Here is a 57,671-nt window from a genome sequence, read left to right on the forward strand (position 1 = left end):
TCGGCGGCGAGGCTGAGCGGCAGCAGGCGATGTTCTTGCGCTGCTGCCCGCCGCAGGTTGCCGAGAATGCAGCCGGCTTCAGCGACCATCGTGTTGCCGATCGTATCGATGCTGCGAACTGCATGCATCCGGTCCAGGCTCAGGATCACGTTTGCGGGACTGGCATCAGGCGTGGCGCCGCCGCACAGGCCCGTGTTGCCGCCGCGCGGCACGACCGGCACACGAGCGTCCGTGCAGAGCGCGAGGACTGCAGCAACGTCGTCTGTGCTCGATGGGCGCACAACCGCTTGGGCGTGGCCGGTGTACATGCCTCGCCAGTCCGACAGCCACGGTGCGATTTCGTCAGGAGTCACGATGACAGCGTCAGGTCCGAGCTTGTCGATCAGGCGGCGGGGGAAAGAGAGGTCGGTCATTTATCGTTCACGTGTTCGTCAGGGAGCTTAGGTTCGCCGCGCCGGTGAGTGCTTCGCGGCCAGGAATCGTGAGGTTCAAGCGGGCGGCCGCGTTCTGCAGATGCGAGGTTGCAGCGATGCGCGCGGCCACAGGATCGCCCGCACGGATCGCTTCGAATACGCGCACGTGTTCGCGGTGCACTTCGTCAGGCAGACGCTGACGCGCGAGCGAATGCGTGCGGGCCGTCTGCACGGCCTGGCGGATCTGGAGGTTCAGGTACTGGAGCAGATCGACGTAGTAGCGGTTGTGGGTGGCATCGGCGATCGCGACATGGAACGCGATGTCCAGCTCCACCGCGTGGTCCGGGGTGTAGAGGTGATCGGCGAGCGATTTGAGAATGGCCGCCAGTGCGTCGACGTCAGCTTCAGTCCGGCGCACGGCAGCCAGCGCCGCTGCTGCGCCTTCCAGGTCGAGCCGCAGCTCGTAGACGTCTGCGAGGTCCGCCCGATCCGCACCGACCGCGTGGGGGACGCGGAAACCGCCTGTTTCCGTACGCGCCTTCACCGTACAACCCGCGCCCTGGCGGCTGTCGATCAGGCCATTCGAGCGCAAGCGCTCCGTCACTTCACGGATGACCGACTGGCTGACGCCGAAGCGCGCAGCCAGATCTTTGCCGGACGGGAGCTTGGTGCCGACCGGGTAAACCCCGTCGCGGATATCGCCGGTCATTTGCTGGGCGACTTGCTGGGTCAGGGTTAGCGCTTTTGTCACGTAAAGTCCGGGCCGTCATTTTTAGGTTATCCGGTTTGCATGTTATATGAAAACTTTCGGCGCGTGAATGGCAAACGAAGCGATCAAGGCCGTCAGGATCGCTACCCAGGGCGCTATTGAGGTCAGCCTTGGTCGCAGGAATGCGATTCGATGATAGTGCGAACGCTCCGTTCCCTACGCTGTGCTTTCGGTCGCCCAACGCCTCCAAAAAATTCATATCGCCTTACAGCCGAGATAGAGCACTCGGTTGTGTCCCAACGTATCTGGATTCCCGCCAGGTACAAAAATACATAAATCGGCAGGAGATCGACAAATCCCGGATACATACGCCGAACACAGTACTGCCAAGCGAGCACATGACCGAGATCGTTCGCGACTGTCTTTCCGTACATCAAGTTCATAGGAGAGCATCCATGTTTGCAACAGACCGTCCGGCCGCGTCTTTCCGTAACAGCGCCAGCAGGGCATTCACGATGGCGATCGGCGCTATCCTGCTCGCCTGCGCAGGCTATCTGCAACCCGCATACGCCGCCGATGCTGTGTCGAGTGCTCCGGTGGCGAGCGCGACCATCGACGACAGCATTCGCCCGTTTCAGGTTCACGTTCCGCAAGCACAACTCGACGACCTGCGCAGGCGCATCGCGGAAACGCGGTGGCCGGACAAGGAAACCGTCAAGGACGATTCGCAGGGCATCCAGCTGGCGAAAGTTCAGGAGCTCGTGCGCTATTGGGGCACCGATTACGACTGGCGCAAGGCCGAGGCTCAACTCAATGCGCTGCCGGAGTTCGTGACCAACATCGATGGGGTCGACATCCAGTTCATCCACGTCCGTTCGCGCTACCCCAATGCGTTGCCGATCATCCTGACTCATGGCTGGCCGGGTTCGACGTTCGAGTTCATCAAGGCGATCGGCCCATTGACCGATCCCGTGGCTTATGGAGGACGTCCGGAAGACGCATTCGATGTCGTGATTCCATCGATTCCAGGCTATGGCTTTTCGGGCAAACCCAAGGACCTGGGCTGGGGACCCGACCGTACCGCAAAGGCGTGGGACGTGCTGATGAAGCGCCTCGGATACACCCAGTACGTCTCGCAGGGCGGTGACCATGGCTCCGTCATTTCCGATGCGCTGGCCCGTCAGGCGCCCCCCGGTCTCCTCGCGATTCACCTCAACATGCCGGCTACCGTTCCGGGCGACCTCGTGACGGCCATCAATAGCGGCGCCCCGGCTCCGGCCGGATTGGCAGGTCCCGAGCGGGAAGCATTCGATTCGCTGAGCACGTTCTTTGGCAGAAACGCGGCATACGGCGCCCTCATGGTCACGCGCCCGGAGACGATCGGGTACTCGCTCGCGGATTCGCCTTCGGGCCTCGCGGCCTGGATGTATGAGAAGTTTGCGCAGTGGAGCGACAGCGGCGGGGTGCCCGAGCGCGTCCTGAGCAAGGATGAGATGCTCAACGACATCACTCTCTATTGGCTGACCAACACAGGGGCATCGTCGTCAAGGTTCTACTGGGAAAATAACAACAACAACTTCAGCTCCGTCGCGCAGAAGACCAAGGACATCAAGGTCCCCGTGGCGATCAGCGTGTTTCCGCATGAGATCTATCGTGCGCCGAAGAGCTGGAGCGAGCAGGCGTATCCTTCGTTGTACTACTATCACCAGGTTTCCAAAGGCGGTCACTTCGCGGCCTGGGAACAGCCGCAACTCTTTGCGCAGGAGTTGCGCGCGGCGTTCAAGCCAGTGCGTCAATCGGTCACGAAAGCGCAGTAGCAAGGACAGGTTGCGCGCACAATCCCGCCGCCGAACCGATGCAGCCTTTTCATCGCTGGCTTCAGGGGCCGGTCGGGTGGCGTGAAGGCGTCCCAAGCGCCAGCCAATAGCGCGGCGCGAGGGAAATGCGCATGGTGATTGAGTTCACCATGCGCTCCCGCTTACGCTGCGACCGTATCCTTGTCATAGAACGGATAGTCCGTATAACCGACGTCCGTACCGCCAAAGAAGCTCGGACGGTCATACGGATTCAATGGCAATTGGCGGCGCAGGCGTTCAGGCAGATCCGGATTGGCGATGAAGTCGCGGCCAAATGCGACCAGATCGGCGTCGCCCGCCTGCACGATGGCTTCGGCCGTGTCGCGCTTGAAGCCGCCAGCGGCAATGATCACGCCCTTGTAGTGCTTGCGAATCAATTGCGCGGCAACCGGGTTCTGATCCTTGCTGTCGTCATCCACATTGCCAAGCACACGCGGTTCGATCAAATGCAGGTAGGCCAGATTCAGTTTGGCCAGTTCCTCTGCCACATAAGCGAAGAGACCTTCCGGGTTGCTGTCGGACATATCGCCCCAAGTGCCGCTCGGCCCAAGGCGCACAGCCACGCGTTCGCTGCCCCAGACCGAGATCACGGCTTGCGTCGCTTCGATCAGGAAGCGGGCACGATTTTCGAACGAACCGCCGTAGATATCCGTGCGCTTGTTGCTGCCGTCCTGCAGGAATTGATCGAACAAGTAACCGTTGGCGGCGTGCAGTTCAACGCCGTCGAAGCCGGCCTGCTTGCCGCGAATGGCTGCTGTGCGGAAGCTCTCGACCAGATCGGCAATCTCGGGAATCGTCAGCGCGCGGCTCGGCGTGTTCGGGACCCATCCCGCTTCGGTGTAGGCGACGCCGCCATGCGGCACGGCAGAAGGCGCTACCGGCTGAGCGCCACCCGGCTGCAACTGGCTATTGGACTGGCGGCCGGCGTGATAGAGCTGCAGGAAGATGCGGCCACCCTTGGCGTGCACGGCTTCGGTCACCTGCTTCCAGCCGGCAATCTGACTGTCGTCGTAGAGGCCGGGCGCACCCAGGTAGCCGTTGCCGTTGGGCGCAGCGATGGTCGCTTCACCGATCAGGAAGCCGCCTTCTGAAGCACGCTGCGCGTAGTACTCGGCCATCAACGGACCGGGCTTCGCGCCTTCTTCGGCGCGCATGCGGGTAAGCGGGGCGAGCACCACGCGATGGGCAAATTCGTAAGGACCGACTTTGATGCTGGAGTGAAGTTTGGACATGATTTCCTCAAGATTCAGTGGCTGATGAAGTTCGATCAACAGCGGGTTTTTAACCTTGAGGAGAGTGTATGGACCGACCGGCAAAAGAAAAATGGGCTAAGGTTCCGAATATATCGGACACAAATGTCTTTAATTTATCCCGGGACGCTGCAATGGATAGCCTCAGTGGTATTTCGATTTTCGTGCAGGTGGCGGAGACGCGCAGTTTTACCGAGGCGGGACGGTTGCTCGGCGTATCGTCGTCGGCGATCGGCAAGAGTATTGCGCGTATAGAGGATCGCCTGGGCGTGCGACTCTTTCACCGCAGCACGCGCAGCATCACGTTGACGGCCGAAGGCACCTTGTTCCTGGAACGGTGCCGGCGCATCCTGGGTGAGCTCGAAGCGGCGGAAGCCGAACTCTCCGGCGCTGTCGGCAGCCCTCGCGGCAGGTTGCGGATCAGCACGCCGCAACTGTCCGGCCTGATCATGCCGGCGCTGGACGGCTTCATGACGCAATACCCGGATATCGAAATCGATGTCGATTTTTCCGACCGCATGGTCGATATCATCGAAGAAGGCTTCGATGCAGTCATTCGCACGGGCGAGCAGCTTGACTCACGGCTGGTATCGCGGCGGCTGGGTTCCTGCGGACAGGTACTGGTCGCCTCGCCCGGCTATCTCAAGCAACATGGCGTTCCCACCCACCCGTCCGAACTCGTTCGGCACGCCTGTTTGCTGCATAAGTTCCCCGTCACCGGCAAGCTGGAACGCTGGCCATTCCGGCTCGCTGCATCGGAAGCCGAGCCTGAGTTACCGCAAACCTTCGTCAGCAACACCATTGAAGTCCTCGGCTATCTCGCGCTTCAGGACAAGGGCTTCGCCCTGCTGCCAACCTTCCTCGTGCGCGATGCGCTGGCGAGCGGTGCGTTGCAAATCGTGCTGGGTGATTTCATCGACCAGACCGTCACCTTCTGGATCTTGTGGCCGGCAAGCCGCTACGCCTCTCCCAAGCTGCGTGTTTTCATCGACTATGTCAGCGCGAATCTGCGGATATAGATCGAACAAGGTGGTGTGCCGGGTGCGAGCTTGCGCCGTCGTGGCTGATCACGCCTGTCGTGGCAGCGGACTCAGATGTCCGAAATGATCGGAAGCCGAAGCCATTTATCTTCACCGCCCTGATCCCTATCATTCCGATGTCGCTGAGCAGCGGGTACGCTCAGCCTTACATTGGAGAATTCTCTTGAACAGCATCGCAACGCCGGGCAACGGCTCCGGCAAAATCAGGGTGGGCGTCGTCGGCCTGGGTCATTGGTCGGAATATGGGCACGTTCCTTCGCTGAAGCTGCTCCCGGAATATGAACTGACGGCCGTGTATAGCCGCAGCCAGGAAAAGGCGGCATCGCTGGTCGCGCGCCATGGGTTCAAATACGCGGCAGCCTCGCTGCAAGAACTGGTGTCGCACCCGGAAGTCGATCTCGTCCTCGTGTTGACGCCCGCGTTCCAGCACGAAGAGGGCATCCGCGCCGCCATCGCGGCGGGTAAAGATGTCTATTGCGAATGGCCCCTGACGCCGAGTACTGCATTGTCCAGCGAGTTGCTCGCGTTAGCCGGCAAAGCAGGCGTGCGTACCATCGTCGGTCTGCAACGGCGCCTCAATCCGGGCTACCGATATGTCCGCGACTTGCTGGACCAGGGCGAGATCGGCGAAGTACGTTCGGTGCGCTTGCACGTGAGCGTCGAGTACTTCCAGCGTGAACGGCCCGCGTCGCTTTACTACACGATCCCCGAAGAGAATTTCTCCAGCCTTCTTTCGATCTATGGCGGCCATTTCCTGGACGCGTTGTTTTCGACGATGACCGGCTATCCGCAGAACTTGTCGGCGGTGACGGTCAATCAGTTCAAGGAAGTCACCCTGGTGGAAACCGGTGAAACGCTGCCCCACACAAGCCCGGACCAGGTCGTGCTCGCCGGCACTTTCGCCAATGGCGCCGTGCTGAGCGTCCATCTGGAGGCGGGTAAACGCAATAATTTCGGCGTACAGATCGATATCACCGGCAGCAAGGGTGATCTGAAGATCTCAAACACTACCAGTTTCGGCGATACCTTCAACCGCATCGAGATCGCGCGGGGTGACGCACAGCCGCTGACCACGCTCGCTATTCCGGCGGAATATGAATGGGTGCCGGAGGGAGAACTCGGAGCGAGCGTGGTCGAATTGGCAAACCTGTATGCCGCCTATGCACGTGATGTAAAGACGGGTTCAACGCTTGCGCCCACTTTCACAGATGCTCTGCGCACGCATGAACTGATCGAACAAATCGTGGAATCGAATCGTTCCGGCAAGCGGGTCGAACTCTCCTTCGGCACGCCGGGCTAAGCCGCGCGTCCGGCTGATACGTCGACGGCGCTGGTGAGATCAGCGCCGTTAGCAATCGTGATGCAGAGGCTGATGCGCATCACCATGCCGGACGGCAAAGTCCGATCGCGACGACTACTCGTCGTCGCGATCGGACATGCCGCGTTCAGCTTCCCTTTGGTTGCGTAAATCAACCTCCAAACATTGCCTTCGCCTGCGTGTTGAAACCATTGACCAAATCGTGCTCGCCCGGTCCCGGGTTCGCGCGCATCGGTTTGGCTGCTTCGACCAGGATCTCGTTCGCATCCGTGCCGAGGGCCTTGATTGTTTCATCGATGAACTGGTCGAGCGGCATCGCCATTTCGGCCTCCGTGCTGTTCATCAGTTCGGTACGGACCCATGGTGGCGCAATCTCCAGCACGCGAACTGTCGTGTCCTGCAGCATGAACCGTTGTGACAGTGCGTAGGAGTGCAGCGCCGCCTTCGTCGATGAGTACACCGCCGTCACCGCCATTGGCACGAAGCCCAGGACGGAAGTGGTGTAGACCACCACGGCGTCGCTCCGGGTCTTGAGATGGTCGATCAGCGCAGATGTCATCCGGATCGGGCCGATCAGGTTGGTCGTCACGTGGGAGACCATCAGCGCATCGTCGATCCTTGCGTCGACTGCATCAGGTTGCATGATGCCCGCGTTGTTGATCAGCACGTTGAGTTCGGGGTGATCGGCGACAAGCTTCGCCGCCACCCGTTCGATACTCTCCGGGTCGGAGATGTCGAGTTCAATCGCCTCCATCCCGTGGTTGGCCGCGATTACCGCGTCGAGATGACTGCGCCGCCGGCCTGAAATGATGACCTTGTTGCCAAGCTTGTGGAGCGCTTCGGCGAGGCCTCGGCCGATACCCGAGCCGCCGCCGGTGATGAAGATGGTATTACCTGTGAGTTTCATGGAATGCGTCCTCGATGGGATAAGTGATAGAGAGTTCAAGCGGAAAGCCGCTCATTGACTTGAGGCTGGCCACTTACCGAACTGCCCGGGTCGTTCCGGTTTGTGGAGCTAAAGATAGGCCTCTGCCACGCGCGGCGGTAGCCCCTGCATCCCGCTATCTTTTATGTATTGCGCGCATTAATTGGCAGAGTCGGAAACGATTCATAATGCGTGGCCGTTTGAAGCTTTCTGAAGATCGACGTTGACCCATGAGGACTCTCCCCAATGCCAACCAGGAATTGGGCGTGAACCTACATTCCTCCTATCAATCCTGTGATCAATGTGAAAAATACATTTAATGAGCGAGGGACATGGTTCTGCGGAGGTCGCTCAACGCAACGACGATATTCCGACCCGGCTCCGCTTGGGGAAACCTGGTCGCCTCGTTTCAATCCATTAAGGAGTGTGTGATGCAGCGGATTGGTTTCGTCATCCTACCTAATTTCCAGATGCTGTATTTCGCTGCCTTGTCGGTGTTTGAGTTTGCCAACATCAGCGCGGGAAAGCAGTTGTACAGTATCGAGTTGCTGTCCGAACATGGCGGCTTGGTACGCAGTTCGCTCGGAACGATGACCGACACCATGCCGTTCGGGGAACCCGCGTTCGATACCTTGCTGGTCGGCGGTGGAACTGCGAGCGTGACTGCATCGCCAGCCGTCGTGGATTTCGTGCAGCGTGGACATCGCGCGTCGCGCCGGGTTGCATCCATCTGCACCGGTGCGTTCGTTTTGGCTCAAGCCGGCATCCTCGACGGCAAGCGCGCGACAACGCATTGGATAGCCGCAGGCGAGCTAAAGGAGCGCTTTCCCCTGGTCAAAATGCAGCCGGATCGCATCTTTATCATCGACGGATCGGTATGGACGTCGGCCGGCATGACGGCCTGTATCGACCTGGCTCTGGCCATGGTCGAAAAAGACCATGGCGCAGACCTCGCGCACTCGGTCGCGCAAAAACTTGTTGTCAATCACCGTCGCGGCGGTGGTCAATCGCAGCACTCGGAGTTGCTCAAGATCGACGCCAAATCTGACCGCATCCAGACCGCGCTCGAGTATGCGCGCAGAAACCTGAAATCCCAGCTCTCGGTTCAGGAACTTGCCGAGGCGGCGTGTTTGAGCCTGCGTCAGTTCAGCCGGGCATTTCGCGCGGAGACAGGTCAGTCTCCTGCTAAGGCGGTAGCCAATCTGAGGCTGGAGGCCGCGCGTCTCTTGTTAGAGCAAAGCCGTCATCCCGTCGACGTGGTCGCGACAGAGGCCGGCTTCGCGGACTCCGAGCGGATGCGCCGCGCGTTTGTGCGCGCCTTCGGTCATCCCCCACAGGTCATACGAAACAATGCGCGGGCGGAATTTGCTGCTGCCTGAGCGAATCCATGAGCACATCCGTGCGAAGGTGAAGTGGATGGCGGGAGCCTTATCTACCCCGGCATCCACGTCAGCGCTGTTCAGCCTGCTGCTTGCACGATCAGTTTCGCGACTGCATCCGGCTGGGAAAGCATTGCCACATGACTTGCCGCAACGGTGACCGTCGTTGCTTCAATCCGCGCCGCCATCTTCTTTTGAAGCTCGGGATGGATGGTGTGATCTTCGCTGGCGAGCAAGTACCAGCTAGGCTTTTCTTTCCAGGCAGGCGCCGTGACTTCACCGCCCAACGCAGCACCCGCCAGCGGATTTTGCGTTGCAAAGATCAACGCGCGCTCGGCTGCCGTCAGATCCTGGGCAAATACTTCATCGACGCCTTCGCGCGTGAGTTTGAAAAAATGCTGCTCGTCAGGGCGGACGACCTCCAGCAGGCGAGTGGGTGGCCCGCCGGCGCCAAGCGATGCCGCCGACTCGCCGACATCCGGCGCGAATGCCGCGACATACACCAGACCCGCCACTTTCGGATCGGATCCAGCTTCGGTAATGACGGCGCCGCCGTAGGAATGACCCACCAGCAGTAGCGGACCGTCGATCAGCGCAATCGCCCGCTTAACCGTCGCCACGTCATCGGTGAGCGTCAGCGAAAGCGAAACCGCAGTACCTGTGAGACCGGCAGCATCGATCAACGGCAGGACTTTCTCCCAGGCCGACGAATTGGCCCAGGCGCCGTGAACGAAAAGGATATTTGATACCTTCGCCATGATTGTGGTCCTGTCTCTAGCGACTGCTGTCGCGGTGTATGTCGGGATGACAAAGAGCGATTGTCGGTTTGACTGCCGTCACCGTGAGGGCGAAGATCCCACCTTTTCTGCCATTCTGCGGCTACGGCCCCAGGGAAGCGAACCCTCATGGTTTGATCCGCGTCACTTTTCGAGCACTTCCTTAAGCGTCGAGTGGGTGGTCTTGAACGTCATCATCACGACCACGCTGAGCGCGGCGAGCAAACCGCCAAAGCGCATTGTCGTTGCAATGCCCAGGTGGTCCACTAGGGCGCCACCGGCAAGCGAGCCGAGTGCAATCGCGATCTGCACGGTACTGACGAACATCGACGAACCGGCTTCCGGGCGATCAGGCGAACTCAACTGCATCCAGACGCTCAAGCACAGCGGAATCGCGCCGTAGGCAAGTCCCCACAACCCTACGGCGGCGATCACCCCTGCACGGGAAGCCTGCAGCATGGGCAATGCAATCAGGGCGACCAGCACGAGCATGCCCAGCGACAGTAACGACACCTTCAGATGGCGCGTGACGATCGATGAAACAGCGAAGTTCGCAACAAAGCCGACGACCCCGAAGCCGAGCAGAACGGCGGTGATCCATGAAGCGCCGAATGCAGCATTGCGTTCGAGGAAGGGGGCGATATACGTATAGGCTGCAAAATGTGCGCCGAAGAGAAGGCCGACCATCAAAAGGCTGCGTCGGACGTTGGAGCGCGACAGCATCGCCCGGAAGTCCTCCGTGCGCATCGCGGCCTTCGGTGCGAGCGAAGGCAGGAACACGGCCTGCGCCGCCAACGCGACAGCGGCGAGCATCGCGGTTGCGACAAAGGACATGCGCCATGAGCTCAGGTTCGCGATCAGCGTGCCGAGCGGCACGCCGATCACGGTCGCCAGCGTAATGCCCATGAAAATCGTTGCGCTTGCACGGGCGGCCTGATCCTCGCGGATCAGTTGCCCGGATGCGCCAAGCGCGACGGTCCAGAAGCCGCCAAGGCTGGCGCCCAGCAGTGCGCGACCGATGAGCATCACCGCAAAGCTGGGCGCGATGGCGGAGATGAGGTTCGATGCGAGCAGCAGCACCGCCAGCGTCAGCAGGATCAGGCGCCGGTTGATGCGTCCTGCGGCGAGCAGCAGGACTGGCGCCGAAATGGCGGCGATGATGCCAGGCGTGGTCACCATGAGCCCGGCGGTACCGGACGTGACACCGAGGTCCCGCGCGATCTGCGGCAACAGCCCGACGGGCATGTATTCCGTCGCGACGAAAGCGAATGAACCTACTGCTACTGACAAGACCGCAAGCCACGACGGGCCGCGCGATGCGGGCTCACGGGAGGGAATGGGCGCGATGGACGACGCGCTGTCGTCTGCAAGCGACCCTGAAGGGCTCCCCGCAGGGCAGATAAGTTGCTGGGCATTCATTGACGTTCTCCGGTTCGGCTGACAGCAAAGTGCCGGCGTCTGGTTGCGCGGTGTGCGTGCATGACAGCCAGTCACTACTGCCTGGTGACCCGAAGAATAGGAGCTTCGATGGGGAATGTGGCTCCCCATGAACGCGACGCGCGGGCAACGGGATATGATCGAAGCGCTTTGCGCCGGCACGAGTCAACGAATGCTGATCGAAAAAACAGCGGCGGCCTGCGCACCGGTTTCGAGGGACGAGCGCTTGTGTAACGCCGTGGCGATCGATTGCATCGACGACCTGTTCGATATCACGCCTGCGGTTGAGCGCAAGCCGCGTAAGGGCAAACGCTTCCTGATGTGTGGGCTTACGCGGACTCCGCGAAACTCGCTTGAGAGGACATTGACTTGGCACCAGGAAACTTCAACGATATCGCGACGTTCGTCTCCGTGGTCAGGGCTGGCAGCTTCACGTCGGCGGCGCAGCAACTCGGCATCACGCGCTCCGCAGTGGGCAAGATCATTGCGCGCCTGGAGACTCGCCTGCAGGTCCGCCTGCTCCACCGGACCCCGCGAAGCCTCGGTCTCACGGATGACGGAGCCGTATACTTCGCACGTTGCACGCAACTTCTGGAAGATCTCGAAGAGACCGAGACGGCGATGGCGGTACGGAGTGCGACGCCCACGGGCACGCTGCGCATCAGTGTGCCGATTGCGCTTGGTCATCGGCAAGTGCTCCCCGTCATAGAGTCGTTTCTCGAGAGCTGGCCCGCAGTGACGGCCGAGGTCAGCTTCACGGACAGATTTATCGACCTGGTCGACGAGGGATTCGATATCGCGATCCGGGTCGGCGAGCCCAAGCCGGACTCCCGCCTGATCGCGCGCACCGTAGCGACACAGAAGCTGCTGACCTGCGCTTCGCCGGATTACCTCGCAAAGCGAGGCATACCCGCCGCGCCATCCGACCTGACAAATCATGAATGTCTTCAGTTCGTGAGCGCGGGACGCCCTCAATCATGGTTGTTTGCCAATGCCGGGCAAGAGACCGTCAACTTGAACGGCCGCTTGAGAATGGACAGTGCTGAAGCGCTCGTCAACGCGGCGGTCCGTGGCGCAGGCATTGTCAACATGCCCTCCTACCTTCTCGCGGCTGACATCTCGCAAGGACGATTGCAGCCCATCCTGCAGGCGTTTGCGGTCGAAGCGCTGCCCATTCGTGCGATCTATCCTTCCCGGCGACATCTCGCGCCTAAAGTTCGCCGCTTTATCGATTTCCTGTTTGAGGCCTGGCAACCGTTGCCGCCCTGGGAGCGAGAAATCGCATAGGGAGGGCTGGCAATGGGCTGATCGCGAGGAATGGCTATCCGCTTTGTCGCGTCCTCTATTGCTCTGGACATCCCGGCATGTGTTTGATACCGTTACCGGTAACATGCACGTGACCATAAACTCATCGGCGCAGCTCACGATGTATTCTGGAATGAGCCGTCAGTCGAACTCGACAACGGCGTGCTGCAGCCGCACAGATCCAGCGCGACAGTAGAAACCCGTACGGCAATGGCCGCCCTCGTTCGAGACAACGACCAAGCGGTCTCCAGCGGCGAAGCACTGCTCACCGAATACACGCGCTACCCGCCAAGCTGTGCCCCTACAAAACGAACCTGAGACATTCACGTTTATGAACTCATCCAACCCCACCGATACACACGATACCGACGACTCTGCAGCACCGCGTCTGCGCAGCCGCCGCTGGTTCGACGATCCCTCCAACCCCGGCATGACCGCGCTTTATCTCGAGCGCTACATGAACTACGGCATCACGCGCGAAGAACTGCAGTCGGGCAAGCCGATCATTGGCATCGCGCAGACGGGCTCAGACCTTGCGCCGTGCAATCGCCATCATCTCGAGCTCGCGAGCCGCGTACGCGACGGCATCCGCGACGCAGGCGGCATTCCGCTCGAGTTCCCCGTTCACCCGATCCAGGAAACCGGCAAGCGCCCCACCGCCGCGCTCGATCGCAACCTCGCTTATCTCGGTCTCGTTGAAATCCTCCACGGCTATCCCATTGACGGCGTGGTCCTCACCACCGGTTGCGACAAGACCACGCCTGCATGCCTGATGGCCGCCGCCACGGTCAACATTCCTGCCATCGTGCTGTCGGGCGGACCGATGCTCGACGGCTGGTATCACGGCAAGCTCGCGGGCTCCGGCACGGTCATCTGGGATGCGCGCAAGCGCTTGTCCGCCGGTGAGATCGACTACCCCGGCTTCATGGACATGGTGGCGGCTTCCGCTCCGTCGGTCGGGCATTGCAACACGATGGGCACGGCCCTCTCCATGAACTCGCTTGCCGAAGCACTCGGCATGTCATTGCCCGGTTGCGCGGCAATTCCCGGGCCGCATCGCGAGCGCGGCTGGATGGCGTATGCCACCGGCAAGCGTATCGTCGGCATGGTGGCGGAGAATTTGCGCCCATCGGACATCATGACCAAGGGCGCATTCGAAAACGCCGTGGTCGCGGCAGCGGCGCTCGGCGCTTCATCCAATTGTCCGATTCACATGATCGCGATCGCGCGCCACATGGGTGTCGATCACACGCTGGAAGACTGGCAGCGGCTTGGCCCCGAGGTCCCGTTGCTCGTGGACTGCCAACCCGCCGGACGTTTTCTTGGCGAAGCGTTTCATCGTGCAGGCGGCGTGCCGGCCGTGATGAAGGAACTGCTGGATGCAGGCAGGCTCAACGGCGCCGTGCGCACGGTGACGGGGCGCACGCTGGCTGACGATCTCGCCGCTGTGCCAACGCCCGATCGCGAAGTGATTCGCGCGTACGCGAACCCGCTGAAAGAGTCGGCCGGTTATGTCGTGCTGTCGGGCAACCTCTTCGACAGTGCGGTCATGAAGGTCAGCGTGATCGACGAGGCGTTCCGCAAGCGCTTCCTCACTGACCCGGATCATCCCGATGTGTTCGAGGGCAAGGTAGTCGTATTCGAGGGTCCTGAGGACTATCACGAGCGGATTGAAGACCCGGCAACGGGCGTCGACGAACGCTCGATTCTCGTGATCCGCAATTGCGGTCCGGTAGGCTTTCCGGGTGGCGCGGAAGTGGTCAACATGCAGCCACCGGCAGCGTTGCTCAAGCGCGGTATCGATACCTTGCCGACGCTCGGCGACGGCCGTCAGAGCGGTACGTCGGCAAGTCCGTCCATCCTCAACGTGTCGCCGGAAGCGGCCGTTGGCGGAGGCATCGCGCTGCTCGTATCGGGTGACAGGATCCGCATTGACCTGAAGACGCGCAAGGTCGACCTGATGATCCCCGAGGCTGAACTTGCCCAACGTCGCGCGGCCTGGAAGCCGCCCGTGCTGAAGAACCTGACACCGTGGGAAGAGATTTATCGCAGCATGGTCGGACAGCACGGCAGCGGCGCGTGCCTCGAACCGGCCACGCTGTATCTCAACATCGTCGAGGCGCGCGGCGAATCGCGACATAACCACTAGGGCGCCCTGACGCCTGAACACCATCCTTCTGGAGACGCACAACATGCCTCACGCTTACCTCCCCTCCGACCTTGACGACGCGCTGCTGATCGGCCGCGTCTGGCGGCCCGCGCCTGTCAGCGGACCGTCGGTGATCGTCGTGCGGCGCGGCGAAGTCGTCGACATCACATCAACAGCCGCTACCACCGCCGATCTTTTCGATCGCGACGATGCCGTTGAGATCGCGCGCCATGCACCGGGCGAATCACTGGGGTCAGTCGATGCGCTGATCAGCGCGTCGCTCGATGCATCCACACATGTCACGCATTTGCTCGCGCCGTGCGACGTGCAAGCGGTCAAGGCATGCGGCGTGACCTTCGCGGTAAGCCTGCTTGAACGCGTGATCGAAGAACACGCGGGCGGCGATGCAAGCAAGGCGCAGGAAACGCGTTCGATGATCAACGAGTTGATCGGCGCGGATCTGTCGAAGATAAAACCCGGTTCCGAGGCGGCGGCCAAGTTGAAAGCCGAACTCGAACGGCGCGGTGCGTGGTCGCAATACATGGAAGTTGGAATTGGTCCGGATGCCGAAGTATTTTCGAAATCGCAACCCATGTCGTCGGTTGGATTCGGTGCGGACGTGGGTTTGTATCCGACTTCGAAGTGGAACAATCCCGAGCCGGAAATCGTGCTGGCGGTGAACAGCGCGGGCACAATCGTAGGTGCGACGCTCGGCAACGACGTGAACCTGCGCGACATTGAAGGCCGCTCCGCGTTGCTGCTCGGCAAGGCGAAGGACAACAACGGTTCATGCTCGATCGGCCCCTTCGTGCGCCTGTTCGATGGAACGTTTACGCTCGACACCGTGCGCGAAGCGAGTGTGTCGCTGCGCATTGAAGGCGCGGACGATGGCTTTGTACTCGACGGCGTCAGCCACATGCGCGAGATCAGCCGCGATCCTGCTGACCTGGTGGCGCAAACGCATGGCGCGCACCATCAGTACCCGGACGGCTTCATGTTGTTTCTCGGCACCATGTTCTCGCCGATCAAGGATCGCGACACGCCCGGCGGCGGCTTCACGCATCATCTGGGCGACGTGGTGACGATCTCTACGCCGTCGCTGGGCTCGATCGTAAACACCGTGCGGTTGTCGACGGAAATTACGCCCTGGACGTTCGGGGTACGTGCGCTTTACGGCAACCTGGCGGCGCGCGGCATGCTTGGGAGCACGCACACGTCCTGAAGATGAATCGATACGGCGCACTCGCCTGATAAAGATCGGACGAAACTTAAGCGCCGCTCGACTGCGTCCTTGCCCGCACATGCTGCAAGGACGCGTTCGTCATTCTTACTGATTGACGAGGTCTTTGAACGCTTTACCGGCGGTAAACTTGACCGTCTTTGCGGCAGCGATCTGGATGGTGTCGCCAGTCTTCGGATTGCGGCCCGTGCGCGCGGCGCGTGCGCCGGTGCTGAAGGTGCCGAAGCCGACGAACTGAACGCTGTCGCCGCTGACAACGGCTTGCGTGACGGTGGAGATGAATGCATCGATAGCTTCAGCAGCCGCGGCCTTGCTCGTGCCGGTGGCTGACGCCACGGCGTCAACGAGTTCTTGCTTGTTCATTTCTGTTTTCTCAAAGATGGGTACGACGCACTGCCCATGCGGTTTGCATGGCGGAAGCGTCACCTTACCGGACACGCACGCTAGAGGCAAATCCGTTTTCTTGCGGATAGGCAGCCGGTTTGATCTGGGTTTGCGCTTCTCACCGCCAGCGATTTCGCACTTCGGGGTGTCGCAGGCGGCGGTAAACCCGGGCGTCATGGAATGTAAATGCGAATTCAATGGTTTGCAACACGCTGAAGCTGTGTAAGCATTCTCGCTGCCTTTATCGTTGAAACGCGGCTAAAAGTGCTTTATATAAGCGGTTTTCGTTGACTTCGTTCGCGCCTTTTCTTCAGTCCCTCCCCTCGCGCACCACTCCCATGAGCAAGAAAAAGATCCTCCTGAACGCGTTCAATATGAACTGTGTCGGCCACATCAATCATGGCCTGTGGACGCATCCCCGAGACCAGTCACAAGATTACCGAAAGCTTTCGTACTGGACGGATCTCGCGAAATTGCTTGAACGCGGACTGTTCGACGGCCTTTTCATTGCGGATATAGTGGGGACGTATGACGTTTATCAGGCGTCGGTCGACCTGACGCTGAAGGAATCCATACAGTTGCCCGTCAATGATCCCCTGATGCTGGTGTCCGCCATGGCGGCCGTCACGCAACATCTTGGTTTCGGCGTCACGGTGAACCTGACTTACGAGGCGCCCTATCTCCTGGCCCGGCGTTTTTCCACGCTCGATCATCTGACCGAGGGGCGGATCGGCTGGAATATCGTGACCGGCTATCTCGACAGCGCCGCGCGCGCGATGGGCCTCACCGAGCAGATTGCGCACGACGAACGCTACGATCGTGCAGACGAATACCTCGACGTCACGTACAAGCTCTGGGAAGGCAGTTGGGAAGACGACGCCGTCGTGCGCGACCGCAGCGCACGCGTGTTCGCCGATCCGCAGAAGATCCACAAGGTCAATCATCACGGCCGCTACTACGACGTAGAGGGTTATCACTTGTCCGAACCCTCGCCGCAACGCACGCCCGTGTTATTCCAGGCGGGTTCGTCGGGCCGGGGTCAGGCGTTTGCGATCCGTCATGCCGAGTGCGTATTCGTATCGAGCCAGAGCAAGGCTGGCACGCGCAAACTCGTCGATGCATTACGCAAGCAAGCGGCCGAGGCAGGCCGGGACCCTGCTGGTCTCAAGGTTTTCATGGGCGTCACTGTGGTGGTGGGGCGCACGACGGCCGAAGCCGAGGAAAAGTTCGCCGAGTACGCGAGCCATGCGAGCGCCGAAGCGGGACTTGCGCACTTTGCGGCGGGCAGCGGTATCGATTATTCGAAGTTTGGTCAGGATGACGAACTCGAACCGCCGGGTGGTCACAAGAGCCGCGGCATAGAGTCGTCGGTGCAGCGGGTGACGGACGGACAATCCGGCTGGACCGTGCGGCGCCTGCTCGATGAGTTGAAACTCGGCGGGCGGTTTACGACTATCGTCGGCGATCCGGTGCAAGTGGCTGACGCGCTGGAGTCTTGGATGGATGAAGCCGGCGTCGATGGTTTCAATCTGACGCGTACCGTCACGCCCGAAAGTTACGAGGACTTCATCGACCTCGTGATTCCGGAGTTGCAGGCGCGCGGTGTGTACAAGACCGCTTACGCCGACGGAACCCTGCGCGAGAAGTTATTCAACCGCGGCGCGAAGTTACCGGATGAGCATACGGGCGCGTCATTTCGCCGGGACCGCCATGGTTAAATAAAAGCCAAATTTGACAAATTAGCTATTTTTGCCATAATGGCGTTATTCGCCATTGGCAGGAAATAACACCATGCTTACCGAACTGCCGAACATTCAGGAACTGCCGCGCCAGAACGCCTCCCAGGTAAAGAACAAGTGGGCGGATATGGTGCGCCTGGTGCGTGAGTCAGGCAGTGTGGCCGTCACCAATCACTCGGCGGTCGAAATGGTGCTGGTCGACGCGAAGGCTTACCAGCAACTCACTGAAGAGATTCAGGCAATGAAGGCGCTGGAGCAAACCGCGCTGGATGAACTGACGAACCGGTTCAATGCGCGCCTCGCGGTGCTGCAGCAACCCGATGCCTCCCGCAAACTCAATGCGCTGCTTGACGCAAAGGGTGCGATAAAGAAACGGCCCAAGGCCGGTGCATCTTACTGATGCCCGCAGTTGATGACCGCAAGCAGTACAGCCGCGCGACCTTTCATCTTCGTCCTTGCCGGCGTCAATGGCGCCGGCAAGAGCTCGGTCGGCGGCGCCATGCTGGCCGATCATGGCCTCACCTGGCTCAACCCCGATAGCCTTGCGCGCGAGCTGAGCGCTCAATTCAACATGACTCCCGCCGAAGCAAACAGCCGCGCGTGGGAGACCGGCCGTGCCCAGCTTGAAGCGGCCATCGCGGGCGGCCAGAACTACGCGTTCGAAACCACTTTGGGTGGCAGGACTATTTCCGACATGCTGGCCAGCGCCGCGCTTACCCATGATGTGGTCATGCTGTTCTGCGGACTTTCGTCCATCGAAAAACATATGGAACGCGTGCGCTTGCGCGTCGCCAACAAAGGTCACGCCATCCCCGAGAATAAGATTCGCGAGCGCTGGGTCACCTCTCGCGCAAACCTGATCAAGCTATTGCCCTCTCTCAGTCGTCTGCAGGTGTTCGACAATAGCGTCGATGCCGCTCCGGGCCAGGACATTCCCGATCCCGTGCTGGTGCTTGAGATGACTGGAGCCCAGGTGATGTTTCCCGATCAGGATGATGCAGCCGCGTTGGGCGCCACGCCGCAATGGGCGCAGCCGATCGTACAAGCCGCCCTGGAATTCCAGCACGGATAGCATTGGCGAACGTGTTCGTATTTTTCACCAATAATCTGCATTCCGAAATAAATAGCCACCAGCACCCCCGGTTTCAATCCCACCAATCCTCACAAGCTTAGCGAATTTCAAGCTTTGCACAGAGTTCACGCGGCGTATTGGCTGAGGTATCCTCGACGCTCCAGCATCATGAGCACTCTCTTGAACACTTCCACACATACCCCCTTGAACATCGTCGTGATCGGTGGCGGCTTCACTGGCGTCGCATTCGTTATTCATGCCATTCGCGCCTGCCCGGCCGGCGTCGATCTCGACTTCACCATCGTGGAGCCGTCGGCGGAACTCGGCCGGGGTATCGCCTATGGAACGTCGGACCCGCTGCATCGGATCAACGTACCGAGCGACCGGATGAGCCTGTTCGCCGGCGACTCCACGCATGCCACGCGCTGGCTCAAAGCGCATGATGCAATCGATGCCGGCAGCAGCGACGGCCAGGGCAGCTACTACGTGTCGCGCGCGCGATACGGCGAGTATGTCGCGGCGACCCTTGACGATGTAGTAGCTGACGCGGCATCGCAGGTGCGTGTGCAGCATCGGCGAGCAAGCGCCACCGGCGTGCGCAAGATCGAATCAGGTTTTGTGGTCACGCTGGACGATGGTTCATATCTCGATGCGCATCGCGTTGCGCTATGTTTCGGCCATACGCCTTCGAAACCGCCCGGGCTCATCGACGAACAGGCTTTGCATGATCCGCGACTGATCACGCATCCGTGGGCGACGGACGCGTTGCAGGCGATCCCGCCGGACGCGTCCGTGCTGCTGGTCGGCACCGGCCTGACGATGGCGGACGTAGCCGTCACACTGATCGAGCGCGCGCATACCGGCCGCATCACGGCAATTTCCCGACGCGGTTTGCGTGCGCAGCCGCATGGACTTTTCTCCGATGCCGCCGATTTCCTCGATAACGCCGCCCCACCCGCCAACGCCCTTGAACTCGTGCGCAAGCTCAGGCAGAGAGTCGCGCGCGACGGGGCCCGCATCGGCTGGCAACCCGCCGCCGACGCCCTGCGTTTCGATCTTCCCCGGATCTGGAACGCGTTGCCCGCCCACGAACAAAACCGCGTGGTGAAGAGGCTGCTGCCGTTCTGGGACGTACATCGTTTTCGCATCGCGCCGCAAATTCATGCGGCTATTGAACGGGCCATCGAGAGCGGTCAGATGAGCGTTGCCAGCGCGGGTATTGTGGGGATCAGTCGCGTGGCGGGGCGCCTGAGCGCCAGCCTGCGGCGTCCGGGCGGCACGCATGAAACGCAGGCTTTCGATGCGGTGGTTTTCTGTACCGGACCGGCACGCGATATAGACCGGAATCCGCTCGTGAAGTCACTGCTGGAGGGCGGGTTGGCACGGCTGGATGCGGTGCGGATCGGACTCGATACCGACCTGCGGAGCCAGCTCAGGAATGCTGACGGCGAGGTGTCGCCGGGCTTGCTGGCCTTCGGTCCAATGACACGCGGAAGCTTCGGCGAAATGACCGGCGCACCCGACATCGCGCGGCATCTCGAGCGGGTGCTTCAGGACGGCAGCCTGCTTGCTTATACATCGCGTTGACGTCGCGTTGATGTCGCGTTGATGCGTGCCACCGGGCAAGCTCATTCGTGCAAAACCGATGAAGAAAACCAGACGTGCTCGTAAGCGACCGCCGCTGTCTTGTCCGGTGCGCGCTCTGAGCTCAGCCACGCCGACCTGACGGACCATGCCGTGGCGAGATCCGGCGGACTCACGAATCCATCCGCAGTCGATGCTCCGCCAACGCAAGGAATAAACCACGAGCTCATGAGTGGTCTCGCTTCATAACCCGCGTCGGTTCGTGTGATCAGCAAGGTAAGTCCGACTTCATCAGACGGGCGCCACGGAAAAATCAGGCGGCCGCCCGGACGCAGCGCCTGTAGCCACGAACGGGGCGGCGCCAGGACGCCTGCGTTCACATAAATCAGATCCGACGCGGGCAAAGGCAGCTTGGTTGCGTCGCCTAGCGTCAGGGTTACGCCCTCGAACGCTTGCAAATTCTTGCGCGCCGCCTCGAACAATTCCGGTTCGATTTCGAACGCTTCCACGCGACCGCCGGGTAGAGCCAGCACAGAAAGAATAGCGGTGTAATAACCCAAACCGGCGCCAATATGGCAAACCACGTTGCCGCGTTGCGGCGCGGCGGCGCCGAGCCATGCTGCGTGAAGGAACGGCTCGCCATTGTTGATTCCCTTGGCTGCATCGAGCGCAACCAGGGCGTTCTGGTAAAGATAGACAGGGTCCGCGCTGGGGGTTTCGAAGTACTCGTTGTCCACCATGATCTTCCACGGCCCAGGCGGCAAAAACGCCTCGCGCGGCACGAGCTCGAACACACGCTCGAGCCTTGGATCGTCGGACTTGCTTGCGGCAGCCATGAGCCTGGCGTAGGACCTTCTGGCTTTCGCGATATTGGCCTTTTCCTTCATGACAACCTGCCTGATCGTGCGGTTCGAAGCGGCTCGCTTTAGTCTGCCGGTGCTGCCGATGGTGCGCTTGCTGACGCGGCGCGGCAAGCCTGCATCCGCACTCACCTCGTGCGATAAGAAACGGCTTCCGGACGGCTCAATTCCGTGAATCCGATGATCTCAATACGTTCACGTCGATAAAGAAAGTCAGCATGAAAACCAAACAGCTTGCCGGGTGTTTAGCCTTGAATGCTGCCAATATGACGGGATATGCACCAGCATCTCAGGCGCAATTTTGGTCGTCGGTAACGGGAAAGCGACCGGTCAACCACACATCGATCCTCAACCCTTATTGCACACTGCACGCAGAATGAACTCTCCGCCCGTACCCGGGACGACAACCGCCGGCGCGTCTTGCTCCGGCGGCAGGGAAGCAAGGACATTGCCTTGCGCATCGTAAAAGATCAGCGCATTCACGAGCAGTGTTCTACCCTGACAGTCCGCAATGTATTGCGTCTTGACCGCCTTCGCGGGACGTCCGAGCTGCACGTCCGTCTCTACCGCCAGGACCGTCTGAGTCCACGCGTTGACACTGTCACCGCTGCGAGTAATGGAGTCTGAATCAACGCTTATGGCCTCGGCCGGGTTCGCAAAGACCTGGACCCAATCAGAGGCTATCGCCAAGGTCGACGAGACAAACAGAACTGCGCCGATCATAAGCATTCTTTTCATGTTTCTTCTTTAGATTTTAGAGGTCCTGCCGGTTGGCGGTAAAGGCATCGGTGCGCTGACTCATATCACAACACCACTACGCTGCTCGCAGCGCTTACGCGATCCGCAGCACATTAGAGGGGAATTGTCCGCAAGTTTTAGACGATACCGTCCCGTTCCAGTAGCCGCGCAGCGCATTCTGCCAGTGAAGCGCTCCGCGCCCGACTTTTCGTTCGTACGAATCGCGACAACCCCTTTCCCCGTGCATTCATGAACCGCCATACCTGCTGCGCACGAGCATTGCCGCCTTCACTGACGCGGGTCTGCCGTGGCAACGGCTTAGTCTGGCCACAAGAGGCCTTGCAATCCCGCAAGCTGCTTGAAAAAGCCGTGCAATAGCCATTCTTGTTGCAGTAAAAACGCCATTCCACCTTAATTTCGAATTGATCCGGTAAAGTCGGCCGGGCATGACGCCGGAAGCGAATTCCTGGCGGATAAAATTACTTTCAATCCAGCGACACTCCATTATCAACGCGCTAAAGGACCTTCAGAAAGCGATCGCCAAGCGCATTTGCGCGGGCTATTCGGCGACCGCTCGTTCGGCCAATCAGGGAAATCCCTTTGTCCAGACAACACTGGACAGGCGCCACGAAGCCTTTCATGGTCCATTATTTGGGCGCTTCACGCGCCCATAACTGACTGAATTTCGCAATCCGCAAGCATTGCGGCTTTTCCGGTTTGGAAAGCTTCAATAATTATTGGCACGGCGTACAATTGATTCGCCATAATTCCAAAAGCGCATATCGCCGCAGCGGCTGTTTGTTACGGACGCGCTCATGGACTTAGAGAAGTCTTGTCACAACAATGCAATGCGACGCGGCTCGGCGCTCTGGTTTTATTCTCACTCGTTAGCTCTAAATTTTGGATACGCTCATGGCAACCGGTACGGTCAAATGGTTCAACGATGCAAAAGGCTTCGGCTTCATCACACCCGATGACGGCGGCGAAGATCTGTTCGCTCATTTTTCGGAAATCAAGGCAGAAGGCTTCAAAAGCCTTCAGGAAAATCAGAAAGTAACGTTTGAGGTAAAACAGGGCCCCAAGGGCAAGCAGGCATCGAACATCGTGCCGGCCTAAGCTTGATCCGGCCGTCGCGGCGGCTGGTTTTCATCCGTCATACGGATGACGCCGGGGCGTGACCATCGATGGCCACGCCCCGTAGTAACTTTTTGCGTGCCGACAACCGCGGCAACGCGTAATGCATCAGCGACAATCAAGGCCCCCTGGACCCCGACCTTCGCTCTGTCTCTTCGCTCTATCTGCCTGTCCTGGCGAATGCATCCTCCTGCACCAGCGGCGGCTTTCCTCCCTGCACCGCGCCTTGTTTGAAGGCGCCCACAGCCGTATCCGCCGCGGAATGAGAAAGACTGAATCGTTCCTCGGGCGCGGTCCCATTCAGATGATAATTGCCGACCGCAGCCTCACGCTGGATCGCCGGATTGTGCGAAGCAATGACGCGTGCGTTGCGCCAGTGGCGATCGAGCCGGCGTGCTTCGCTCGTCGCCGACGCGCCGCCTACTTCGAATAGCAGCGTGGCGGCCTCAAGCACCTGCTCGAGCACGATCTGCTGCGCCTGGTAAGCCTGGATATCGACGGCAATGTAGTCCGCTGTCGTCGCCACGCCCGCGTTGCGCGCCTGATGCACCCTCTCGAGCGCTGCAGCTACCGACTCGACCAGCGCTTCAGCCGAGTACGCGAGACTCGCGAGGCGCCCCACGACGCGATGCACCAGCGGATTGTCACGCGGGCTCGACTGCCCCGCTACGCCAAACGTGCGGGTACGGCCCTGAACGAACGCCACGCCATCGCGCAATACAGCGCGTGCAATACCCGCGAGCGTCGCCAGGTGCACAGTCTGGTAGAACGCGGTCAGCAAGGAATTACGGCGCGGCTCCGACGCCTTGTAGCGCGTCAGAATTTGATCGACAGGCACGCGGACGTTATCGAAACGTGTGGTGCCGCTAGCGGTCAGACGCTGGCCGAAACCGTCCCAGTCGTCGGTGCGGGCCACACCCGGTGCATCGCTTCGAACCAGCACGTGGAGATCGGTCTGCGCGTCGTGGGCGGCCACGTTGATCCATTCCGAATAGAGCGTGCCCGTGCTGTAGTATTTCTCGCCGTTCAGCAGGACGAAGCCCGCGTCCGCGTCGGGCGTGACGGTCACGCTGTTGTGCGTGGAGCCGGTGCGCTCCGAGGTAGCCGCTCCAATCGTCTCACCTTTCGCAATGCGCCCCAGCCAGCGTTCGCGTGTTGCGTCATCGCCGGTTTCCAGTTGTTGCTCGATGAAACCGGAATGCGCGCGAATGATCTGCGGCAGGTTCGAGTCGGCTTCGCCCAGACGCGTCAGGAGACGGAAATACTGCGGTAAAGAAACGCCGCTGCCGCCATATTCGCGCGGCACCCGCAAGGCGGTAAAGCCGCTGTCTTTCAAACTCTGGACGGCATCGCGAGCGAGTTCACGGCCCTGCTCACGTTCTATGGTCCCTTGGCCGATGTGCTCGAATATCTCCGCGAAACGCGCGTAAAGCGCAGCGTCCGCCGGTGCTGACGTCGTCATTCACTTCTCCACTATTTGAACAGGTGCGAGCCTGTGAGGATAAGTGCCGCGCCAAGCCGCCGGCAACGAACGATAGGTGCTAACCATATGCTCACGCCGGGTTTCCTTGAATCCTGTTCTCTACGCCATGAAGCGAATGCGGTTCAGTTCTTTAGTGCTCTGACGTATATCGATCGGCGGATTTATTCGTCGCTTTGCGGGGCTGTCCGGTCAAGAATCCGAAGTCAACTAATGTCAGTCAATGTCAGCTGATTTCAGCTATTAAGCGCTAGAGCAAGATGACCCAACCTCCCAATACGCCGCCCCGACAACTTCACCTCAACGTCAATATCCTGCATTCGGGTTTTGTTCCCTCTGCATGGCGCCTGCCCGATGCCGATCCTCAAGCGTTCATCGACGTTCGTCACTACGTGCGGGTCGCGCAAATTGCGGAGGCGGCCGGCTTCGACGCCGTGTTCCTCGCCGACAACGCCTCGATCGCCGACCAGATCGACTTTCGCCCGATCACCGCGCTCGAGCCGACCATCCTGCTTGCCAGCATCGCGGCAGCGACTTCGCATATTGGTGTGATCGGCACTGCGTCCACGAGTTACAACGAGCCGTACAACATCGCGCGCCGTTTCGCCACGCTCGACCATGTCAGCGGCGGCCGGGCAGGCTGGAACGTCGTGACGACCGCTGACCTGGGCTCGGCACGCAATTTTGGGCGCGATGCGGTGCCCGATCACGCCGAGCGCTATGCACGTGCCGCGGAATTCACCAGCGTCGTCAAGGCGCTCTGGGACAGCTGGGAGGATGGAGCGGTTATCGGCGATAAAACGAGCGGACTATTCGTCGATACCGCCAAGGTTCATCCCGTCTCGCATCGAGGCACGCATTTCTCGGTGCAAGGTCCTTTGAATGTGCCGCGTTCGCCGCAAGGACATCCGGTGCTGGTGCAAGCCGGCGCTTCGGGCGATGGCCGCGAGCTGGCCGCACGGCATGCCGAGGCAGTGTTCTCGGCCTCGCAATCGTTCGATGAGTCGCTAGCGTATGGACGCGATCTGAAAGCCCGTGCAGCAGCCTTTGGACGTGGTCCCGACGCCGTGAAGGTGCTGGCGGGACTGACCACGATCATCGGCGCAACGGAGGCCGAAGCCTTGCGCCGCCGCGATGAACTGGTTGACCTGATTCCGTGGAGCTATAGCGTCACGCGGCTGGCCGGCACGCTCGGCGTGACACCGGATCGACTCAAACTGGATGAGCAATTGCCGGACAACCTGACCTTGCCCGGCCAGGGCAACGGCAACCATACGTTCTTTCACGCCACGCTGGCACAAGCCCGGCAGCACGGTTATACGGTGCGTCAACTCATCCGGGCACTTGCCGGAGGCGGGGGGCATCGCGTCATCGTGGGTACGCCGGAGCAGATAGCCGATGACATCGAACGCTGGTTCAAGGCCGGGGCCGCCGATGGCTTCAACCTCATGCCCGATACCTTGCCGGGCGGATTGCAGGACTTCGTTGATGGCGTTGTTCCAATCCTTCGCCAGCGCGGCATCTTTCGCACCGGCTACGAAGGCACGACGCTGCGCGAGCATCTCGGTCTGGCGCGTCCCGAGAACCAGAGCTTGTGGCGCAAAAGCGCCTGAACTTACGTCAACACCGAGCGGACGCATGCATCACAGCGTCCCCTTTCACGAAGCATCCCGACGATCCCACACACCATGGCCAAGCGAACCGGACAACTGCGCCTAGGCGCGTTTCTTTACCCTGCGGGACATCACATTGCCGCGTGGCGGCATCCGGATGCCCAGGCAGACGCGGGAATAAATTTTCGGCACTATGTGCAGCTCGCCCAGGCTGCGCAAGCGGCTAAATTCGACCTGCTGTTTCTCGCCGATGGCGTAGGCACCCGAGGCGATAACCTCGACTTCCTGAGCCGCACCGCGCACAGCTATATCGCTCAGTTCGAGCCGATCACTTTATTGTCCGCACTGGCTGCCGTGACGGAAGACATCGGCCTGGTCGGCACGGCGTCGACCAGTTTTAACGAGCCGTATCACATCGCGCGCAAGTTCGCGTCGCTCGACCATATCAGTGGCGGTCGTGCGGGATGGAACCTTGTGACTTCATCGAATGAGCATGAAGCGAAGAACTTCAATCGCGATCGGCATTTCGAGCATGGAGAACGCTATGAGCGGGCGACCGAGTTTGCGGAAGTTGTCGACCGGCTTTGGGATAGTTGGGAGGACGATGCATTTCTGCGCGACAAAGAGCAAGGGCGTTTCTTCGATCCCGCCAAGCGTCATGTCCTCGATCACAAGGGACGCTTTTTCCAGGTCAAGGGGCCGTTGAACGTAGCGCGCTCACCGCAAGGTCAGCCCGTGGTCGTGCAGGCGGGTTCGTCGGAGGCCGGCCGGGCGCTGGCCGCCCGTACCGCAGAGGTTATCTTCACGGCGCAGCAAACCCTTCAGGACGCAATCGATTTTTATGCCGATGTCAAAGGCCGCCTGGAACAACACGGGCGTCATCCGGATGAACTGAAGATCATGCCCGGCGTAATGCCTATCGTCGGACGCACCGAAAGCGAGGCGCGCGAGAAATTCGAGCATTTGCAATCGCTGATCGACCCGGCGGTGGGACTTGCGTTGGTCTCGGGACTTACCGGTGGTTTCGACCTGTCGGCTTATCCGCTCGATGGCCCGATCCCCGAACTCCCCGAAACGAACGCGAGCAAGAGCCGTCAGTTGCTCACACTGGAATTGGCACGGCGCGAAAACCTGACGATTCGCCAGCTATATCTGCGCGTGGCGGGCGCACGCGGACATTGGCAAGTGGTCGGAACGCCTGAGCAGATTGCGGATCAACTGGAAGAACGCTTCGTCCACTATGGCGCCGACGGCTACAACATCATGCCCGCGGTGCTGCCGGGCAGCCTGACGGATTTCATCGAACTGGTGTTGCCGGAATTGCGCCGCCGTGGATTGTTTCGGACGGAGTATGAGGGCCACACGCTGCGCGCGAATCTTGGCCTTTCACGCCCTGTTAATCGGTACTCGGTGGAGAAGGCCGATACGGTTGCTGCTTGAGTGGAAGCACGTGTGCGAACGAGTCGGGCGGGTCGGTTCGCGCCCCAGGCCGGTGAGCACTTGACCCGTGCGGACGGCGGTATGTCATTGGGCCGGACCATTGCGTCAAAAAAGCGGCAAACTGAACAAGGAACTCGCGTACCCACTAAAATCCTCGGAAGAGACGAATTTTCCAAGGTGGGCATCTGGCCGAGCATCAACAAGGTTTTATTCTGACGCGTCATTGGCGGGACACCGCCAATGGGACGGAGGTCGAATTCTGGCTGGCGACGGACGACGGTCCCCGCCACCTGCGTTTGCGTCCGCAGGACTCGGTGGCGTTCATTCCAGCCGAACAACGCGAGCGCGCTGAAACCGTCTTGCAGCGCGAGAAGCAAGTGGAATTGCGTCCGCTGGATCTCGTTGACTTCAACCATCGGCCGGTGTTGGGCTTGTATACGAAGCAGTATCGGCAATTGACGGGGCTGGAGAGGCGCTTGAAGCAGGGCGGCGTCGATGTGTACGAAGCCGATGTCTTTCCGCCGGAGCGCTACATGATGGAGCGCTTTATCACGGCGCCGGTCGTGTTCACTGGCGAGTCTCATGGAGACGGTCCGCTTCTGAACAGCGAATTGAAACCCGCGTCGGGTTATCGGCCGAAGCTGAAACTGGTGTCGCTCGATATAGAAACCAGTGCCAAAACCGAACTCTATTCCATCGCGCTCGAAGGCTGCGGCGAGCGCCACGTTTATATGCTTGGACCGCCCAATGGGGATAGCAGCGGCATCGACTTCAAGCTTGAATACTGCGAAAGCCGCCCTCTCCTGCTGGAAAAACTCAACGAGTGGCTTGAGAAGCATGATCCCGATGCGATCATCGGCTGGAACCTGGTTCAGTTCGATTTGCGCGTATTGCAGGAGCACTCGCAGCTGTATCAGATTCCGCTGCGATTGGGTCGCGGTGGGAGCGTAATGGAATGGCGGCAGCATGGTCTCACTCAAAACCATTTCTTCGCGGGCGCGGCGGGACGATTGTTGATCGATGGTATTGAAGCGCTGAGGTCGGCAACATGGAGCTTCCCTTCGTTCAGCCTCGAGTATGTCGCGCAGAGCGTGCTCGGCGAAGGCAAAGCCATCGATAATCCCTACCAGCGAATGGACGAAATCCAGCGTCGCTTCGATGAAGACAAGCCCGCTCTCGCGCGCTACAACCTGAAGGATTGCGAGCTGGTCACGCGGGTCTTTGCGAAAACGGAGTTGCTGCCGTTCCTGCTCGAGCGCGCAACGGTCACGGGTCTTCCCGCTGATCGCAGCGGTGGATCCGTGGCCGCTTTTACGCACTTGTATATGCCGCGCATGCATCGGCAAGGTTTCGTCGCGCCCAATCTTGGCGATGTTGCCGGTGCGGCAAGTCCCGGCGGATTCGTGATGAATTCGCGGCCGGGTCTTTACGATTCCGTCCTGGTTCTCGACTATAAAAGCCTGTACCCATCGATCATTCGCACCTTCCTTATTGACCCCGTTGGATTGGTCGACGGTCTCCGACATCCGGACGATGAGCATTCGGTGCCGGGGTTTCTTGGCGCGCGTTTCTCACGTACGCGTCATAGTTTGCCGGCTATTGTCGATCAGGTCTGGAAGGGGCGCGAAGAAGCGAAGCGCGAGCACAACAAGCCGCTCTCGCAAGCGTTGAAGATCATCATGAACGCGTTTTATGGCGTGCTGGGTTCAACGGGATGCCGCTTCTTCGACCCTCGCCTGGCATCGTCGATAACCATGCGCGGTCATGAAATCATGCGCAAGACGCGCGAGCTGATTGAAGCCGAAGGCTACGAAGTGATCTACGGCGATACGGATTCCACGTTCGTCTGGTTGAAGCACGCTCGCAGCGAAGAAGAAGCGGCGCGTATTGGCGGCGCGCTTGTCGAGCACGTGAACGCGTGGTGGCAGGATCATGTGCGAGAGCGCTTTGGCCTGCAAAGCGCGCTGGAGTTGCAATTTGAGCGGCACTATCGGCGGTTCTTCATGCCGACCATTCGCGGCGCGGAAGAAGGCAGCAAGAAGCGTTATGCCGGCCTTAGCCTTCTGCCTGACGGTAGCGAAGAGGTGGTTTATAAGGGACTCGAAACCGTTCGCAGCGACTGGACCCCGCTCGCGCAGCAGTTCCAGCGAGAACTCTATTTGCGAATCTTCAAGGGTGAGCCGTATCAGGACTATGTACGCGACTATGTACGGCGCACGCTGAGTGGCGAATTCGACGAGTTGCTCGTGTATAGGAAGCGCCTGCGCCGGCCACTCGATGCGTATGAGCGCAACGTGCCGCCGCATGTCCGCGCGGCTCGCATGGCCGATGAGTTCAACCGCGAGCGGGGGCGGCCGTTGCAGTATCAACGCGGCGGCTGGATCAGCTATGTGATGACAACCGCGGGACCGGAGCCGCTTGAAACCTTGCGGGCCGCCATTGACTACGATCACTATCTGACACGGCAGTTGCAGCCTATCGCCGATGCGATCTTGCCGCTTTTGCAAAGCGATTTTCAGACGTTGGTGTCTGGGCAGCACGAGTTGTTTTAGCGTGCGAAGATATCCACAGAAATTGTTGGCAAGGCTGTGGACAAGTTGCGGGGAGGTTAGGCAACGCGTTGATTTGGTTGAGTCTTGCTACCCTGCTTCGTTATGAACGACGCAGGGCGGCCTGGCAAGAGTTGTTCAACAGAATGCCTGGATTTTTCTGCGCCATAGTCAACTTCCCCCTGTGATCGCCAGATCCTGGTTAGGCGGACGCCACTGCCGGCGCCGGTTATATCCGCTTCGGCGCGTGCCTGCGCGCCTGCCAGAGATCGTAGTCGAGCTGCATACCAAGCCAAAGATCAGCTCGCCCACCGCGCTCCACACCCGCCACTGTTCAATGCGTAGCGCCATTTCGGGAGTGATCCCGCCACGCTCGTTGAGCAGACGAGACAAGGTCACTCGGGACACACCAAGTTGCTCAGCAGCCTCGGTAACCGTCAGGTTCAGTGCAGGCAGCACATCTTCCCGGAGGATTGCCGCAGGGTGTGGCGGATTGAACATGTTCGACATAGCTTTCGTCAATATGAAGACTTCAGTGTAATGCCCGATGCAACCGGGCTACGCGATTTGAGCGTTCAGACAATCTTTTAGTGGTAGTCCCTGTAGTCAACGAGGATTGCATCCTCACCGTCAAACATGAACGTCAACCTCCAGTTGCCGTTCACCGTTACAGACCAGACTCCAGCCTCCTCACCCTTAAGTGGATGCAAACCCCAACCCGGCTGATTCATATCTTGATGTGATTTGGCCCTGTGTAGTGCTGTCAACTGACCAATCAACCGCGGCTTATGTGCTGCCTGAATCACTGCTGCTGTACCGGTTTCAAACAAGGGTTGCACACCTTTATGATTGAACGATTTGATCATCGCGCGCTGTTTTTGTTGCTACCAGAACAGTGCATCATGCACTAATACACTTTACAAATCCCAAGCGCGTTTTCCACCGCACTCGCCAGCGCCAGAATCACCTCATCCTGACCATGCAACCCGCCGATGCTGAACCCCACCGGCACGTCCCCCTCCCGATAACAAGGCACTGAAACCGCACAGCCATCAAGAAAATTCACCACGCTCGGATTGCGCAGCACCAGCGCGTTCGCTGCGGCGAACGCGGCGTCATCGACTTCGAGCGCGGCAATCGATGGGGGCGCGATAGGCACGGTCGGCATGACAAACGCATCGAAACCAGCGAAGAACTGCCGAGCCGCCGCGATGGTCGCACGCCGCGCCGCGATCAGATCGAGGTAATCCGCCGCCGATGCCGCCTCACCCCGCCTGATCCGCGCCAGCACGCGCCGGTCGTACATATCGGCCTGCGTACCCAGCCGCGAGCGATGAGCGGCAAACGCTTCTATCGGAGAAAAGCCGAACGCGTTGATCGCAGGCAGTGAATCGAGCGGCGCGAAACGAACTTCCGTGAGCAAGGCTCCAGCATCAGCGAGCCTGTCCAACGCCGCTTCATAGGTTCGCGCGACTTCCGGCTCGATGCCATCCATCACATAGTTGCGCAGCACCGCCAATCGCGCGCCCGCAAGCGGCCTTCTTGCACCGAACGATGCACCCGAGAGCACGCCGTCCATCATCGTGCAGCAGGCGACGCTCGGTGCAATGGCGCCCACCACATCGAGCGTGGGCGACAGCGGCACAACGCCCTCAGTCGGCACACGTCCCGCGCTCGGTTTGAAACCCGTGAGCCCGCAAAACGCGGCGGGAATCCGCAGCGATCCGCCCGTGTCACTGCCAAGGCCCGCTGCCGCCAAACCATCGGCCACGGAAGCCGCGGCCCCCGACGATGACCCGCCCGCCACATGTCGTTCGCTCCGGCGCCACGGCGACGCAGGCGTGCCATAGTGCGGATTGAGGCCCAGCCCCGAGAACGCGAACTCGCTCATGTTCGTGCGCCCGATCAGCACCGCGCCGGCTCGCCTCAACCGGGCGATAGCGGGCGCGTCGGTACGAGCAGGCGGCGCATCGGCGAGGACGCGGGAACCGGCGCGGGTCGGCTGGCCTTGTACATCGAAGAGATCCTTGACCGATACCGGCACACCCGCCAGCGGCGAGAGACGCGTGCCGGCGCGGCGTAGCGCATCGAGAGCATCGGCCTGGCGGCGAGCGCCGTCAGCGTCCACGAAACAGAACGCGGCGCCCCCATTGCCGCCATCGGCAGCGATGCGTTCCAGCGCGGTTTCAGTCAGTTCGCGCGAGGTCGTCGTGCCAGCGTCGAGCATGGCGGCGAGGTCGGCGAGCGGAGTCTTGGGAGCGAAGAGCGTCATGGAGGATATCCAGTAAAAGTCAGGCGACGACCGGCAGCGAAGCCACCGAATACCGATGTGTCAAAGTGCGTTCGAGCACGGGATCGTGTATCTCGAGTTCGAAGGCATCGCCCGAGGACATCGCCGCGATCGCGCCGTGCACAGAAAGCGTACCGCCGAACATCGCGCTCTTCGCAGGCAGCGTCGGCGCACCCGCAAACCTGCGCCATAAATCAGCCGGATCGAGCAGCCCATTGACCGCACCCGATTGATAAAGACGGCGCTCACCGTCGGCGCTACTCAGCCACGAGCGCATCGTCAACCGATCCCAATGTCCGGCGACATCGGCATAGAGCCAGGCATCGCGGCCAAGCGGTTTTGCGCAAACCTGCTTCGATACCGCCACGCCATACGCCTCTACTTCGCGGTCCGTATGATCGGAGCCGATAGCGACCAGCGTCCCGAGCGGGCTATCGAGCAGCACGCATTCGACCTCGCCCCCCGAGTGCGCACCGAGCACGGTAATGCTCTCGTCCTGCGTGAGCAGATCGGCGGCCAAGCGATAGAAACAAGGCGTCGTGGATGGCGGCGCTACACCAAGCGCCGCGAGTTCATCGATATGCGCCTGAATCGCGGCGGGGTCTCGCCCTGCCCAGCCCGCGATCACGAGGTCATCGATGTTGGCAGTGGTCGACACAGGCTCGGCGCCGAGGGGAAATACATTAAAGGAAAGCGTAGTCATTGGGGAGCTTGAGTAGATGAGCGTAGCGCGGAGACAGGTAGCGCGTTAATTTTCCAGCGGCCGTCGCGCAGTCTCACGCGCGACGATCAGCGAGATGCCGGTGACAATCACTGCAACGGCCACATACACCGACACCGCCAACGTGCTGTTGTAATGCTTGAACAGAGCCACGATGATGAGCGGCGCGAAGCCGCCGCCGAGAATGCCGGCCAGCGTATAAGCGAGCGACGATCCGGCATAGCGCACACGGGTAGGAAACTGCTCGGTCACGAATGCGGCTTGCGGCCCGTACATCACGGCATGGATCACAAGCCCCACCACGACGGCGATCACGATCTGCCACGGCTGCGCGCTATCCACGAGCACGAAGAAAACAAACGCCCACACCAGCGCGGCACATGCACCCGCGAGATAAACCGGCCGACGCCCGAACCGGTCCGACAGCGCGCCAAAGAACGGCACGCTCAACGCATTGCACGCGGTGCCGATCAGCACGGCGGTCAGAGCTGTCGTACGCGAGAGATGCAGGACGGTCGTGACATAAGTCAGCGTGAACACGACCAGCAACGCGTACAGCACGTCCGATCCGATCCGCGAACCGCCCGCAATCAACAGACGCCGCCAGTGCTGCGTGAGCACTTCAACAACGGGCACCTTAGCCGTAGCATGGGCGTGGCTCAACTGTTCGAACTGCGGCGTTTCATCGACTCCGCGCCGTACCCACAGGCCGAAAACCACCAGCAGCATGCTGGCGATAAAGGGCAAACGCCAGCCCCAGGCGAGGAAGTCATCGGGGGAGACCAGGAGCGTGAGGAGCGCGATGAGACCCGTCCCGAGCAAGGTGCCAAACGATGGCCCGACCTGCGTCCACGACGCGCTCAGGCCGCGCTTGTCCTGATCGCCATGTTCAATCGATAGCAGCACGGCTCCTGCCCACTCGCCGCCGAGCGCGATGCCCTGCACGAAGCGCAGCGCGACGAGCAGGATCGGACTATAGATGCCGATGGCGGCGTACGTCGGCAGGAAGCCCATCAGCGCCGTGGTGATGCCCATGAGCACAAGCGTGAGCATCAGGACCGCACGACGGCCGATGCGGTCACCCAGGTTGCCGAAGATCACGCCGCCCAGCGGCCGCGAGATATACCCGACCGCGTAGGTCGAGAACGCGAGAATGGTGCCCGCGAGCGGATCGACCGAGGGGAAGAACAGGTGATTGAAAACAAGCGCGGCGAGCGTGTTGTAGATCGTGAAGTCGTACCACTCAAGCGACGTGCCGACCATGCTCGCCGTCGCCAGACGGCCGCGTCCGACGTGCGGTGAACCGATATCGGATTGCTGGGCAAGTGTATTCATCGAGAACCTCGGATGATGAAAGCGGGATGACGTCGGCTCAGGCGGAAATGCGCCAGAGCATCTGGAACGTACGGACTTCGGCGCCTTGCGCGAGTGTTTCGGCGAGCGCGCGGGTAACTTCGGGATCACTGCCTTCGACCAATACGAGCGCATCGGCAGCGGGCAATGCGGATTCCTTCGATGCCGTCAGCGATACCGACAACGCAGGCGCAGTGCAAAAAAGCCGGGCGGCATGAATGCCGGGCTGACGTAGGTTTGCTTCGAAGCGCGGTTTTAACAACGCCGCCTCAACGCGTTCTGGCGGGAGCACAAACAGCGCGAGAAACGCGCCTTCGCCGTCACCCGTTTCAAGTGTCAGTTCGCCTACGCGTCGCTGCGTGCCGGTCATTCGCGCAAAGTTGGCGAGAGACCACGGAGTTTGTTGAGTGAACGCGCGTTGATAGGCGTCGCTGCGGAAGACGGCGAGCGACTCGGTCACATAGAGCGCGAGATAGCGGCGCGGGCCGCCGTCGGTGGCCTTGAAGCGGCGGGCGTAGCGAAAGCCGGGGATCGCGACGCGTTCCTGCATGTGCTCGCGGTCGTACCACGCGTTGAAATCGGCTTCCTGCACCGGATCAGGATCGGTGTCTGTCCAGATGCAAAGCTGGCCCTGCGGTTGTGATGCGCTCATCGATTGTTCCCTGGCGAAAGTGGATTCGTAGTGGGAACAGTGTCGCGAGCAACGGGGGCTTCGGTCCAACAAGAAAACAAATACGGCGTGAATAAGTTTCCTTATGACTTGCTTGGCGGCGACTTGTTCGTGCGACCCGGCTTGCGCGTGTTGACCATTGGCGACAACGTCCGCGCGTTGCCAGTCTTGCGGACGCCGCGTTTAGGCGATGCGTCTCGCACGGCCTCAGTCTTCGCAACCGGTACCGGCTCAGCGTGGAGCGCTGTTTCGAACCCGCTCGCGGCTTGCCGTGCCAGATCGGCGATACGCGCGGCGAGAGGGTGACTTTGTGCCCTGCACGTCGCCACCAGCGGCAGCGATGGAAACTCGGCACTTACATCGAGGACCTCGAGCGTCCCTTCGCGCAACTCACGCTGGATGATCGCGGGTGGCAGCGCGGCCACACCGAAACCGTCGGCAACCAGCCGGATCATTGCCGCCACCGACGTGATGCAGTTGATCCGCGCAGGTCTCTCGACCGCCAGTGCGAACAGTTGTTCGAGCGTCGCGTGCGGGCCGGAATGGCGCGAGAAGCTGACGATGGGGAAGTCCGCGAGGTGCGCAAGATCGAGTGTCCGGCCTGAGAGCCCGAGCTTGGGACTGGCCACCCAGCGGACCGGGAATTCGCACAGCGGCAGATTCGTGAAGTCGGGGCCGGCGATTGCATCGGTCTGCAGGATCAATTCGATCTCACCGCCACGCAGCAGGTTCGCCAGGTGAATCGTGGTGTCGCTGGTGACTTCTATTTCAAGCCGGGGATAACGCTCGCGCACGAGCGCCATCAGCGCCGGGAACCAGCTATGCACGATGGATTCGATCACCCCGATGCGGATCAGGCCTGCGTCGGCGTCTGCGTCGTCGACTTCCCGGCGCATTTCCTCGCCAAGGCGGACGATGCGCTCTGCATAGGCCAGCATCTTGCGGCCAGCCGGCGTAAGCGTGGCGGAGCGCGAGTTGCGATCGAACAGGCGGACGTCGAAGCTCTCCTCAAGCGACGCGATCCGGCTTGAGACCGCCGCTTGCGTGGTGTGCAGTTTCTCAGCCGTCAGGCGGAAATTCTGGAGTTTGGCAAGCCAGACGAAGGTTTCGAGGAAGCGGATGTTCACGGCAAGGGTCGCAAGTCATGACGAACGTGCATGGTAACGCGTCATGGCGGATGGGCCGTTCTGGCTGGCTAAGGTTGCTCCAACGCGCGGACGGATCGATCCGCATGCATAGGTGTTTTTGGTGGATATATTTACTGTATAAAAAATTGCAACGACGAAACGATTTCCGATATTAATTCTATTGCTCGTTTAATTCTTGATGTTTTGCCAAATGACAATGCTTGATATAACCTCCTACTCTATTAAGTCGGCTCCTTAAAGCAAGGACGACAAAGCCTGCTCGCGAAGTCCTCAGAGTCGAATCTGTCGATGATCGATAGCTTGTCACATGTACGGTGCAACGCCATCCGAGCCGATCTGCGTTTTGCGCATGCTGGTCATGTTCCAGACGTGCCAGCGATCGTCTTCATTGGTAATTTTTCCTGAATACTCCGAATAAAGACATTAACCAATCAATCGTTTTAGAAAACATCTATAGGTCAAGGTTATTTGACTCAATCAATTAACTCGCGAACGAGAACGTATTTCAAATTGAAAACGTCAACCGTCATTACCACCGATAAAGCGCATCTACCCCCAGGTTGTATTCAACCGGACACAACCGAATTGCAAGCGGAGTTTGACCTCATGATCCAATGCATCAGACTGATCCTCGCTACCCTGCTCTTGTTGTTGGCGACCTCCTGTTCGACTTCGCAAATACCTCCGACAAACGCGGTCGACCCCGATCTGGAAGCAAAAGCGCGCGCGGCGCTACAGCAGTTGTACAGCACGACCCCCAATGCAAAGTTGCTCCAGTCCCGAACGAAGGCCGTGCTCGTATTTCCGGAAATACTCAAGGCGGGTTTGATCGTCGGTGCTGAGGAAGGCAACGGCGTGATGTTTGGCGCGGATGGGAAAGTGATGGGCTACTACAACGCGACCTCCGTTTCGTATGGTCTGCAAGCCGGCGCACAATCGTTTCAGGAAGCCATGTTCCTCACGACCGATTCCGCAATCAAGTATCTGCAGACTAGCGGCGGCTGGTCGATTGGCGCGGGGCCAAGCGTTGTTGTCGTGGATTCCGGCACGGCTCGGTCGTTGACATCGACCACGTTGCAATCAGATGTCTACGCGTTCATTTATGGCCAGCAAGGGTTGATGGCCGGGGTAGGTATTCAAGGGCAGAAAATCTCGAAGCTTAGTCCGTGAGCGGGTGGTTATGCAGATGACTTGCGAGTGAGCCTCTGGTTCACCGGGCGCACGACTATCATGGCGCCCTCAATGAACTATACTTGCATAAGCTAGCTTTTTCTTATTATTTCGTCGCGCGATAAACGACTGCACCCGTAGTTGGATCAATGTCGAATAGCAGCACATGCAAGAAGAATCCAAGCGCCAGCCCGATACTGTAGGTAGCGAACATTGCGCCTCCCCGATCAAAAAGGGCAGTAATGGCAGCGCCTCCGACGCTGCTAACAATGGTTCCCAAGCTACTCACCGAAATCTCCTTCGAGTGCGCCAAGACATAGCGCAATGTCCAGCCAATAACAGATCCAAAACAACCGGCACCGAAAAGCTGGAGAAGGTTCATCGCTTTATCCTAACGTTCGGCTACCGGCCGTGCGGAGCGCTCACGCGCAGGGTCATCTCCTTGGTTCTCCCGCTGGGATTCGTCAATGATCTGACCTGAGATCCAGCAACAGCGTCTCAATGGCGCTGTGTAGCCCGGGCAAATCATTACGCACCGTGTTCCACACGATATCGAGATCGACGTTGAAATAGCCGTGTGCTACAGCATTGCGCATTTCGTAGGCGTCGGTCCACGGAAGTTCAGAGTGCGCTTCAGCAAAGTCGCGGTAGTACTTGTCAACGTTATTACTTGCTTCGCCAATGATTTCGACGTTACGGATCACGGCATCGCATACAAGCTCATTCGCCTTAAACGCAGCCTTGTCCATATCGACCGTGTACCTTCCAATGCGGTCAATTGCATCGAGAATGTGCTGCAAGTAATCCGGCAAGCGTTGTTTGTCACGACTCATACGGGCACCGCCTCGGCGACCACAACCTCACGAAATTTTTCGGGAAGTGCATTCGGAGTCAGCACGTCTACCGATACGCCAAGCAACTGTGCCAATTGGCGCCGGATCGAACCGATATTCAACAGGGTCATTCCTGGTTCCGGGTCAACCAGGATGTCCAGATCACTCTCTTCAGTATCTTCCCCGTGCAAGACGGAACCAAACACGCGCGCATTGACGGCACGGTTTGCTTCGACAATCAGCCGGATTTCCACGCGGTGCGCATCGAGTGCAATAGAAGGCTTCATCGAACGAACTCCTCGACTGTTTAAGGTCCACCGGGCGCTAAGGCGCGCACCGAAACACCACTTTACTGCATGCTCTTCGCCGATTCACCCTACTCGCCGATTGCCATATTCATGTCCTCTATCAGAACCGATTCTGCAGGTTTGAGGATGATTCCCTTGAGTGCGGTCACTGAGCGTTCAGCAAGCGCGACTTCGTAGTGCCCGGTTTCGTCGTTGAGCATGAACTCTATGCGGTCCCCGGTTGCGAGCCCGAGCTGGTTACGTACTTTTACAGGAATCGTTACCCGCCCTTTAGATGTCAAAGTTGCCGATGTCATTGCTTCTCGTATCCATCATGCATTAATTTGCTCCCTGTCAGCGGGGCAGCTTCTTCGTGCTGCTGCCTGTACGCATCATCAGTTCCAGAGTCGCCTCGAGACGAATCACACGCTCGGTCAGTCCCTCGATCTTTAGCTGCTGCTCTTTCACCGTACCGGCCAGCGACACCACCTTGTCATTCATTTTGATAACGGTCGTAAGCGCGTCCCACACCTTGTCGGTCACACCCATTACTACTTACCTCCTGTCATTGCAGCGATGCGCTTGTTCGATTCCACAACAAATGACAACGCGTCATCGAGTGCATCATTCGCTTCCTTCGTGGACGCGTCCACGCGCCAGATCAGCGCATTGATATCCTCTTCATCATCCGACGGCGTAAAGCCCTGCGCCGCTTGGCGCATCAATTCGCTCACGTTGAGCCCGAGACGCTTCGCGGTGCTCGCAATCGCACGTTTTTGAACCGGCGTCACCTGGACGACAATCCGTTCCGTTGCAGCGGCCATTCTTAGGCTCCTATGTACATGAACATGATATGTACATATTATGCCCTTTCCGGTACCGGTCAAGTGCTTTTTACCGCATCAACGGATTCGACCGATTCCAGCAGCGCTCAAAACGAAATCTCCGCCCGGCCCCACCAACGAGAACGGCCCGCTTCCGCGGGCCGTTCTCACATCATCACACACCCCGCACCAACTTAATCCGCCGCCCTCAACTTCGCCACTTCCGCATCGGAAGGCTGGACACTCGCGCCATCGATATACCGAAAGTTCGTCATGATGCCCTTGCCGTCCTTCACCGCCGTCGTCCCGACGTACGCACCCATCGTCGACTGGTTATCCTGCGCGCGGTACGTGATGGGACCAAACGGCGTCTCAACCTTCAAGCCCTTGAACGCTGCCGCAAGCTTCTCCGGGTCGGTCGACTTGGCCTTCTTCAAACCATCGGCAATCGACATCAACGCCGAATAACCCACCACCGATCCAACCCGCGGATAGTCGTGATACTTCGTCTCATACGCCGCGACGAATTTACGATTGGCAGGTGTATCGATCGAATACCACGGATACCCCGTCACGATCCAGCCGACCGGCGCCTCGGACCCGAGCGGATCGAGGTATTCAGGCTCACCCGTCAGCAGCGATACCACGGAAACGTCCTTGAACAAGCCGCGCGTATTGCCCTCACGCACGAACTTGCCGAGATCGGCAGCGAACTCGACGTTGAAGATTGCATCGGGCTTCGCGTCCGCGAGCGCTTGCGTGACCGCACCGGCATCCAGCTTGCCAAGCGGCGCCGCCTGGTCAGCCACGAACTCAACGTCAGGCTGCGCCGCTTTCAGCAGACGCTTGAACGTCGCCACCGCCGACTGCCCGTATTCATAGTTCGGATACACAACCGCCCAGCGTTTCTTGTGCAGCTTGGCGGCTTCAGGTACGAGCATCGCGACCTGCATGTAGGTCGACGGACGCAACCGGTACGTGTACTTGTTGCCGTCCTGCCAGACGATCTTGTCGGTCAGCGGTTCGGCAGCCAGGAAAAAAATCTTGCGTTGCTTGGCATAGTCGGCAAGCGCCAAACCTGTGTTCGACAGGAACCCGCCGAACAACAACGAGACCTGTTCGCCCGTGACCAGTTCCTGCGCCACGCGAACCGTATCGCCCGGATTGCCGTTGTCGTCGCGCGAGATGACTTCGAGCTTCTTGCCATCGATACCGCCTGCCGCGTTGACCTCGTCGAGCGCCATGTTCCAGCCGTTCTTATACGGGCCGAGGAACGCAGGCTGCGCTTTATAACTGTTGATCTCGCCAATCTTGATGGTCTGGGCGGCAGCGCCGGCCGACACCAAAGCGGTGGCCAGGGGCGCAACCACGAAAGCGGCTAAGCGCAGCAACGATCCAACACGCGTGGTCATAGTTTTTCTCTCCGGATAAGGCTAGGTAAGGCGGCTAGGTTGAATGCCAAGTGACATGGCTAAGGTTGCCTGAAGGATACCCTTGGTCGATCTGTACTTGAATTGAACACGCTTAAACACTCAGGTAAGCCCGCCGCACCGCTTCGTCGCGGGCGAGCTCGTCTATCGTGCCGCTAAACCGTATCTGCCCTTTTTCGAGCACATACGCGCGGTCACTGACGAGCTCGGCGAAATGCATGTTCTGCTCGGATAGCAAGATGGACAGCCCTTCGCGCTTCAACTCGAGAATCATGTTCGCCATCTGTTCAACGATGATCGGCGCCACGCCTTCCGACGGTTCATCGAGCAGGACCAGCGTGGGATTGCCCATCAGCGTACGCGATACGGTCAGCATTTGCTGCTCGCCGCCGCTCATCTGGCTGCCCGGACGATTCGGCATCTCGCCAAGATTCGGGAACAGGCGGAACAGTTTTTCAGGCGTCCAGCGGGGCGCGTCCTCGCGTGGCGGCTGGCGGCCGGTATCGAGATTCTCCATCACAGAGAGATCGCCGAACACGCGCCGGTCTTCCGGCACGAAGCCCATGCCAAGCCGCGCGATACGGTACGGCGGCAACTTCGCGATATCGTGTCCGCAGAAATTGATCGCTCCCTGCCGCGACGGCAGCATGCCCATGAGCGCTTTCATCGTGGTCGACTTGCCCGCGCCGTTGCGGCCCATCAGCGCGACCACTTCACCGCGGCCGACTTCGAGTTCAACGTCGTACAGAATCTGCGCGCGGCCATAGAACGCATTCAGGCCGGAAACTTTCAACATGGTCTTGTCTTGAGTAGACGGGTTCATTACGCGACTCCGTCGGCTGCGAGTGATGCACGCGGCGTGAAAGATTTTCCCGTGCCGAAATACACCTCGCGCACACGCGGATCGTTGCGCACGCTCTCCGCATCCCCCTCGCCAATCAGCTTGCCGCGAGCGAGCACGATCAGCTTGTCAGCGTAGGCGAACACCACGTCCATGCTGTGCTCGGTGAAAAGCACGCCGAGCTTGTGGTCGATCACCAGCTGCTTGGTCAGCGCCATCAGGTCGTTGCGTTCCTTGGGCGCCATGCCCGCTGTCGGTTCGTCCATCAGCAAGAGCTTAGGTTTGTTGGCAAGTGCAATGGCCAGTTCGACGCGCTTCACATCGCCATAAGCAAGCACACCGCATGCGCGCTTCGCATGCGCCGCCATGCCGACTTGTTCGAGCAGCGCGATCGCTTCATCGGCGTGAATGGACGAGGTCGGTTTCCACAGGTTGAATAGCTGGCGGTCCCGCGAAACGAGCGCCATCTGAACGTTTTCAATCACTGTCATCGAATTGAAGGTCGCGGCAATCTGGAAAGTACGGCCAACGCCGAGACGCCAGATATCGCGCGGACGTTTGCCCGCGATCTCATGGTCGTCGAACAGGATCGAGCCCGAACTCGGTCTCAACTGCCCGTTGAGCATGTTGAAGCAGGTCGACTTGCCCGCACCGTTCGGACCAATCAGCGCAAGCAACTGCCCCGCGTGCAAGTCGAAGGAGACGTCGTCGACCGCTTTCACGCCGCCGAACGACTTCGCGAGATGAGAGACGCGCAAAAGGGTCACAGGGCCTCCTTGGCGGGTTGCGGACTCACGCTGTTATCGGAATTCTTGTGCGACCCAAGCTTGTCCCGCACGAACCCCACAATCCCCTGCGGAAACGCAATCACCAGCACCAGGATCGAAGCACCCAGCAGCGCCTCCCAGTAGTCCGTCTGACGCGCGACCGTATCTTGAAGCCAGGTGAACACTGCCGCGCCGACAATCGGGCCGGTAAGCGTCTGCAAGCCACCCAGCAGCACCATGACGAGGCCGTCGACCGAGCGCCCGACGCTGATCACTTCCGGCGAGATCGACCCCTTGGAGAACGCATACAGCGATCCCGCGAGACCACAGAACAATGACGCGATGATGAAAGCGACCCACTGCACGCGCTTCACGTCGATACCGATTGCTTCGGCGCGAAGGGTTGAGTCGCGCGAGGCGCGCATGGCATAACCGAGTGGCGAGAACAGCATTCGCCGCAAGAGCCACACACCCAGCACCGCGAACACCAGGGTCACGTAGTAGTACGCCACGGTCGAACTAAGCCAGGTCGACGGCCACAGGTTGAGAATACCGTTGCTGCCACCGGTCACCGCGTCCCACTGGAACACGATCGACCAGACGATCTGCGCGAAGGCCAGCGTCAGCATCGCGAGATAGACACCGGACAAGCGCACGCAAAACCATCCGAAGACGAGTGCCCCGATACCTGCAAGCAACGGACCGAGCACGAGCGCGGCTTCCATCGGCAGGTTCAGGACCTTCAGGAACAACGCGGCGCCATAGGCGCCGAGGCCGAAATAGGCGGCATGGCCGAACGAATGCATGCCGCCCGGACCCATGATGAAGTGCAGGCTTGTCGCAAACAAAACCGCGATCAATATCTCGACCAGCAGCACGGGCATATAGGGGAACACGCCTGACAGCAGCGGAGCCAAAACAAGCACCGCGAGCACGACAGCAGCAAATATCTTCAGGCGGCTATCGGCGGGACGCAGCGGCGTTTCAGCGACGGCCATGGTGCGAACCGCGGCCTGCGCGCGACCGAGCAGCCCCCACGGCCGCACGACGAGTACGATCGCCATCACCACGAACTCAGCCACCAGCGTGAACTTGCTTAGCGAAAACACAACGCCGCCAATGGTCACGTCACCTATTCCAATGCATAGCGCCTTGATCTCCGCGATCAGCAGCGCCGCCACGAACGCGCCCGGAATCGAGCCCATTCCGCCCACCACCACCACGACGAACGCATTGCCGATCGTATCGATATCAAGCGACAGGTTCGCCGACATGCGCGGCACCTGGAGCGCACCGCCAAGACCCGCGAGGAATGCGCCGATGAAAAACACGCCCGTGAATAGCCAGGCCTGGTTGATACCGAGCGCACCGAGCATTTCCCGATCACCGGTCGCCGCGCGCACAAGCGTGCCCCACCGCGTTTTAGTCAGACCGAACCAGAGGATAGCCAGTACCACGGGACCAATCACGATCAATGCAATGTCATAGGTGGGCAATGCGTGGCCAAGCAGGTTGACCGCGCCGCCGAGCAGCGGAGCGCGCGGTCCGAACAGGTCTTCCGGGCCCCAGATATACAGCGCCGCGTCCCGAAAGATCAGCACCAGCGCAAAGGTTGCCAGCAGATGAAATAACTCGGGCGCCTGATAAATGCGCCGGAGCACGATCACTTCGACCAGCGCACCAAGCACGGCAACCACGAGCGCTGCCGCAAGCATCGACAGCCAGAAACCGGCGACGGTTGAGCCGAAGCGGCTGGCGATGCTATAGGCCACGTACACGCCAAGCATGTAGAACGAGCCGTGCGCGAAGTTGACGATTCGCGTCACGCCAAAGATCAACGACAAACCGGACGCGACAAGAAACATGGCGCACGCGTCCGCTAGTCCGTTGATGAGTTGTATAGCCAGATTCGAAAGCATCGATGCCTCTATTGCTCAGGTTTCATCAAGGTGTTCGTGTCGGCAAGCGCGCCTTTTACAGCGATACTCATGTCTGCCGATACAAATGTACACACTTTAATTCTAGTCTTCTATGCAATGACCATGCCCACTTTATATCTAGTGACTTGTACTAGGTATGATGACTCTTCACCCTTGTTTTAAAGGGTTTTACGACTAACGTTAAGCTGACATTCAGGCAATCGTGCGTGCTGTGCTGCACCTTATAAAACCAGCGTACACACCACAATCGCTTTTCCGGTGCGAAGGTCCCGCTATTGGTGCAACGCGATTGCGGTGGCGCTTGCCGGTGCACCAGACGAAGCGGCTAATTAATAAGCGTGAGCTTAGCCACAAAAACGCACGATAGACTGATTGCGCTTATTCGGAATCCGGCGCGCTTAACTTGCGCAGCAAATACAGCACGGCCACTCGCTCCGCTTCGTTCAGCTCGCCCATGGTCAACTCACTAATGCGAAAGGCGGTTGGCGTGATCTGTTCGACCAGGCTTTCACCTGCCCGCGTCAGTTGCACCGTCACCTTCCTGCGGTCGTCGGGATTTGTCTGCAACTCGATCAACTCGCGTGCCCTCAGACGTTCAATTATGCCGCGTACCGTTGCGGCATCTATCGCGGTCGCCTTGCCCAGGTCGCTCATCGAAGACGGTCCAAGCCTTCGGCTGGCGCTCAATACTGCAAACTGCACTGCCGTCAGTTGAGGATCGTCGATGGTCTGGCTGAAGATCGCGAGATGGCGCTGATAAGCCTTGCGAAGAAGATGCCCGATCTGCTCCGACACCTCATAGCGGGACACGGCGTCCTGTGCAGAGTGCGATGAACCGGAAGGAAGCTTCGAAGGCGCCATGATAGTTCGAATGTCGGAAGGGTGGGATGTGGTCAGACGCTCGCCGGCGGCGGCGCCATTCATCAAAGGAGCCGCCTGCCCGCCGCTAATGCACGTGCTTTCGAATTCGCGCCGACGCCTGCGCCAGGTCTTTCCACGGTGCTTCATTCGGCGCAAAGGTCGCACGGATATAAGTCACGAGATCGGCGATCTGCCGGTCATCGAACGAATCCTTGAAGCCGGGCATGTAACCGAGCGCATCGGTAGCGGGGGCATCGATGCCATTCTGGATGACGTTCAGCAGATTGTCCGGCGTGCCTTCGCTCACGCTGGTGTTCAGCGAGAGCAGCGGACGCACCCCGAAGTTGCCCACACCGCCGGTCGCGGCATGACAAACCGCGCATGCGCCTTCGAAGATCCGCCGGCCGCTGTCGAGTCCTTGCAGCGTCACTGTGCTTGTCGCGAGAGCGTGTGCAGGCTGGGACAGGGGAAGAGCAACCGGCTGCGGCGACAGCGACGCCACGTAATGCGCCATCGCGCGCACGTCCTCTTCCGGCAGCATCGACAAGCTTGCGACGACCGGCGCCATCGGTCCCGCCGCGACGCCATGTTCATGCGAGAAACCGGTCTTGAGATAGTCGTACAGCGCCTGCTCGGTCCATCGCACGGGCGCTTTCGAATTGGCGACGAGCGACGGCGCCACCCAGCCTTCAGCGCCGCCGCCAGTCAGGTACAAACGCCCGCCCTTCTCCGCCCCGAATGCATTGCGCGGCGAATGGCACGCGCTGCAATGTCCGGCGCCATCGACGAGATAAGCGCCGCGATTCCATATCGCCGAACGCGTCGGGTCAGGCTTGAACTCGCCCTGCTTCAGGTAGAGCGCGTTCCATCCGGCGACCAATGCGCGCTGATTCAGCGGAAATGGCAGGCGCGTGACAGGCGGCGCATTTTCGACTGCCGGCTGCGACATCAAATACGCGTATAGCGCGGTCATGTCGGCCTCGCTCATCTTCGTGAACGCGGTATAGGGAAACGCGGGATATAGATGATGGCCGTCGCGTGAAATGCCCTGGCGCATCGCGCGATCGAATGCAGCGAACGACCAGTTGCCGATGCCCGTCTTCGGATCGGGCGTCAGGTTGGTCGTGTAGACCATGCCGAAAGGTGTTTCAAGGCCGAGGCCGCCCGCGTTGACCGCGCCGCCGGGCGCCGTATGGCAAACCGCGCAATCTCCGAACTCGGCAATCTGGCGACCGCGGGCGATGGTGGCGTCGGACCACGTCGATGCAGCCGGGCGGGCAATCGCTTCAATCGGGGCACGCAAGGACCACGCCGTGCAGGCCAGTCCGATCAGGCTACCTACGCCGCCGGCCGCGACCGCGGTCCAGAGCGAGCGTTTTGCGCGCCTCAATTTATTGCCGAGTGTGTTTGTGGCAGGGGTTCCGCCCAACGCCGCGAGCACGCGCTCCGGCGTGAACGGCGGCGCACGAAAGCGCACGCCGGTCGCGTCGTAAAGCGCATTCGCGATAGCCGCAACCGCCGGAGAGACATCGATTTCCAGGCGATCGTCCGCAGCGCTCTGCGTTGCAATTTCGCCCGATACCGCCGATGCGGGAGCAAGTTCATGCGATACAGCTTGCACGCCCGGCGTCTCATCGTGCGAGGGCCGCGCGGTGAGTTGCAGACCCAAAGCGCGCGAAGCCGCAGCAGCGATTCTCCGGGCCGGAACACCATTCAACCGTCCAATCCTGCGGCGGCCGCTTGCACGCCCCGCCACCACCCGCTTAAGCGCCACGTCACCGGTCAGGCGATTCACATCGAGATCAACGATCCACGCTGAATAGTCGGGCGCCGGGTTGTCGCCGGATGCTGCATCGTGTTTGTCGAACGCGAAACCACGGCCATGGGCGAACTCGTTATCCGCGCGGCGCGTCTTGCGAGTTTGCTTCTTTGTGTTCCACGCTGCCCGCTGCGCCACAGTATCGATCAGTTCCCTCGCGCCGCCATACTCCACCGGATCGAGGTGATCGAGACGAAACGACACCGGATCGCGATGATGATCGCGCGCGATTTCATCGACGAAAGACTCGCGTGCGAAGGTATGCGCCGAGCCGGGAATCAGCGCGGCGGGATCATCGACGAAGGACGTGGCGCGGGATGAAGAATAAGGACCCGGATCTTGCGCGATTGCTTCGCCGCTGGTCAGGCCCGGCGTTCGCGCCATGTAGCGCCAGTCGAGCAGCGCGCCCTCGCCATCCAGCGACGCGGCGACAGAAACTGCCGCCTCCTTGACCTGCGACGCCGCCATATAACCGCCGACGCATATCGTCCGGCCGGTCTCCGCCGTCAAGACAACCGCGGCGAGCGCGGCATGCGTGGCGATCTGCGGATCGGCGCGGCCATCGGGTGCGTCGAGGGAATGCAACACAAAACGGTCGGGCGACAGGCCCGTGACAGCGGCAAGCTTCGCCCGAAGATCTGCCGCCTCGGGAGCAATGCTCCAGACCGTGATACTGCCGGCGTCGACACACGCAATGGCCTCGCACGGCATCAGCCTGTCCGCCGGAATCGGCCATGTGTAATGCGCTTCCTGCTGCAAGCCGGAATGTTGCACGGGTAAAGAAGGGGTATCACCGGCATGCTGCGGACGGGCCGATAACACCAGCCGGCAAGCAGCGTCGCGTGCCTGCTCGAAACGCTCGGCCACGAACGCGGCGACGTTTCCCGCGACCACCCAACGCACGCCTGCTTCCACATGCAACTGCAGCGCAGACGCGCGCAGCGCGGCGTCAGCCTCCCCCAGCACGCACGCGTGAAGCATCGACTCGGGCATCAGCACGGGTCCGCCAGAACTTCCTTCGTGCACGGCGTCCATTACATCGGGTCCATTACAGGGCGTCCATCTCATGGGGTCCAATGAATCAGCTTTTTTGTTCGCGTTTCAGGTACTCGGCCGCGCGATGCACCGCCTTCATGATTTCGATGTGCGTGCCGCAACGGCACAGGTTGAAGCGCAGCGCGTCGCGGATATCGTCGTCATCAGGCGCAGGATTGCGATCGAGCAATGCCTTCGTGCTCATGATCATGCCGTTGAGGCAGTAGCCGCATTGCGCCGCTTGTTCATCGATAAAAGCCCGCTGGATCGGGTGCGGCGCGTCCAGCGTTCCAAGCCCTTCGAGCGTGAGTGTCTCGCGTCCCATGGCTGCTGCGACCGGCACGACGCATGAGCGTGCAGGACCGCCGTCCAGCAGCACCGTGCAGGCGCCGCACTGGCCGAGACCGCAGCCGTACTTCGGCCCGTTCAGCTCGAAGTCGTTGCGCAACACATACAGCAAGGGCGTGTCGCGGGTCACGTCGACCGTGCGAGTGCTGCCATTGACGGTCAGCGTCAATGGCCCTGAAACCGGTGTGGCGGAAGCAGACACGCTCATCTTCTAGTCATTGGATCAAGACCGCGCACGGCAATTTATGCAGATACTGCCGCACGCGCTCGGGTCGAAACATCACGCGGCGGCAGTCGTTGCCTGCTTCGCCGACGGCGACTTCAAAGGCTCGTTGAACACGTCATAAGCGAACACCCATGCCGGATCTTCGTTAGTGCGCAGCCACGTGTTGTTATGCGAGACCAGTTGCACCTTCGACGCACGCTCCGCACGATTCGCCTCATACAACGCGAACGCGCCGGCGTAGTCGCTCGCCCCGACTTCGTCCAGGCAGCGAGTCAGCATTGCCGCATCTTCAATCGCCATGGCCGCGCCCTGCGCCATATGCGGTTTCATCGGATGACATGCGTCGCCGAGCAGCACGAGGCGGCCACGGCTCCACAACGGCAGCGGATCGCGTTCCAGCAGCGGCCACTTCGTGACTTCCGGCGTGGCGTCGATCAGCTTCTGCACCGACGGATGATAGCCCGCGAAGACCTCGCGCATTTCGTCGCGGCTGCTGGGCGCAACCGACTGCCCTGCCGGCCACTCAGCCTGCGGAACGCCGGTCACGTAGTAGATTTCATCGCGCTTGGACGTCACGTAATACACCATCATGTGCCGGTCTTCCGACCACCACTTTACACACAGATCGAAAGGATCGGCGCCGAGCAGCGACGCGGGAAATACCGCGCGATGAGCGACGTAACCCGTGTAACGCGGCGGTTCAGCGCCCAGCAGATGGTCGCGAATCTTCGAGTTCACGCCGTCCGCGCCAATCACGATGTCCGCGGTCTCGACGCTGCCGTCGGCAAACGTCAGACGCACTTCGTTGTCCACTTCTTCAATCTTGCTCAGGCACTTATTGAACTCGATGGTGCCCGGTGCAACCGCTTCAGTCATCAGCGCATGGAAGTCACCGCGATGCACGGTCAGATACGACGCGCCATATTCCTTCAGCGCGAACTCGCCCAGCGGAATCTGCGCGATGGCTTCCCCGGTTTTCCAGTCGCGGCTGTACCAGTAGTCCGGGTGCGAACCCATGACGTTCAGCGCGTCTTCGCAGTCCATGCGGCGCATGATCTTCATCACGTTGGGGCCAAGGTGAATGCCCGCGCCGAGACGCGAAAAAGCAGGAGCCTGCTCGTACAGACGAACCGAATACCCGGCGCGCTGCATCAACGCCGCTGCCGCCGTTCCGCCAAGGCCCGCGCCAACGATCGCGATACGGGGTTTGCTCATGATGATCTCTCCATGTCTGGCGCTCGCCGAAAGAAGTCGTTCAGCCGAGCCTGTTGAATGAACTGATATTGAGTGTACACATTGAATTTTTTTGAGTAAAGAAAATTTGCATTGTGTCGATTCCAGTGCGTTTTATCCCTATATACGTGCATTTAATTAGGGTTTTCACCAATCGAAAGCACGCTTGCACCATTAAAAAATGTTTTCAGCATCTTGTTAAATTCCAATGTGTACACTAGACTTTATCGAATCAAACTGCTGCAGCATTTGCCGGACCAACAGCGCCGCCGCGAGCGGCCCGAGACATACACCTACGGAGTCGACCAGATGACCAAGACCTTTCGCATCGGCCAGATCGTGCCGAGCTCGAACACGACGATGGAAACCGAAATCCCGGCCATGCTGCTCGCCCGCCAGAGCATCCGCCCGGAGCGTTTCACGTTCCATTCCAGCCGCATGCGCATGAAGAAGGTGGTCAAGGAGGAGCTCGCGGCCATGGACGCGGAATCGGATCGCTGCGCGCTGGAACTCAGCGACGCGCGCGTGAACGTGCTCGGTTATGCGTGCCTGGTCGCAATCATGGCGATGGGACATGGCTACCACCGTGTGTCGCAGAAGCGCTTGCACGAGCGCACCGTGGAGAACGGCGGTTCCGCGCCGGTCATCACCAGCGCGGGCGCGCTTGTCGAAGCGTTGAAGGTCATTGGAGCAAAGCGCATCGTGGTGGTGGCGCCCTATATGAAACCGCTGACTGAACTTGTAGTCGACTACATCCGTAATGAGGGTTTTGAAGTTGTCGCCTACCGAGCGCTTGAGATTCCCGACAACCTGGATGTCGGCCGCCACGACCCGCGCCTGCTGCCTGACATCGTGAAAACCCTGCCCTATCAGGACGTCGATGCAATCGTCTTGTCGGCCTGCGTGCAGATGCCATCGCTTGCCGCAGTGCCGCAAGTTGAGGCAATGACAGGCAAGCCGGTGATTACCGCTGCCATTGCCACGACCTACGCCATGTTGCGCGAACTGGATCTCGAACGTGTGGTGCCGGGCGCTGGGGCATTGCTGTCCGGCGCTTATTGATCACGCTTATTGATCACGCTTACCGATTCCTTTCGATCCATCCACGGACTCCGCGATGACCACAACTTTCCTCTACGGCGCGAACGTCAACGCCAACGGCATTCGCCAGCATTACCTCCGCTACGGCGGCACGGAAGGCGTGCGTGAAGGCCGTCCCGCCGTGATCGTGATTCCTGGCATTACCAGCCCGGCCGTCACGTGGGGTTTTGTCGGCGAGACGCTTGGCCGCCAGTTCGATACCTACGTGCTCGATGTACGCGGCCGCGGCTTGTCCGAAGCATCGCCGACGCTCGACTACAGCCTCGACGCACAAGCCGCCGACGTCATCGCCTTCGCTCAGGCGCTCGGCCTTCAACACTATGCGCTTGTCGGCCACTCGATGGGCGCACGCATCGCAATCCGTGCTGCCCGCAGCGCGCCGAAGGGCCTGACGCGCACGGTGCTGGTCGACCCGCCCGTGTCCGGTCCGGGCCGCCGCGCGTATCCGGCGAAGCTGCCTTGGTATGTCGATTCGATCCGCCTGGCTGTGAAAGGCATCGACGCCGACGGCATGCGCGCTTTCTGCCCGACCTGGACTGACGAGCAGTTGCGCGTGCGCGCGCAATGGCTGCATACCTGCGATGAACGCGGCATGCTGACATCGTTCGAAGGCTTTCATACCGACGACATCCACGCCGACCTGCCCCTGCTTCGCGTGCCTTCTTTGCTGATCACGGCCGCGCGCGGCGACGTGGTGCTGGACGTTGACGTGCAGGAGATGCAGACACTGGCGCCAGGACTGCTGCATACGCGCGTGCCGGATGCGGGCCACATGATTCCGTGGGACAACGAAGCCGGCTTCTATGAAGCGTTCGGCGATTTCCTCGGCGCAAGGCTCGTCTAAGGTCCTGCACAAGCGACCCAAGACTAGCCGACACTGACACTCATTCTTCAGGAGTCAACATGCCAATCAGCGACTACGAAATGATCGCCGCATGGAAGCAGGTACTGACGTTATCGAAGCTGCAGGCCGGCCAGACCGTCACCATCCTCACCAGCGCGTCCACGCATCCGCAGACGCTTTCAAGCGCACTGATCGCCACGCAGTCGATGGGCGCGATCGTCAACCGGCTCGACCTGCTGCCGGTGAACGGCGAGAAGGCGCTGAGCCGCGACTCGCTCGCGTATCTCGGCACCACGCCTCTCACGGGCAACCTCGCCGCTATCGCCGCGTTGAAGGCGAGCGATCTCGTGCTCGACCTGATGACCTTGTTGTTCTCTCCCGAGCAGCACGAGATCCTCGCGACCGGCACGAAGATCCTGCTCGCGGTTGAGCCACCCGAAGTGCTCGCGCGCCTCGTGCCGACCGAAGCCGATCGCACGCGTGTGAAAGCAGCGGCCGAGCGGATCAAGGCATCGCGTGAAATGCGTGTCAAGTCGAAAGCGGGCACGGAACTCGTGTGTCCGCTGGGCGAGTTTCCCGCTATCTCCGAGTACGGTTTCGTCGATGAACCCGGCCGCTGGGATCACTGGCCAAGCGGTTTTGTGCTGACCTTCCCGAACGAAGGGCAAGCGAGCGGCCAGATCGTGATCGATCGCGGCGACATCCTGCTGCCGCAGAAAAAGTACGTGAACGATCCGATCACGCTGACGGTCGAGAACGGTTACGCGACGCGCATCGATGGTGGTGTCGATGCTGACTTGCTGAGCGACTACATGGCCTCGTTCAACGATCCCGAAGGTTATGCGATCTCGCATATCGGCTGGGGTTTGCAACCTCGCGCGCGTTGGTCGACGCTCGGTCTGTACGACCGCGAGGCAACCATCGGCATGGATGCCCGCGCGTTCGAAGGCAACTTCCTGTTTTCGCTTGGGCCGAACAACGAAGCAGGCGGCAAACGCACGACGACGTGTCACATCGATATCCCGCTGCGCCATTGCGACGTGTCGCTCGACGGCGTTGCCGTAGTCCGCGATGGCGTTGTGATGGACCGATAGAAATCTATATGCGGAGAATCTGAATGAGCGACATCCAGAGCCACGCCGAATCCGGCGTGTACAAACAGCAGGGATTCGGTACGCCGTTGCCGGTGCAAGGCAACATCGGCTTGCTGATTGTCGACTTCGTCGTCGGCTTCGCGGACCCGAAGACTTTCGGCGGCGGCAACATTGCGCCCGCTATCGAACGTACGGTGCATCTGCTGGCGGCCGCGCGCCGGCATGGCTGGCCGGTTGCGCATAGCCGCATTGTGTACGCGGCCGATGGCAGCGACGACAACGTGTTTTCGCTGAAAGTGCCGGGCATGGCGACGCTTACCGAAGGTCATCCGAACAGTGCAATCGTGCCTGAACTGACACCGGCGCGGGGCGAGCTGGTCGTGCGCAAGACCGTGCCGTCCGCGTTCTTTGGCACGCAACTCGCGCCGTGGTTATCGCAGCGTGCGGTGCAGACCTTGATCGTGGCGGGTGCAGTCACGAGCGGATGCGTGCGCGCAAGCGTGGTCGATGCGATGTCGCATGGTTTCCGTCCGCTGGTCGTATCCGATTGCGTCGGCGATAGAGCGATCGGTCCGCACGATGCAAACCTCTTCGACATGGCGCAGAAATATGCCGCTGTCATGACGCTCGATGAAGCCCTTGCAACGATAGAACAACGCCGTTCCTGAGCCCTCGATCGTCCGCTTCTAATCCTCTCCGCTGCATGAAAGCATCCTCCGGGTCCGGCCCGCGGGATGCTTCATCACGTTCGCACTAAAAACACTAACTCATTGATTTATATAGGATTTTTCTCATAAAAATCTTGCTTTCCTGATTTTGGTTTCGTAACTTTGAGGGACCGAATTTCGAGGAGACACGACTTGTCGACCCCATTGACAGACACTTTGCGCGGCACGCTGCACACCGACGCACAGGCCGAACGCGAGCTGTACAAGAAACTCACCTGGCGGCTGATTCCGTTCTTCTGCCTCTGCTATTTTTCAGCGTACCTGGACCGCGTGAACGTGGGTCTGGCGAAGCTGCAGATGCTCGATGCGCTGCACTTTAGCGACACCATCTACGGCCTCGGCGCAGGCCTCTTTTTTGTCGGCTATATCCTGTTCGAGGTACCGAGCAACCTGATCTTGCAGAAGGTCGGCGCGAAGCTCTGGATCGCGCGGATCATGGTCACGTGGGGCATCCTTTCCGGCCTCACGATGTTCGTCAAGACGCCGGGCCAGTTCTATACCCTGCGCTTCCTGCTCGGCGTCGCGGAAGCCGGTTTCCTGCCGGGCGTGCTGCTGTACCTGACGAACTGGTTCCCCGACGCGCGCCGCAGCAAGATCATTGCGCTCTTCATGATGGGGCTGCCGTTGTCGAGCCTGATCGGCGGGCCGTTATCGGGCTGGATCCTGACCTTCTTCGACGGCATGCACGGCTGGCAAGGCTGGCAGTGGCTGTTCGGGATCGAAGCGTTGCCGTCTATCGTTCTGGGCGTGCTGGTGTTTTTCTACCTGCCCAATACGGTGGAATCGGCGAAGTTCCTCAATAGCGATGAACGCCTGCGCCTGAAGCACGACCTCGCGCAGGAATCTCACGACGGCAAGAGTCATCGGCTGCGTGATGCGTTCACGGACCCGAAAGTTTGGGCGCTGGGTCTCATCGACTTGTGCGTGTTGCTCGGCACCTATGCGATCAGCTTCTGGCTGCCGAGCATCATTCGCGATTCCGGCGTGAAGAGCGCGCTCGAGATCGGCATGCTGACCGCCATACCGAATGCGCTGGCCGTGATCATGATGCTGGTGACGGGCGCGAGTTCGGACAAGCACCGCGAGAGGCGTTGGCATATCGTCGTACCTTTCGCGTGCACCGCGTTCGGACTGATTGCGAGCACGTTTTTCAGCGGTAACACGGCCATTACCGTGATCCTGCTGTCGATTGCGAATGCAGGGGTGGCCGCAGCCATGCCGGTGGTCTGGGCGCTGCCCTCTACGTTCCTGCGCGGCACGGCGGCGGCGGCGGGCATTGCTTTCGCCTGCTCGATCGCAAACCTCGGCGGCTTTGCGAGCACCTACGTACTGGGCTGGATGAAGGACTGGACCCACAGCATGAGCGCCGGCTTGATCACCTTCGGCATCTGCATGCTGGCAGGTTGCCTCTTGGTATTGGCGATGCCCAAGCGTATCGTTAATCGTTGAACATGGGCGTTGAACCGGTTTAGTCGAACCAAGCGGCATTTTCAGGAATTGTCATGCCTACTGCAGCAGCGCTCACCCGAGCCGAACTGCTCGCGCGCAGCGGCTGCCTGACCATCGTCAGGCAGCCGCTCGCGCCGGTCAAACCCGCTCCCGGGCAACCGGGCAGCGGGTCTTCCTACGTTCAGGATTCGCCGGAAATCTTCGTCGCGATACTGGACGATGGCAGCATCCTCGCGTTCAACGGTCACGTCGATCTCGGCACGGGCATCCGCACGTCGCTCGCGCAGATCGTGGCGGAAGAACTCGACGTGCCGGCCCCGCGCGTCAGGATGATCCTCGGCGACTCTGCTCAAGTGCCTAACCAGGGGCCGACCATCGCGAGCGCGACCATCCAGATATCCGCCGTGCCGCTCAGGTTTGCGGCGGCGCAAGCGCGGCTGGTGCTGATCGGGCTCGCGGCGCAACACTTAGGTATCGATGCCGCCCTCCTCGCCACCGACGATGGTTATGTCATCGCCCCGGACAAGACCCGTATCGGCTTCGGCGAGCTGCTCCAGGGCCAACGGATCTCGCGTCCCATCGACTCATCGGTTGCCGTGAAAGACCCGTCAAGCTACCGGATTGTCGGGCGGGCAACCCCGCGTGTCGATCTGCCCGCCAAGGCCACCGGCGCCCTGACCTTCGTTCACGACATGCGCGTGCCCGGCATGCTGCACGGACGCGTCGTGCGGCCGCCCTACGCGGGACACGATTGCGGAGCGTTCGTAGGCAAGACGCTGATCGACGTGGACCGAACATCCGTCGATACGTTGCCGGGCGTGCGAGGCGTGGTTGTCGTCGGCGACTTCGTCGGGGTGGTGGCCGAGCGTGAGGAACAGGCGATCCGCGCCGCGCGTGCGCTACGCGTCCGGTGGCGCCCGCTGCCGCCGCTCCAGTCTCTCGATGACCCGGCAGAGGCCATTGTTCAAGCTCCGGCCCAGCGGCGTCTGCTGCTGGAGGAAGGCGACGTGGAGAGTGTGCAGGGACAGCCCGGAACAACCACGCTCACGCGCAACTATGTCTGGCCATACCAGATGCATGGCTCGATCGGGCCGTCATGCGCGCTCGCGGACTATCAGGATGGACGCATCACGGTATGGTCGGGCACGCAGAACCCGCAGACATTGCGCTACGACTTGTCGCGCTTGGTCGAGCGGGACGAAGCCGATATCGATGTTGTCCGCATGGAGGCCTCCGGATGTTACGGCCGCAATTGCGCCGACGACGTCGCGGGCGATGCGCTCCTGTTGTCGCGCGCCATGGGTCAGCCGGTGCGGGTCCAGCTATCACGCGCCGACGAACATCAGTGGGAGCCCAAGGGCACGGCGCAAGTCGTCGATGTGACCGGCACGGTGTCGCGCAGCGGCGAGACGCTGGCTTATACGTTCGCCTCACGCTATCCGTCGAACGACGCGCCCCTGCTCGCCCTTCTGCTCACCGGCGCGACGCCGGCGGAGCCGCGCGTCTTTGAAATGGGCGACCGGACCGCGGTGTCGCCCTACACGTTCGCGCATCGCCGTTTCGTTTGCCATGACCTCGCGCCACTGGTCAGGGCGTCGTGGTTCCGAGGGGTATCGGCGCTGCCAAACTCCTTCGCCCATGATGTATTCATCGATGAACTCGCGTTCGAGACCGGCGCCGATCCCCTGGCTTTCCGGCTCCGTCATCTCGAGGACGAGCGGGCGGTGGCGTTGCTTGAGGCAGTGGCGGAACGCGCAGGCTGGCAAGCCCGTGCCGGACGCCGCCCGGTTCATAACAAGGGCGAACGTGTACTCCAAGGACGCGGCGTGGCGTATGCGCGATATGTGCATAGCCGCTTTCCCGGTTTCGGAGCAGCGTGGTCGGCATGGATCGTCGACCTGGAAGTCGATACCGTCAGCGGAGACATCCGCATCAAGCGCGTGACGGTCGGTCAGGACACGGGCACCGTGATCAATCCGGACGGGGTGCGCCATCAGATCCACGGCAACGTGATCCAGACTCTGAGCCGCACGATGAAAGAGCGTGTGCGCTTTACCGACGGTCTGGTCGCAAGCAAGGAATGGGGCAGCTATCCGATCCTGACATTCCCCGAGCTGCCCCCCGTGGACGTAGTGCTGGTGGACCGGCAAGGCGAGCCGCCGCTCGGCGCCGGAGAGTCCGCTTCGCTCCCCGGTGCGCCCGCTATCTCCAACGCGTTGTTCGATGCAACCGGCGTGCGGTTCCGCGCGCCGCCATTCACGCCAGACGC

52 protein-coding genes and 1 pseudogene (2 of these 53 cut by a window edge) are annotated in these 57,671 nt (G+C 60.4%); 22 read left to right on the forward strand and 31 right to left on the reverse strand.

Annotated features, from left to right (window positions below):
- Both ACSOSP_RS21195 and ACSOSP_RS21200 read right to left on the reverse strand, forming a co-directional pair.
- A protein-coding gene (locus ACSOSP_RS21195) for an FAD-binding oxidoreductase (protein WP_455312890.1) crosses the window boundary here: on the reverse strand, positions 1 to 413 show its 5' end (the start). It extends 1,000 nt beyond the left edge of the window; the window shows 413 of its 1,413 coding nt (coding positions 1–413); the start codon lies at positions 411 to 413; its stop codon lies off the left edge, out of view.
- 7 nt (positions 414 to 420) lie between these two features.
- Positions 421 to 1,122 (reverse strand): FadR/GntR family transcriptional regulator, encoded by a 702-nt coding sequence (locus ACSOSP_RS21200; protein ID WP_455313742.1) that lies wholly within the window; start codon positions 1,120 to 1,122, stop codon positions 421 to 423.
- A gap of 455 nt (positions 1,123 to 1,577) precedes the next feature.
- Here ACSOSP_RS21200 and ACSOSP_RS21205 point away from each other — a divergent pair, with 455 nt between their 5' ends.
- Positions 1,578 to 2,939 (forward strand): epoxide hydrolase family protein, encoded by a 1,362-nt coding sequence (locus tag ACSOSP_RS21205; protein WP_455312891.1) that lies wholly within the window; start codon positions 1,578 to 1,580, stop codon positions 2,937 to 2,939.
- 161 nt (positions 2,940 to 3,100) lie between these two features.
- Here ACSOSP_RS21205 and ACSOSP_RS21210 read toward each other — a convergent pair whose 3' ends face one another.
- Positions 3,101 to 4,210, reverse strand: coding sequence for an alkene reductase (locus ACSOSP_RS21210; protein WP_455312892.1), 1,110 nt, complete (start codon positions 4,208 to 4,210; stop codon positions 3,101 to 3,103).
- Positions 4,211 to 4,362: 152 nt separating this feature from the next.
- Here ACSOSP_RS21210 and ACSOSP_RS21215 point away from each other — a divergent pair, with 152 nt between their 5' ends.
- The gene (locus tag ACSOSP_RS21215) at positions 4,363 to 5,247 is read left to right on the forward strand and encodes a LysR substrate-binding domain-containing protein (RefSeq protein WP_455312893.1); all 885 of its coding nucleotides are present in this window, start codon (positions 4,363 to 4,365) and stop codon (positions 5,245 to 5,247) included.
- A gap of 184 nt (positions 5,248 to 5,431) precedes the next feature.
- Entirely contained in the window at positions 5,432 to 6,568 is a 1,137-nt protein-coding gene (locus ACSOSP_RS21220) for a Gfo/Idh/MocA family protein (RefSeq protein ID WP_455312894.1), read from the forward strand.
- Between the two features lie 169 nt (positions 6,569 to 6,737).
- Here ACSOSP_RS21220 and ACSOSP_RS21225 read toward each other — a convergent pair whose 3' ends face one another.
- Positions 6,738 to 7,493 carry an SDR family oxidoreductase gene (locus ACSOSP_RS21225; protein WP_455312895.1) on the reverse strand — a complete coding sequence of 252 codons (756 nt, stop codon included), beginning with the start codon at positions 7,491 to 7,493 and terminating at the stop codon, positions 6,738 to 6,740.
- 449 nt (positions 7,494 to 7,942) lie between these two features.
- On the opposite strand from ACSOSP_RS21225, the gene ACSOSP_RS21230 reads away from it, so the two are divergent.
- A complete protein-coding gene (locus ACSOSP_RS21230; protein ID WP_455312896.1) occupies positions 7,943 to 8,890 on the forward strand; it encodes a GlxA family transcriptional regulator in 948 nt (315 codons plus the stop codon).
- Between the two features lie 80 nt (positions 8,891 to 8,970).
- Here the strand turns inward: ACSOSP_RS21230 and ACSOSP_RS21235 are convergent, their stop codons facing one another.
- Both ACSOSP_RS21235 and ACSOSP_RS21240 read right to left on the reverse strand, forming a co-directional pair.
- Positions 8,971 to 9,648, reverse strand: a complete 678-nt coding sequence (locus ACSOSP_RS21235) for an alpha/beta hydrolase (protein WP_455312897.1) — start codon at positions 9,646 to 9,648, stop codon at positions 8,971 to 8,973.
- A gap of 162 nt (positions 9,649 to 9,810) precedes the next feature.
- Positions 9,811 to 11,085, reverse strand: a complete 1,275-nt coding sequence (locus tag ACSOSP_RS21240; protein ID WP_455312898.1) for an MFS transporter — start codon at positions 11,083 to 11,085, stop codon at positions 9,811 to 9,813.
- Between the two features lie 387 nt (positions 11,086 to 11,472).
- Here ACSOSP_RS21240 and ACSOSP_RS21245 point away from each other — a divergent pair, with 387 nt between their 5' ends.
- From ACSOSP_RS21245 to ACSOSP_RS21255, 3 genes are all read left to right on the forward strand, one after another.
- Positions 11,473 to 12,390: a LysR family transcriptional regulator gene (locus ACSOSP_RS21245; RefSeq protein ID WP_455312899.1), complete on the forward strand. Its 918-nt coding sequence runs from the start codon at positions 11,473 to 11,475 to the stop codon at positions 12,388 to 12,390.
- A 349-nt stretch (positions 12,391 to 12,739) separates the two neighbouring features.
- The gene (locus ACSOSP_RS21250; protein WP_455312900.1) at positions 12,740 to 14,557 is read left to right on the forward strand and encodes an IlvD/Edd family dehydratase; all 1,818 of its coding nucleotides are present in this window, start codon (positions 12,740 to 12,742) and stop codon (positions 14,555 to 14,557) included.
- Between the two features lie 43 nt (positions 14,558 to 14,600).
- Positions 14,601 to 15,779, forward strand: coding sequence for a fumarylacetoacetate hydrolase family protein (locus ACSOSP_RS21255; RefSeq protein WP_455312901.1), 1,179 nt, complete (start codon positions 14,601 to 14,603; stop codon positions 15,777 to 15,779).
- A 105-nt stretch (positions 15,780 to 15,884) separates the two neighbouring features.
- Here ACSOSP_RS21255 and ACSOSP_RS21260 read toward each other — a convergent pair whose 3' ends face one another.
- Entirely contained in the window at positions 15,885 to 16,160 is a 276-nt protein-coding gene (locus ACSOSP_RS21260; protein ID WP_031356592.1) for an HU family DNA-binding protein, read from the reverse strand.
- A gap of 359 nt (positions 16,161 to 16,519) precedes the next feature.
- Between ACSOSP_RS21260 and ACSOSP_RS21265 the strand changes: the two genes are divergently transcribed.
- From ACSOSP_RS21265 to ACSOSP_RS21280, 4 genes are all read left to right on the forward strand, one after another.
- Positions 16,520 to 17,899, forward strand: a complete 1,380-nt coding sequence (locus tag ACSOSP_RS21265) for an LLM class flavin-dependent oxidoreductase (RefSeq protein ID WP_455312902.1) — start codon at positions 16,520 to 16,522, stop codon at positions 17,897 to 17,899.
- Between the two features lie 73 nt (positions 17,900 to 17,972).
- Positions 17,973 to 18,320: a type II toxin-antitoxin system prevent-host-death family antitoxin gene (locus tag ACSOSP_RS21270; protein ID WP_455312903.1), complete on the forward strand. Its 348-nt coding sequence runs from the start codon at positions 17,973 to 17,975 to the stop codon at positions 18,318 to 18,320.
- Positions 18,321 to 18,332: 12 nt separating this feature from the next.
- On the forward strand, positions 18,333 to 18,992 hold the full coding sequence (locus tag ACSOSP_RS21275) for an AAA family ATPase (RefSeq protein ID WP_455313743.1): 660 nt from the start codon (positions 18,333 to 18,335) through the stop codon (positions 18,990 to 18,992).
- Between the two features lie 180 nt (positions 18,993 to 19,172).
- Positions 19,173 to 20,579, forward strand: a complete 1,407-nt coding sequence (locus ACSOSP_RS21280; protein ID WP_455312904.1) for an FAD/NAD(P)-binding protein — start codon at positions 19,173 to 19,175, stop codon at positions 20,577 to 20,579.
- Between the two features lie 41 nt (positions 20,580 to 20,620).
- Here the strand turns inward: ACSOSP_RS21280 and ACSOSP_RS21285 are convergent, their stop codons facing one another.
- Both ACSOSP_RS21285 and ACSOSP_RS21290 read right to left on the reverse strand, forming a co-directional pair.
- Positions 20,621 to 21,412, reverse strand: coding sequence for a protein-L-isoaspartate O-methyltransferase family protein (locus ACSOSP_RS21285; protein WP_455312905.1), 792 nt, complete (start codon positions 21,410 to 21,412; stop codon positions 20,621 to 20,623).
- Positions 21,413 to 21,784: 372 nt separating this feature from the next.
- Positions 21,785 to 22,174, reverse strand: coding sequence for a surface-adhesin E family protein (locus tag ACSOSP_RS21290; RefSeq protein WP_455312906.1), 390 nt, complete (start codon positions 22,172 to 22,174; stop codon positions 21,785 to 21,787).
- Positions 22,175 to 23,086: 912 nt separating this feature from the next.
- On the opposite strand from ACSOSP_RS21290, the gene ACSOSP_RS21295 reads away from it, so the two are divergent.
- Positions 23,087 to 23,290, forward strand: coding sequence for a cold-shock protein (locus tag ACSOSP_RS21295; protein WP_031356584.1), 204 nt, complete (start codon positions 23,087 to 23,089; stop codon positions 23,288 to 23,290).
- A 178-nt stretch (positions 23,291 to 23,468) separates the two neighbouring features.
- On the opposite strand, the gene ACSOSP_RS21300 is transcribed toward ACSOSP_RS21295, so the two are convergent.
- Positions 23,469 to 24,770, reverse strand: a complete 1,302-nt coding sequence (locus tag ACSOSP_RS21300) for an acyl-CoA dehydrogenase family protein (protein WP_455312907.1) — start codon at positions 24,768 to 24,770, stop codon at positions 23,469 to 23,471.
- A gap of 278 nt (positions 24,771 to 25,048) precedes the next feature.
- Between ACSOSP_RS21300 and ACSOSP_RS21305 the strand changes: the two genes are divergently transcribed.
- From ACSOSP_RS21305 to ACSOSP_RS21315, 3 genes are all read left to right on the forward strand, one after another.
- Positions 25,049 to 26,401, forward strand: a complete 1,353-nt coding sequence (locus tag ACSOSP_RS21305; protein ID WP_455312908.1) for an LLM class flavin-dependent oxidoreductase — start codon at positions 25,049 to 25,051, stop codon at positions 26,399 to 26,401.
- A gap of 75 nt (positions 26,402 to 26,476) precedes the next feature.
- The gene (locus tag ACSOSP_RS21310) at positions 26,477 to 27,841 is read left to right on the forward strand and encodes an LLM class flavin-dependent oxidoreductase (protein ID WP_455312909.1); all 1,365 of its coding nucleotides are present in this window, start codon (positions 26,477 to 26,479) and stop codon (positions 27,839 to 27,841) included.
- A gap of 185 nt (positions 27,842 to 28,026) precedes the next feature.
- Positions 28,027 to 30,393, forward strand: a complete 2,367-nt coding sequence (locus ACSOSP_RS21315; protein ID WP_455313744.1) for a DNA polymerase II — start codon at positions 28,027 to 28,029, stop codon at positions 30,391 to 30,393.
- 226 nt (positions 30,394 to 30,619) lie between these two features.
- Here the strand turns inward: ACSOSP_RS21315 and ACSOSP_RS21320 are convergent.
- The 7 genes and pseudogenes from ACSOSP_RS21320 to ACSOSP_RS21350 all read right to left on the reverse strand — a co-directional run bounded on the left by ACSOSP_RS21320 (position 30,620) and on the right by ACSOSP_RS21350 (position 36,551).
- Positions 30,620 to 30,900 (reverse strand): annotated as a pseudogene (locus ACSOSP_RS21320) (HigA family addiction module antitoxin).
- 77 nt (positions 30,901 to 30,977) lie between these two features.
- Entirely contained in the window at positions 30,978 to 31,256 is a 279-nt protein-coding gene (locus tag ACSOSP_RS21325; protein ID WP_455312910.1) for a type II toxin-antitoxin system RelE/ParE family toxin, read from the reverse strand.
- 41 nt (positions 31,257 to 31,297) lie between these two features.
- A complete protein-coding gene (locus tag ACSOSP_RS21330; RefSeq protein WP_455312911.1) occupies positions 31,298 to 32,662 on the reverse strand; it encodes an amidase in 1,365 nt (454 codons plus the stop codon).
- A 19-nt stretch (positions 32,663 to 32,681) separates the two neighbouring features.
- The gene (locus ACSOSP_RS21335) at positions 32,682 to 33,383 is read right to left on the reverse strand and encodes a DUF2848 domain-containing protein (RefSeq protein WP_455312912.1); all 702 of its coding nucleotides are present in this window, start codon (positions 33,381 to 33,383) and stop codon (positions 32,682 to 32,684) included.
- 45 nt (positions 33,384 to 33,428) lie between these two features.
- Positions 33,429 to 34,736 (reverse strand): MFS transporter, encoded by a 1,308-nt coding sequence (locus ACSOSP_RS21340; protein ID WP_455312913.1) that lies wholly within the window; start codon positions 34,734 to 34,736, stop codon positions 33,429 to 33,431.
- Between the two features lie 37 nt (positions 34,737 to 34,773).
- Positions 34,774 to 35,406 (reverse strand): hypothetical protein, encoded by a 633-nt coding sequence (locus tag ACSOSP_RS21345; RefSeq protein ID WP_455312914.1) that lies wholly within the window; start codon positions 35,404 to 35,406, stop codon positions 34,774 to 34,776.
- 101 nt (positions 35,407 to 35,507) lie between these two features.
- The gene (locus ACSOSP_RS21350) at positions 35,508 to 36,551 is read right to left on the reverse strand and encodes a LysR family transcriptional regulator (protein ID WP_455312915.1); all 1,044 of its coding nucleotides are present in this window, start codon (positions 36,549 to 36,551) and stop codon (positions 35,508 to 35,510) included.
- Positions 36,552 to 37,178: 627 nt separating this feature from the next.
- Between ACSOSP_RS21350 and ACSOSP_RS21355 the strand changes: the two genes are divergently transcribed.
- Positions 37,179 to 37,742 carry a lipid-binding SYLF domain-containing protein gene (locus ACSOSP_RS21355; RefSeq protein ID WP_455312916.1) on the forward strand — a complete coding sequence of 188 codons (564 nt, stop codon included), beginning with the start codon at positions 37,179 to 37,181 and terminating at the stop codon, positions 37,740 to 37,742.
- Positions 37,743 to 37,848: 106 nt separating this feature from the next.
- On the opposite strand, the gene ACSOSP_RS21360 is transcribed toward ACSOSP_RS21355, so the two are convergent.
- The 14 genes from ACSOSP_RS21360 to ACSOSP_RS21425 all read right to left on the reverse strand — a co-directional run bounded on the left by ACSOSP_RS21360 (position 37,849) and on the right by ACSOSP_RS21425 (position 50,168).
- Positions 37,849 to 38,124, reverse strand: coding sequence for a hypothetical protein (locus ACSOSP_RS21360; protein WP_455312917.1), 276 nt, complete (start codon positions 38,122 to 38,124; stop codon positions 37,849 to 37,851).
- A gap of 82 nt (positions 38,125 to 38,206) precedes the next feature.
- Positions 38,207 to 38,575, reverse strand: a complete 369-nt coding sequence (locus ACSOSP_RS21365; protein WP_455312918.1) for a HepT-like ribonuclease domain-containing protein — start codon at positions 38,573 to 38,575, stop codon at positions 38,207 to 38,209.
- A complete protein-coding gene (locus ACSOSP_RS21370) occupies positions 38,572 to 38,862 on the reverse strand; it encodes a nucleotidyltransferase family protein (protein WP_455312919.1) in 291 nt (96 codons plus the stop codon). The genes ACSOSP_RS21365 and ACSOSP_RS21370 overlap by 4 nt, the downstream gene beginning before the upstream one ends.
- Before the next feature lie 89 nt (positions 38,863 to 38,951).
- A complete protein-coding gene (locus ACSOSP_RS21375) occupies positions 38,952 to 39,179 on the reverse strand; it encodes an AbrB/MazE/SpoVT family DNA-binding domain-containing protein (RefSeq protein WP_455312920.1) in 228 nt (75 codons plus the stop codon).
- 37 nt (positions 39,180 to 39,216) lie between these two features.
- Positions 39,217 to 39,411 carry a hypothetical protein gene (locus tag ACSOSP_RS21380; protein ID WP_455312921.1) on the reverse strand — a complete coding sequence of 65 codons (195 nt, stop codon included), beginning with the start codon at positions 39,409 to 39,411 and terminating at the stop codon, positions 39,217 to 39,219.
- A gap of 2 nt (positions 39,412 to 39,413) precedes the next feature.
- Positions 39,414 to 39,686, reverse strand: coding sequence for a plasmid mobilization protein (locus tag ACSOSP_RS21385; RefSeq protein WP_455312922.1), 273 nt, complete (start codon positions 39,684 to 39,686; stop codon positions 39,414 to 39,416).
- 194 nt (positions 39,687 to 39,880) lie between these two features.
- A complete protein-coding gene (locus ACSOSP_RS21390; protein ID WP_455312923.1) occupies positions 39,881 to 41,098 on the reverse strand; it encodes an ABC transporter substrate-binding protein in 1,218 nt (405 codons plus the stop codon).
- Positions 41,099 to 41,210: 112 nt separating this feature from the next.
- Positions 41,211 to 41,939 carry an ABC transporter ATP-binding protein gene (locus ACSOSP_RS21395; RefSeq protein ID WP_455312924.1) on the reverse strand — a complete coding sequence of 243 codons (729 nt, stop codon included), beginning with the start codon at positions 41,937 to 41,939 and terminating at the stop codon, positions 41,211 to 41,213.
- Complete coding sequence (locus tag ACSOSP_RS21400) at positions 41,939 to 42,724, reverse strand: ABC transporter ATP-binding protein (protein ID WP_455312925.1); 786 nt, start codon at positions 42,722 to 42,724, stop codon at positions 41,939 to 41,941. Before ACSOSP_RS21400 ends, ACSOSP_RS21395 begins: the two co-directional genes overlap by 1 nt.
- On the reverse strand, positions 42,721 to 44,643 hold the full coding sequence (locus tag ACSOSP_RS21405; protein WP_455312926.1) for an ABC transporter permease: 1,923 nt from the start codon (positions 44,641 to 44,643) through the stop codon (positions 42,721 to 42,723). The genes ACSOSP_RS21400 and ACSOSP_RS21405 overlap by 4 nt, the downstream gene beginning before the upstream one ends.
- A 399-nt stretch (positions 44,644 to 45,042) precedes the next feature.
- Positions 45,043 to 45,525 (reverse strand): MarR family winged helix-turn-helix transcriptional regulator, encoded by a 483-nt coding sequence (locus ACSOSP_RS21410; protein WP_455312927.1) that lies wholly within the window; start codon positions 45,523 to 45,525, stop codon positions 45,043 to 45,045.
- An 85-nt stretch (positions 45,526 to 45,610) separates the two neighbouring features.
- Positions 45,611 to 48,379, reverse strand: coding sequence for a c-type cytochrome (locus ACSOSP_RS21415; protein WP_455312928.1), 2,769 nt, complete (start codon positions 48,377 to 48,379; stop codon positions 45,611 to 45,613).
- A 46-nt stretch (positions 48,380 to 48,425) separates the two neighbouring features.
- Complete coding sequence (locus tag ACSOSP_RS21420) at positions 48,426 to 48,935, reverse strand: (2Fe-2S)-binding protein (protein WP_455312929.1); 510 nt, start codon at positions 48,933 to 48,935, stop codon at positions 48,426 to 48,428.
- A gap of 72 nt (positions 48,936 to 49,007) precedes the next feature.
- Positions 49,008 to 50,168 (reverse strand): FAD-dependent monooxygenase, encoded by a 1,161-nt coding sequence (locus ACSOSP_RS21425; RefSeq protein ID WP_455312930.1) that lies wholly within the window; start codon positions 50,166 to 50,168, stop codon positions 49,008 to 49,010.
- A gap of 327 nt (positions 50,169 to 50,495) precedes the next feature.
- Here ACSOSP_RS21425 and ACSOSP_RS21430 point away from each other — a divergent pair, with 327 nt between their 5' ends.
- From ACSOSP_RS21430 to ACSOSP_RS21455, 6 genes are all read left to right on the forward strand, one after another.
- A complete protein-coding gene (locus ACSOSP_RS21430; protein ID WP_455312931.1) occupies positions 50,496 to 51,248 on the forward strand; it encodes a maleate cis-trans isomerase family protein in 753 nt (250 codons plus the stop codon).
- A 55-nt stretch (positions 51,249 to 51,303) separates the two neighbouring features.
- A complete protein-coding gene (locus ACSOSP_RS21435; protein WP_455312932.1) occupies positions 51,304 to 52,131 on the forward strand; it encodes an alpha/beta fold hydrolase in 828 nt (275 codons plus the stop codon).
- Positions 52,132 to 52,190: 59 nt separating this feature from the next.
- Positions 52,191 to 53,225, forward strand: a complete 1,035-nt coding sequence (locus tag ACSOSP_RS21440) for a 2,5-dihydroxypyridine 5,6-dioxygenase (protein WP_455312933.1) — start codon at positions 52,191 to 52,193, stop codon at positions 53,223 to 53,225.
- 23 nt (positions 53,226 to 53,248) lie between these two features.
- Complete coding sequence (locus ACSOSP_RS21445; protein ID WP_455312934.1) at positions 53,249 to 53,893, forward strand: N-carbamoylsarcosine amidohydrolase; 645 nt, start codon at positions 53,249 to 53,251, stop codon at positions 53,891 to 53,893.
- 204 nt (positions 53,894 to 54,097) lie between these two features.
- Positions 54,098 to 55,402, forward strand: coding sequence for an MFS transporter (locus ACSOSP_RS21450; protein ID WP_455313745.1), 1,305 nt, complete (start codon positions 54,098 to 54,100; stop codon positions 55,400 to 55,402).
- Between the two features lie 53 nt (positions 55,403 to 55,455).
- Positions 55,456 to 57,671 carry the 5' portion of a molybdopterin cofactor-binding domain-containing protein gene (locus ACSOSP_RS21455; protein ID WP_455312935.1) on the forward strand. The gene runs 55 nt beyond the window's last position, so 2,216 of the gene's 2,271 nt are visible here — the first part of the coding sequence; its start codon is at positions 55,456 to 55,458; the stop codon falls past the right edge of the window.

The sequence above is a fragment of the Caballeronia sp. KNU42 genome, from assembly GCF_053760385.1.

Coding starts and splice junctions, on each gene's coding strand:
- ACSOSP_RS21415 (WP_455312928.1), bottom strand. CDS start 48,379: ATGGACGCCGTGCACGAAGGAAGTTCTGGCGGACCCGTGCTGATGCCC.
- ACSOSP_RS21265 (WP_455312902.1), top strand. CDS start 16,520: ATGAGCAAGAAAAAGATCCTCCTGAACGCGTTCAATATGAACTGTGTC.
- ACSOSP_RS21225 (WP_455312895.1), bottom strand. CDS start 7,493: ATGAAACTCACAGGTAATACCATCTTCATCACCGGCGGCGGCTCGGGT.
- ACSOSP_RS21430 (WP_455312931.1), top strand. CDS start 50,496: ATGACCAAGACCTTTCGCATCGGCCAGATCGTGCCGAGCTCGAACACG.
- ACSOSP_RS21395 (WP_455312924.1), bottom strand. CDS start 41,939: ATGAACCCGTCTACTCAAGACAAGACCATGTTGAAAGTTTCCGGCCTG.
- ACSOSP_RS21215 (WP_455312893.1), top strand. CDS start 4,363: ATGGATAGCCTCAGTGGTATTTCGATTTTCGTGCAGGTGGCGGAGACG.
- ACSOSP_RS21240 (WP_455312898.1), bottom strand. CDS start 11,085: ATGAATGCCCAGCAACTTATCTGCCCTGCGGGGAGCCCTTCAGGGTCG.
- ACSOSP_RS21335 (WP_455312912.1), bottom strand. CDS start 33,383: ATGACTACGCTTTCCTTTAATGTATTTCCCCTCGGCGCCGAGCCTGTG.
- ACSOSP_RS21340 (WP_455312913.1), bottom strand. CDS start 34,736: ATGAATACACTTGCCCAGCAATCCGATATCGGTTCACCGCACGTCGGA.
- ACSOSP_RS21440 (WP_455312933.1), top strand. CDS start 52,191: ATGCCAATCAGCGACTACGAAATGATCGCCGCATGGAAGCAGGTACTG.
- ACSOSP_RS21380 (WP_455312921.1), bottom strand. CDS start 39,411: ATGGGTGTGACCGACAAGGTGTGGGACGCGCTTACGACCGTTATCAAA.
- ACSOSP_RS21295 (WP_031356584.1), top strand. CDS start 23,087: ATGGCAACCGGTACGGTCAAATGGTTCAACGATGCAAAAGGCTTCGGC.
- ACSOSP_RS21345 (WP_455312914.1), bottom strand. CDS start 35,406: ATGAGCGCATCACAACCGCAGGGCCAGCTTTGCATCTGGACAGACACC.
- ACSOSP_RS21270 (WP_455312903.1), top strand. CDS start 17,973: ATGCTTACCGAACTGCCGAACATTCAGGAACTGCCGCGCCAGAACGCC.
- ACSOSP_RS21235 (WP_455312897.1), bottom strand. CDS start 9,648: ATGGCGAAGGTATCAAATATCCTTTTCGTTCACGGCGCCTGGGCCAAT.
- ACSOSP_RS21210 (WP_455312892.1), bottom strand. CDS start 4,210: ATGTCCAAACTTCACTCCAGCATCAAAGTCGGTCCTTACGAATTTGCC.
- ACSOSP_RS21435 (WP_455312932.1), top strand. CDS start 51,304: ATGACCACAACTTTCCTCTACGGCGCGAACGTCAACGCCAACGGCATT.
- ACSOSP_RS21420 (WP_455312929.1), bottom strand. CDS start 48,935: ATGAGCGTGTCTGCTTCCGCCACACCGGTTTCAGGGCCATTGACGCTG.
- ACSOSP_RS21285 (WP_455312905.1), bottom strand. CDS start 21,412: ATGGCTGCCGCAAGCAAGTCCGACGATCCAAGGCTCGAGCGTGTGTTC.
- ACSOSP_RS21375 (WP_455312920.1), bottom strand. CDS start 39,179: ATGACATCGGCAACTTTGACATCTAAAGGGCGGGTAACGATTCCTGTA.
- ACSOSP_RS21385 (WP_455312922.1), bottom strand. CDS start 39,686: ATGGCCGCTGCAACGGAACGGATTGTCGTCCAGGTGACGCCGGTTCAA.
- ACSOSP_RS21300 (WP_455312907.1), bottom strand. CDS start 24,770: ATGACGACGTCAGCACCGGCGGACGCTGCGCTTTACGCGCGTTTCGCG.
- ACSOSP_RS21260 (WP_031356592.1), bottom strand. CDS start 16,160: ATGAACAAGCAAGAACTCGTTGACGCCGTGGCGTCAGCCACCGGCACG.
- ACSOSP_RS21275 (WP_455313743.1), top strand. CDS start 18,333: ATGACCGCAAGCAGTACAGCCGCGCGACCTTTCATCTTCGTCCTTGCC.
- ACSOSP_RS21205 (WP_455312891.1), top strand. CDS start 1,578: ATGTTTGCAACAGACCGTCCGGCCGCGTCTTTCCGTAACAGCGCCAGC.
- ACSOSP_RS21390 (WP_455312923.1), bottom strand. CDS start 41,098: ATGACCACGCGTGTTGGATCGTTGCTGCGCTTAGCCGCTTTCGTGGTT.
- ACSOSP_RS21330 (WP_455312911.1), bottom strand. CDS start 32,662: ATGACGCTCTTCGCTCCCAAGACTCCGCTCGCCGACCTCGCCGCCATG.
- ACSOSP_RS21370 (WP_455312919.1), bottom strand. CDS start 38,862: ATGAAGCCTTCTATTGCACTCGATGCGCACCGCGTGGAAATCCGGCTG.
- ACSOSP_RS21250 (WP_455312900.1), top strand. CDS start 12,740: ATGAACTCATCCAACCCCACCGATACACACGATACCGACGACTCTGCA.
- ACSOSP_RS21200 (WP_455313742.1), bottom strand. CDS start 1,122: ATGACCGGCGATATCCGCGACGGGGTTTACCCGGTCGGCACCAAGCTC.
- ACSOSP_RS21305 (WP_455312908.1), top strand. CDS start 25,049: ATGACCCAACCTCCCAATACGCCGCCCCGACAACTTCACCTCAACGTC.
- ACSOSP_RS21325 (WP_455312910.1), bottom strand. CDS start 31,256: ATGATCAAATCGTTCAATCATAAAGGTGTGCAACCCTTGTTTGAAACC.
- ACSOSP_RS21255 (WP_455312901.1), top strand. CDS start 14,601: ATGCCTCACGCTTACCTCCCCTCCGACCTTGACGACGCGCTGCTGATC.
- ACSOSP_RS21360 (WP_455312917.1), bottom strand. CDS start 38,124: ATGAACCTTCTCCAGCTTTTCGGTGCCGGTTGTTTTGGATCTGTTATT.
- ACSOSP_RS21230 (WP_455312896.1), top strand. CDS start 7,943: ATGCAGCGGATTGGTTTCGTCATCCTACCTAATTTCCAGATGCTGTAT.
- ACSOSP_RS21310 (WP_455312909.1), top strand. CDS start 26,477: ATGGCCAAGCGAACCGGACAACTGCGCCTAGGCGCGTTTCTTTACCCT.
- ACSOSP_RS21425 (WP_455312930.1), bottom strand. CDS start 50,168: ATGAGCAAACCCCGTATCGCGATCGTTGGCGCGGGCCTTGGCGGAACG.
- ACSOSP_RS21445 (WP_455312934.1), top strand. CDS start 53,249: ATGAGCGACATCCAGAGCCACGCCGAATCCGGCGTGTACAAACAGCAG.
- ACSOSP_RS21355 (WP_455312916.1), top strand. CDS start 37,179: ATGATCCAATGCATCAGACTGATCCTCGCTACCCTGCTCTTGTTGTTG.
- ACSOSP_RS21290 (WP_455312906.1), bottom strand. CDS start 22,174: ATGAAAAGAATGCTTATGATCGGCGCAGTTCTGTTTGTCTCGTCGACC.
- ACSOSP_RS21405 (WP_455312926.1), bottom strand. CDS start 44,643: ATGCTTTCGAATCTGGCTATACAACTCATCAACGGACTAGCGGACGCG.
- ACSOSP_RS21365 (WP_455312918.1), bottom strand. CDS start 38,575: ATGAGTCGTGACAAACAACGCTTGCCGGATTACTTGCAGCACATTCTC.
- ACSOSP_RS21410 (WP_455312927.1), bottom strand. CDS start 45,525: ATGGCGCCTTCGAAGCTTCCTTCCGGTTCATCGCACTCTGCACAGGAC.